General features: G+C 59.1%; 41 protein-coding genes. 4 read left to right on the plus strand and 37 right to left on the minus strand.

Annotated elements, in window-relative coordinates:
- Nucleotides 1-176: 176 nt before the first annotated feature.
- The 4 genes from C2U68_RS05335 to C2U68_RS05350 form a co-directional block, all read right to left on the minus strand.
- Nucleotides 177-1,883 (minus strand): DUF885 domain-containing protein, encoded by a 1,707-nt coding sequence (locus tag C2U68_RS05335; protein ID WP_140911485.1) that lies wholly within the window; start codon nucleotides 1,881-1,883, stop codon nucleotides 177-179.
- A gap of 173 nt (nucleotides 1,884-2,056) precedes the next feature.
- Nucleotides 2,057-3,169 carry an alanine racemase gene (gene alr, locus C2U68_RS05340; protein WP_140911486.1) on the minus strand — a complete coding sequence of 371 codons (1,113 nt, stop codon included), beginning with the start codon at nucleotides 3,167-3,169 and terminating at the stop codon, nucleotides 2,057-2,059.
- Nucleotides 3,166-4,560: a replicative DNA helicase gene (gene dnaB / locus C2U68_RS05345; RefSeq protein ID WP_140911487.1), complete on the minus strand. Its 1,395-nt coding sequence runs from the start codon at nucleotides 4,558-4,560 to the stop codon at nucleotides 3,166-3,168. Before dnaB ends, alr begins: the two co-directional genes overlap by 4 nt.
- A gap of 81 nt (nucleotides 4,561-4,641) precedes the next feature.
- The gene (locus C2U68_RS05350) at nucleotides 4,642-5,880 is read right to left on the minus strand and encodes an HD-GYP domain-containing protein (RefSeq protein ID WP_140911488.1); all 1,239 of its coding nucleotides are present in this window, start codon (nucleotides 5,878-5,880) and stop codon (nucleotides 4,642-4,644) included.
- Between the two features lie 137 nt (nucleotides 5,881-6,017).
- On the opposite strand from C2U68_RS05350, the gene C2U68_RS05355 reads away from it, so the two are divergent.
- Nucleotides 6,018-9,125, plus strand: a complete 3,108-nt coding sequence (locus C2U68_RS05355) for an efflux RND transporter permease subunit (RefSeq protein WP_140911489.1) — start codon at nucleotides 6,018-6,020, stop codon at nucleotides 9,123-9,125.
- Here C2U68_RS05355 and hypF read toward each other — a convergent pair.
- The 5 genes from hypF to C2U68_RS05380 form a co-directional block, all read right to left on the minus strand.
- Entirely contained in the window at nucleotides 9,118-11,595 is a 2,478-nt protein-coding gene (hypF, locus tag C2U68_RS05360; protein ID WP_260839225.1) for a carbamoyltransferase HypF, read from the minus strand. The two genes, C2U68_RS05355 and hypF, sit on opposite strands and share 8 nt — an antisense overlap.
- Nucleotides 11,595-12,632, minus strand: coding sequence for a hydrogenase expression/formation protein HypE (gene hypE, locus C2U68_RS05365; RefSeq protein ID WP_140911490.1), 1,038 nt, complete (start codon nucleotides 12,630-12,632; stop codon nucleotides 11,595-11,597). Before hypE ends, hypF begins: the two co-directional genes overlap by 1 nt.
- Before the next feature lie 63 nt (nucleotides 12,633-12,695).
- Entirely contained in the window at nucleotides 12,696-12,923 is a 228-nt protein-coding gene (locus tag C2U68_RS05370; protein WP_140911491.1) for a type II toxin-antitoxin system HicA family toxin, read from the minus strand.
- Between the two features lie 2 nt (nucleotides 12,924-12,925).
- Nucleotides 12,926-13,135: a type II toxin-antitoxin system HicB family antitoxin gene (locus tag C2U68_RS05375; protein ID WP_140911492.1), complete on the minus strand. Its 210-nt coding sequence runs from the start codon at nucleotides 13,133-13,135 to the stop codon at nucleotides 12,926-12,928.
- Between the two features lie 266 nt (nucleotides 13,136-13,401).
- On the minus strand, nucleotides 13,402-14,658 hold the full coding sequence (locus tag C2U68_RS05380) for a hypothetical protein (RefSeq protein ID WP_140911493.1): 1,257 nt from the start codon (nucleotides 14,656-14,658) through the stop codon (nucleotides 13,402-13,404).
- A 248-nt stretch (nucleotides 14,659-14,906) separates the two neighbouring features.
- On the opposite strand from C2U68_RS05380, the gene C2U68_RS21385 reads away from it, so the two are divergent.
- The gene (locus C2U68_RS21385) at nucleotides 14,907-15,047 is read left to right on the plus strand and encodes a hypothetical protein (RefSeq protein WP_222101871.1); all 141 of its coding nucleotides are present in this window, start codon (nucleotides 14,907-14,909) and stop codon (nucleotides 15,045-15,047) included.
- Between the two features lie 398 nt (nucleotides 15,048-15,445).
- On the opposite strand, the gene C2U68_RS05390 is transcribed toward C2U68_RS21385, so the two are convergent.
- The 6 genes from C2U68_RS05390 to C2U68_RS05415 are packed head-to-tail and all read right to left on the minus strand — an operon-like array spanning nucleotide 15,446 to nucleotide 23,416.
- A complete protein-coding gene (locus C2U68_RS05390) occupies nucleotides 15,446-16,306 on the minus strand; it encodes a DUF6671 family protein (protein WP_140911494.1) in 861 nt (286 codons plus the stop codon).
- Nucleotides 16,307-16,324: 18 nt separating this feature from the next.
- The gene (locus tag C2U68_RS05395; RefSeq protein ID WP_140911495.1) at nucleotides 16,325-16,963 is read right to left on the minus strand and encodes a MarC family protein; all 639 of its coding nucleotides are present in this window, start codon (nucleotides 16,961-16,963) and stop codon (nucleotides 16,325-16,327) included.
- A 25-nt stretch (nucleotides 16,964-16,988) separates the two neighbouring features.
- Nucleotides 16,989-18,317 (minus strand): sulfate adenylyltransferase subunit 1, encoded by a 1,329-nt coding sequence (locus tag C2U68_RS05400; protein WP_140911496.1) that lies wholly within the window; start codon nucleotides 18,315-18,317, stop codon nucleotides 16,989-16,991.
- Nucleotides 18,317-19,246, minus strand: coding sequence for a sulfate adenylyltransferase subunit CysD (cysD, locus tag C2U68_RS05405; RefSeq protein WP_140911497.1), 930 nt, complete (start codon nucleotides 19,244-19,246; stop codon nucleotides 18,317-18,319). The genes C2U68_RS05400 and cysD overlap by 1 nt, the downstream gene beginning before the upstream one ends.
- Before the next feature lies 1 nt (nucleotide 19,247).
- Nucleotides 19,248-21,830 carry a YbcC family protein gene (locus C2U68_RS05410; RefSeq protein ID WP_140911498.1) on the minus strand — a complete coding sequence of 861 codons (2,583 nt, stop codon included), beginning with the start codon at nucleotides 21,828-21,830 and terminating at the stop codon, nucleotides 19,248-19,250.
- Nucleotides 21,827-23,416 (minus strand): proton-conducting transporter membrane subunit, encoded by a 1,590-nt coding sequence (locus C2U68_RS05415; protein WP_140911499.1) that lies wholly within the window; start codon nucleotides 23,414-23,416, stop codon nucleotides 21,827-21,829. The genes C2U68_RS05410 and C2U68_RS05415 overlap by 4 nt, the downstream gene beginning before the upstream one ends.
- A gap of 77 nt (nucleotides 23,417-23,493) precedes the next feature.
- On the opposite strand from C2U68_RS05415, the gene C2U68_RS05420 reads away from it, so the two are divergent.
- Complete coding sequence (locus C2U68_RS05420) at nucleotides 23,494-24,483, plus strand: LysR family transcriptional regulator (RefSeq protein WP_260839226.1); 990 nt, start codon at nucleotides 23,494-23,496, stop codon at nucleotides 24,481-24,483.
- Between the two features lie 66 nt (nucleotides 24,484-24,549).
- On the opposite strand, the gene hypD is transcribed toward C2U68_RS05420, so the two are convergent.
- From hypD to C2U68_RS05515, 19 genes are all read right to left on the minus strand, one after another.
- On the minus strand, nucleotides 24,550-25,659 hold the full coding sequence (gene hypD / locus C2U68_RS05425) for a hydrogenase formation protein HypD (RefSeq protein ID WP_140911500.1): 1,110 nt from the start codon (nucleotides 25,657-25,659) through the stop codon (nucleotides 24,550-24,552).
- On the minus strand, nucleotides 25,659-25,883 hold the full coding sequence (locus C2U68_RS05430; RefSeq protein ID WP_140911501.1) for a HypC/HybG/HupF family hydrogenase formation chaperone: 225 nt from the start codon (nucleotides 25,881-25,883) through the stop codon (nucleotides 25,659-25,661). The genes hypD and C2U68_RS05430 overlap by 1 nt, the downstream gene beginning before the upstream one ends.
- A gap of 21 nt (nucleotides 25,884-25,904) precedes the next feature.
- Nucleotides 25,905-26,198, minus strand: coding sequence for a type II toxin-antitoxin system RelE/ParE family toxin (locus tag C2U68_RS05435; RefSeq protein ID WP_140911502.1), 294 nt, complete (start codon nucleotides 26,196-26,198; stop codon nucleotides 25,905-25,907).
- A complete protein-coding gene (locus C2U68_RS05440; protein ID WP_140911503.1) occupies nucleotides 26,195-26,407 on the minus strand; it encodes an addiction module protein in 213 nt (70 codons plus the stop codon). Before C2U68_RS05440 ends, C2U68_RS05435 begins: the two co-directional genes overlap by 4 nt.
- A 63-nt stretch (nucleotides 26,408-26,470) precedes the next feature.
- Nucleotides 26,471-27,319 (minus strand): hydrogenase nickel incorporation protein HypB, encoded by an 849-nt coding sequence (hypB, locus tag C2U68_RS05445; protein ID WP_140911504.1) that lies wholly within the window; start codon nucleotides 27,317-27,319, stop codon nucleotides 26,471-26,473.
- Nucleotides 27,319-27,660: a hydrogenase maturation nickel metallochaperone HypA gene (gene hypA / locus C2U68_RS05450; protein WP_140911505.1), complete on the minus strand. Its 342-nt coding sequence runs from the start codon at nucleotides 27,658-27,660 to the stop codon at nucleotides 27,319-27,321. The genes hypB and hypA overlap by 1 nt, the downstream gene beginning before the upstream one ends.
- A 40-nt stretch (nucleotides 27,661-27,700) precedes the next feature.
- The gene (locus C2U68_RS05455) at nucleotides 27,701-28,852 is read right to left on the minus strand and encodes a nickel-dependent hydrogenase large subunit (protein WP_140911506.1); all 1,152 of its coding nucleotides are present in this window, start codon (nucleotides 28,850-28,852) and stop codon (nucleotides 27,701-27,703) included.
- Nucleotides 28,853-29,314 carry a [NiFe]-hydrogenase assembly chaperone HybE gene (gene hybE / locus C2U68_RS05460; RefSeq protein WP_140911507.1) on the minus strand — a complete coding sequence of 154 codons (462 nt, stop codon included), beginning with the start codon at nucleotides 29,312-29,314 and terminating at the stop codon, nucleotides 28,853-28,855.
- A 2-nt stretch (nucleotides 29,315-29,316) separates the two neighbouring features.
- Nucleotides 29,317-29,538 (minus strand): rubredoxin, encoded by a 222-nt coding sequence (locus tag C2U68_RS05465; protein ID WP_140911508.1) that lies wholly within the window; start codon nucleotides 29,536-29,538, stop codon nucleotides 29,317-29,319.
- The gene (locus C2U68_RS05470) at nucleotides 29,535-30,377 is read right to left on the minus strand and encodes a hydrogenase expression/formation protein (protein WP_140911509.1); all 843 of its coding nucleotides are present in this window, start codon (nucleotides 30,375-30,377) and stop codon (nucleotides 29,535-29,537) included. The genes C2U68_RS05465 and C2U68_RS05470 overlap by 4 nt, the downstream gene beginning before the upstream one ends.
- A 365-nt stretch (nucleotides 30,378-30,742) precedes the next feature.
- Nucleotides 30,743-32,197, minus strand: a complete 1,455-nt coding sequence (locus tag C2U68_RS05475) for an ATP-dependent nuclease (RefSeq protein WP_140911510.1) — start codon at nucleotides 32,195-32,197, stop codon at nucleotides 30,743-30,745.
- 569 nt (nucleotides 32,198-32,766) lie between these two features.
- On the minus strand, nucleotides 32,767-32,991 hold the full coding sequence (locus tag C2U68_RS05480) for an addiction module protein (protein ID WP_140911511.1): 225 nt from the start codon (nucleotides 32,989-32,991) through the stop codon (nucleotides 32,767-32,769).
- A gap of 225 nt (nucleotides 32,992-33,216) precedes the next feature.
- Nucleotides 33,217-33,633 carry a hydrogenase gene (locus tag C2U68_RS05485; RefSeq protein WP_140911512.1) on the minus strand — a complete coding sequence of 139 codons (417 nt, stop codon included), beginning with the start codon at nucleotides 33,631-33,633 and terminating at the stop codon, nucleotides 33,217-33,219.
- Entirely contained in the window at nucleotides 33,630-33,926 is a 297-nt protein-coding gene (gene hypC / locus C2U68_RS05490) for a HypC/HybG/HupF family hydrogenase formation chaperone (protein ID WP_140911513.1), read from the minus strand. The genes C2U68_RS05485 and hypC overlap by 4 nt, the downstream gene beginning before the upstream one ends.
- A complete protein-coding gene (locus C2U68_RS05495) occupies nucleotides 33,926-34,612 on the minus strand; it encodes a HyaD/HybD family hydrogenase maturation endopeptidase (protein WP_140911514.1) in 687 nt (228 codons plus the stop codon). Before C2U68_RS05495 ends, hypC begins: the two co-directional genes overlap by 1 nt.
- The gene (gene cybH, locus C2U68_RS05500; protein ID WP_140911515.1) at nucleotides 34,609-35,301 is read right to left on the minus strand and encodes a Ni/Fe-hydrogenase, b-type cytochrome subunit; all 693 of its coding nucleotides are present in this window, start codon (nucleotides 35,299-35,301) and stop codon (nucleotides 34,609-34,611) included. The genes C2U68_RS05495 and cybH overlap by 4 nt, the downstream gene beginning before the upstream one ends.
- The gene (locus C2U68_RS05505; protein WP_140911516.1) at nucleotides 35,298-35,501 is read right to left on the minus strand and encodes a hypothetical protein; all 204 of its coding nucleotides are present in this window, start codon (nucleotides 35,499-35,501) and stop codon (nucleotides 35,298-35,300) included. Before C2U68_RS05505 ends, cybH begins: the two co-directional genes overlap by 4 nt.
- Before the next feature lie 52 nt (nucleotides 35,502-35,553).
- On the minus strand, nucleotides 35,554-37,350 hold the full coding sequence (locus C2U68_RS05510) for a nickel-dependent hydrogenase large subunit (protein ID WP_140911517.1): 1,797 nt from the start codon (nucleotides 37,348-37,350) through the stop codon (nucleotides 35,554-35,556).
- A 2-nt stretch (nucleotides 37,351-37,352) separates the two neighbouring features.
- Complete coding sequence (locus C2U68_RS05515; protein ID WP_313901401.1) at nucleotides 37,353-38,438, minus strand: hydrogenase small subunit; 1,086 nt, start codon at nucleotides 38,436-38,438, stop codon at nucleotides 37,353-37,355.
- A gap of 307 nt (nucleotides 38,439-38,745) precedes the next feature.
- On the opposite strand from C2U68_RS05515, the gene C2U68_RS05520 reads away from it, so the two are divergent.
- Nucleotides 38,746-39,171, plus strand: coding sequence for a hypothetical protein (locus C2U68_RS05520; RefSeq protein ID WP_140911518.1), 426 nt, complete (start codon nucleotides 38,746-38,748; stop codon nucleotides 39,169-39,171).
- 60 nt (nucleotides 39,172-39,231) lie between these two features.
- Here C2U68_RS05520 and C2U68_RS05525 read toward each other — a convergent pair whose 3' ends face one another.
- The 3 genes from C2U68_RS05525 to C2U68_RS05535 all read right to left on the minus strand — a co-directional run.
- Entirely contained in the window at nucleotides 39,232-39,561 is a 330-nt protein-coding gene (locus tag C2U68_RS05525) for a hypothetical protein (protein WP_140911519.1), read from the minus strand.
- A gap of 122 nt (nucleotides 39,562-39,683) precedes the next feature.
- Nucleotides 39,684-40,463, minus strand: coding sequence for a general secretion pathway protein GspB (locus C2U68_RS05530; RefSeq protein WP_140911520.1), 780 nt, complete (start codon nucleotides 40,461-40,463; stop codon nucleotides 39,684-39,686).
- Nucleotides 40,464-40,473: 10 nt separating this feature from the next.
- On the minus strand, nucleotides 40,474-41,167 hold a 694-nt coding region (locus C2U68_RS05535), incomplete at its 5' end, for a peptidoglycan-binding protein (RefSeq protein WP_186289505.1).

A 41,167-nucleotide genomic window follows, 5' to 3' on the forward strand; every position in this document is an offset into this window, starting at 1 on the left:
TTTTAAAACAATCCTGTCTCAAAATAAAATTGAACTCTCCAAAAAAGTCGCCGGTAACTAGTGCAAAAGATTGTGTTATCACCTTAAGTCCTGCGGCGGTTTGCTGTCGCGAAACCGCCCTACAACGCTTTTGATCGAGAAACTCCTGATAAATCGCCAATTCAACGGCCAACCGCTCAGTCCCGTCCGGCCAACATTGCCTTGCTGACCAACGGAATCGGCGGCGAGCCGTAACTTAAAAACGTGTCGTGAAATTCGCGCCAGGCGGCGCGGCCGCCCCGCTGGGCACACCAGTCGTCGCGCAATTGCCGAATCAGCAATTTACCCAAGGTGTAATTCAGATAGGCTGGATCGAAAGTGCCGCGCGCGGCCTGCTGGCGGGCGTTGCCAGGGTCGCGAAAGGCTTGCTCCCGAAACATTTGCTCGGCCTGCTCGACGCTCCAACCCTGGGTGTGCAAACCCAACGCCGCCAGAAAACGCACGTCGCGCAACAAGGCGTTGACCAATTGGCCGATATGGATTTCAGGATCGCCATCGTTCAGGCCGGCCTCCCAGACCAATTCCTCGGCGTAATGCGCCCAGCCCTCGGAAAAGGCATAGCTGCCGAACAACTGGGCAAACTTGGAGCCGGCCCGGTGGGCGTGTAAAAACTGCAGAAAATGACCGGGCCAGACTTCGTGCGCCGATACGAACAGCAAATTGGCCTGGCCGGGCAGATAGGCCGCCTGCTCGGCGGCTGTCCACGCTGGGTCCGGCGGCGCCACGTAATACACCGACGGCAAGCCGTGCTCGTAAGGCCCCGGAATATCGATGTAAGCCAAATTCCAGCGAGCATAAGGCGGCGACGGCGCGACGGTTGCTTCTTCGTCGCTGGGAATCGTCAGCAATTGCCGCTCGGCGACGAAGGCTTTCAATTGTTTGAGTTGCTCGGTGGCGGCAGCTACCGGACCGGCCGGCGGTTTGTGTGCCTCGGCTTGGGCCACGCATTCGGCGGTGGTCGATGAGGGGGCGAAGCGGCGGCAGGCTTGCGCCAATGCTTTCAAATTGCGCCGCAAATCGGCGCGGCCCATCTGCTCCAGTTTCGGCAGCGGTATCTCGACGGCTTCGGTATCGGCCAGCATTCGGCTGAACTTTTCCGGACCCAGCGCGAAATCGTCGGTCGCGGTCGGCCTTTGCTGCTCCAGCCAGTCGACCAACTCGCGTAGCGCTTGCGCCGCCGGCCCGACCTGTTCGGCGAATTCGCGTTGCAACTCCGGATCGGCGACATCGGCAAACGCCGCCTTGGCCTCCGCTTCGTAAAATTTGGCCAGGCCGCCGAACACGGTCTTGCCGATGTCGATATAAGTGCGCGGTAACGGCAGTTCCAGATTGGCGCGAATCTGCGCCGCCGCTTGCGGCACGTTACCGGCATAGGCGATAAATGCCCGCATCCGCTCGGGCAACGGCGCATAGGGCCGGCTGATGTAAAGGTTAGGGTCCAGCGCGCCGGCATAAAACTGCGGACTCTTGAACGGCCGCCGCGCGACTTGGCGCCAGAACAATTCCTTGGTGACGGTCGCCAACAAATAGTCGCGCTCGAAACGTTGCGCCGGTGTCAGCGCCTGGTCCGGATACCCCAGCGCTTGCAGCCGCTGCGTTTCTAGCCAACGTTCCATGCGGCGCAAACCCTCCGGACTCCAATCCGGCAAACGGCCATCGAACTCGTGGCGGCCGGCCTCGGCGGCGAAGGTAGGCTGTTGTTCGAAATAGCCGGCGATGAATTCTTGGACGAAGGTCGGCCAGGCGGGTGGTTTGCCATCCGCAATTGAGCATGGTGTGAACAGTATCAGCCAACAACTTAGCCAAAACGATCCGGTCCGGCTGCAACGGTTAGACTCAGTCATCGTGCCTCCCACATAAAGCAATCAAATAGAACGGGATGATAACCGGGTTACCGAATCAACGACAGCTATCCCTGCGGCAACCAACAAACGGCGCTGCGGGCACGATCGATCCTTTCCTAACAGCTTGCTGGCGTTATCCTCAGCCTGAAGCCATCCCAAAGCAAACCAACAACTCAGATGCCTTCGCCTGACATCACCTGCACCCGCTGCGTAATCCCGCAGAGCAGGGTGTAGGGTATCGTGTCGGCGTGGTGGGCGATTTCTTCGACCGGCAAGCCGTCGCCCCATAGCGTGACCGGGTCGCCGGGCTGGGCGTCGGGCAGCTCGTTCAAGTTGACGGTAATCATGTCCATCGACACCCGACCGACCAGCGGTACCCGCCGGCCGTTGACCAACACCGGCGCGCCGCTGCGGGTGGCGCGGTGGTAGCCGTCGCCGTAGCCGATGGACGCCACGCCCAGGCGGGTGGCGCTGCGGCAAGTCCAGGTGCCGCTGTAACCGACGCTTTCGCCGGCGGCAATGTCTTTGACTGCGATCAGCCGCGAATGCAGGCTCATGACCGGCTTCAAGCCGAAATCGGCGCCGGTTTTGCCGGCGAACGGCGAGCAGCCGTACAGCATCAAGCCCGGCCTGACCCAATCGCTGGCCCGGTCCTGAACCGAGCCGAGGCGGACGCTGGGCCAGCCGATGATGCCGGCCGAATTGGCGATGCTGCGCTGGCCCGGATAATCTTTGACGGCGTCGTTGAATAGATCGATCTGGCGCCGGGTTTTGTCGTCCAATAAATCATCGGCATTGGCGAAATGGGTGATCAGATTGATCGGCTGTTCGACCGCCGCGCAGGCCAGCAAAGCCTGATAGGCGGCGGCGAAATCGTTGGCCTTGAAACCGAGCCGGTTCATGCCGGTATCCAGCTTCAGCCATACCGCCAGCTTGGCGGCGGCGGCCGGTTGCTGTTGCAGAATGGCGATTTGTTGCGGCGCATGGATCACCGCCGTCAGCCGGTATTTCAATAGCTGCTGCAATTCGTCGGCGCAGACGAAGCCTTGCAACACGGTAATCGGCTGTTCGAAGCCGGCCTGACGCAAACGGGCGCCCTCGTCCACCCTGGCGACGGCAAAGCCGTCGGCCCGTGCCAGCGCCGCCGCGACCCGGTCCATGCCGTGGCCGTATGCGTTGGCTTTGATCACGGCCATGATTTTGTTGTCCGGCGCGTAGCGTTTGACCTGTTCCAGGTTGTGGCGCACCGCATCCAGATCCAGACGTACGTAAGCCGGCGGGGTCATTCGTAATCCTCGGGGCCGTTGTATACCCCGGCAAAATTTTCGAAGCGGGTGTATTGGCCCAGGAAAGTCAGCCGCACCGTGCCCAACGGGCCGTTCCGCTGCTTGCCGATGATGACTTCGGCAATGCCTTTGTCCGGACTGTCTTCGTGATAGACCTCGTCGCGGTAAACGAAAATGATCAAGTCGGCGTCCTGCTCGATCGCACCGGACTCCCGTAAGTCCGACATCACCGGCCGTTTGTTGGGGCGTTGTTCCAGGTTGCGGTTGAGCTGGGACAGGGCGATCACCGGCACGTTGAGTTCCTTGGCCAGCGCCTTCAAGCCGCGCGAGATATCGGAAATCTGTTGTACCCGGTTATCGCCGCTGGACGGCGACTGCATCAGCTGTAAGTAGTCCAGCACGATCAAGCCCAGCTGGCCGTGTTCGCGGGTCAGACGGCGGGCGCGGGAGCGCACCTCGGTCGGCGTCAATGCCGGGGTGTCGTCGATGAACATTTTGGTCTCGGCCAGCAAATTGATCGCCGAGGTCAATCGCGGCCAATCGTCGTCGTCCAATTTGCCGGTGCGGACCTTGTGCTGATCGATCCGGCCCAGCGACGACATCATCCGCATCGCCAGCGCCTCGCCCGGCATCTCCATACTGAACACGGCCACCGGCATCCCGCTTTTGAGCGCGACGTTTTCGGCCATGTTCATCGCAATCGTGGTTTTCCCCATCGACGGCCGGCCGGCGACGATGATCAAATCGGACGGTTGCAAGCCGGAGGTTTTCTCGTCCAGATCGGTGAAGCCGGTACTGGCGCCGGTGATGTCCCCGTCCAATTCGTATAGGGTTTCGATTTTGTCGACCGCCTTGGCCAGCAGCGATTTGATCGAATTGAAACCGCCCTGCCCCTTCTGGCGCTGTTCGGCGATTTCGAACACCTTGCGTTCGGCGTTTTCCAGCAATTCGGCGGTTTCCCGGCCTTCGGTACTGAAGGCCGAATCGGAGATTTCGGTGCCGACGTGGATCAGTTGCCGCAACACCGAACGGTCGCGGACGATGTTGGCATAGGCGACGATATTCGCGGCGCTGGGCGTGTCCCGCGCCAGCATACTCAGATAAGCCAGGCCGCCGACATCCTGCAACTCGCCGGTGGTTTCCAGCACCTCGGAGATGGTGACGACGTCGAACGGGTCCTGCCGCTCGGCCAATTCGGCGATCGCGCGGAAAATCAAGCGGTGGTCGCGGCGATAAAAATCGTTCTCGCCGACCTTGTCGGCGACGGAATCCCAGGTCTGGTTATCCAGCAATAAACCGCCCAACACCGATTGCTCGGCTTGAATCGAATGCGGCGGAACTTTCAGAGATTCTACGGTTTGATCGGACAGGAAATAGTGGTCTTCGGACATCGGCGGCGAATCGGCTGGGTAAATCGGAGCCGCATTATACCCGGATTGGCGCCGCGTCCGGCTCGCAAACGGCAGCCAGGTTTAGTGGTGGCAAAACTCGCCCAGGGCCAACTCGTAGTAGTCTTCGGCATCGGCTTTCAGTTTCTCGACCACACCGGGGTCAAGCACGCCGTCGCTAACCCGGTGTTCCAGGTAAGTCAAAATCTCGGCTAACGGCATGCCGGCCCGATAAGGACGCGACTGGGCCAAGGCCTGAAAAATATCGGCGACGCTGATAATCCTGCACTCCAGCGGCAACGCCGTTGCCGCGGTTTTGAACGGATAACCTTCGCCGCGCAGATTTTCGTGGTGCAGTCCGGCCCACTCCGGAATCTTCGAGTCGACGAACACCCGCTGCAGAATCCGGTAGGTGTCGTAGCTGTGGCGCTGCATGCAGGCCCGCTCCTCCGGGGTCAAACTGCCGGGTTTGTCGATAATGTCTTCCGACACCCGCAACTTGCCGATGTCGTGCAGCAAACCGGCGATTTCGACTTGTTCGAGGTTGGCGCCTTGGATACCGAAGGATTGCGCCAACCGGCGGGCGATTTGCGCCACCCGTTCGGAATGCAGTTCGGTGTAGGGGCTTTTCGCATCGACCACCCTTGAAAACAGGCGGGCGATCTCGCGCAAATCCGGATAGGGCAACCACACCATCGGCAAATGGTCGCCCAGATTGCGTAAATCCTCGTCCAGGTAATCCGGGTCCATTGCCAGCCAAAACGCTTGGCTTTGCGCCAGATCGGCAAAAGCGTCCACCAACGCCGGACAGAACAGCGTGCCGGAATAACTTTGCAGGCGCCCGACGATCTTCGGCGCCGCAATCAGAATTTGCTCGCTGGCCAGATAAGGCGCTTGCAGCACGTCGATCCGGTCCGCCAGAAACAGCAGATTGGCGCGCAGCCGGGTTCTGGCGGGGAGTGGCAATTGCACCAGATTCTCCCAGCGGGTGTGGTGGTAACGGATTTCTTCGGCCAGATGGCTGAGCGGCGGGCAGGCCCGCAGATATTGCTCGCCGCGCTCGCAATGGGCTTCGGCACCGTCCCATTCCAACGACTCGGTCAGATGCCGATGTTCGCGGATTTTGGCCACGCCGCAATCGTGCAGCATACCGGCATGCAGAATCTTGAGCCTATCCTCCGCCGACCAAGCTAATTTACCGGCAATGTGCCACGCCATCATCGCCACCCGCTTACCGTGTTTGACTTCGTCGATACCGACCAAGTCCAGCGCGCAGGTCAACGAAATGATCGCACTGTGTAGATCGATGCGTTGGCTATCCATCAGTGAAAACTCCCCCGATTCAGGTTAAACGCGATGTTAATGCAGTTTGGCCGAGCCGGCAAAGCCTATCGGCGGCGATGGACCGCGGCCGGCCGACAAGGCACAATAACCGGCTTAGTTTAATCTCGCCCACCGTCATGCTCGCTCTTCTGGTCCGATTTTCGATTCGTTATTCCGGCATCGTCGTCACGCTGGCGCTGCTGCTGTTCGTTTACGGCAGCTACCGCTTCGCCAACGCCGGCCTCGACATTTTTCCGGAATTCGCGCCGAAACAGGTCATCATCCAAACCGAAGCGCCCGGCCTGGCCACCGAGCAAGTGGAAGTGCTGGTCACCCAGCAAATCGAAAACTCGATCAGCGGCCTGATCGGCCTGCAAACCCTGCGCTCGCAATCGATTCAGGGTTTATCGATCGTCACGGCGACCTTCTCCGAGCATAGCGACGTTTACCGCAACCGGCAACTGGTCAGCGAACGCCTGAACAGCCTGGGCCAGCGCTTGCCGGCCGGTGTCGGCACGCCGGTAGCGATACCGCTGTCGTCGTCGTCGGCCACGGTGTTGACGCTAGGCGTCAACTCCGAGACCAAATCGCTGATGGAACTGCGCAGTCTGGTGGACTGGAGCCTGGTGCCGCGGCTGTTGGCGGTGCCCGGCGTGGCCGACGTCAATGTGTTCGGCGGCGATATCCAGCAATTGCAGGTGCAACTACAACCGGCGGCACTACAGCGCTTCAACCTGGCCATCGAGGATATCGTTGCCGCAGCGGCCGGGGCGGCGGAGATGAACGGCGCCGGCTTCATCGAAAACGCCAACCAGCGTTTTACTTTGCAAATCAGCGGCCAACCGGCCGATCCGGAGCAGTTCAAGCAGTTGGTGGTCAAACGCCAGGACGGCATGAACGTAACCCTGGCCGACGTCGCCGACATCCGTTACGGCGCGGAACCGCCGATCGGCGCGGCGCAGATCATGGGCAAACCGGGCATCGTCCTGATGGTGATCGGCCAATACGGCGCCAATACCCTTTCGGTCTCGCGCCAGGTGGAATCGGTACTGCAGGACTTCCAGCCGATCTTCCAACAGCAAAACATCGCGTTTTACCCGCATCTGTTCCGCCCGGCGGACTACATCGAAACCTCGCTGCATAACCTGTCCGGACACCTGTTGCTCGGCGGACTGTTCGTGCTGGTGGTGCTTTACCTGTTCTTGTTCAACTTACGCAGCGCCTTCATCGCCGCCACCGCGATTCCGCTGTCGCTGCTCAGCGCCGCGCTGGTACTGCTGGAATGCGGCGTGAATCTGAATATTATGGTGTTGGGCGGCCTGGCGATCGCGCTGGGCGAAGTCGTCGACGACGCCATCATCGATACCGAGAACATCTTCCGCCGCCTGCGGGAAAACCGCCTGAAAATCTTTCCGGACCCGACCGAACACGTGGTCTACCAAGCCTCGCTGGAAGTGCGCGGCTCGGTGGTCTACGCCAGCTTCATCGTCGCGCTGGTATTCGTGCCGCTGCTGACGCTGGACGGCGTCAGCGGCCGGCTGTTCGCGCCGCTCGGCGCGTCCTACATCCTGGCGATCCTGATGTCGCTGTTGGTAGCGCTGACGCTGACGCCGGCGCTGTGCCATCTGTTGTTCAGATCCAAGCTACCGGACGACAGCGATCCGCCGCTGTTGCGTTGGCTGAAACCGATATATGCCAGGCAATTGCTGTGGGCGATCCGCCACTTCAAAACCGTAGCCCTGGCCGGGGCACTAGCCTGCCTGGCCGGCATCGCCGCCTTCCTGCAACTGGACCACAAATTTCTGCCGGAACTGCGCGAAGGCCACTTCATCGTCCACACCGCCAGCGTACCCGGTACCTCGTTGCCGGAATCGATCCGGCTCGGCAGCCTGGTGAGCGAACGGCTGATGGCGGTGGCCGGCGTCGAATCGGTATCGCAATGGGCCGGCCGCGCCGAACGCGGCGCCGACACTTACGGCAGCCATTACAGCGAATACGAAGTGCGTTTGCATCCCCTATCCGGTGGCGAACAGCAACGGGTGCTGGACGAAATCCGCGCCATTCTGGACAGTTTCCCCGGCATCCATTACGAGGCCAACACCTTCCTGACCGAACGGGTCGACGAAACCATTTCCGGTTACACCGCGCCGGTGGTGGTCAACATCTACGGCAACGATCTGGCGGAGCTGGACGCCAAGGCCCAACAACTGGCCGCGCTGATCGAGACCCTGCCCGGCGCCGAAGACGTGCAATTGCGTTCGCCGCCGGCCACCAGTTTGCTGCAAGTGCAACTCGACCTGGAACGCCTGAAATTCCGCGGCATCAGCCCGGCGCAAGTGATGGCGGCATTGCAAACCGCTTACGAAGGCCGCATCGTCGGCAAGAACTTGCAGGGCAATCGCATCTTCAATGTCGCAGTATCGCTACCGCCGGAATGGCGCAACCAACCGGATTACCTGGGGCAATTGCCCTTAAAAAACGGCGAAGGCCAGCGGGTTTTGCTCGGTGAAGTGGCCGATGTCCGCCACGGCGAGGGCCGCTACAACATCCTGCACCAGGGCGCGCAGCGGATTCAGACCGTGACCTGCAAGGTGGCAGGCCGCGATATGGATGGCTTCATGGCCGATTTGAAGCAACGGGTACAAACCGAATTGAGCTGGCGCGACGGCAGCTATCCGGAATTCATCGGCGCCGCGCTGGAACAGGCCAAGGCCCGGCAAACCTTGGTGATTCATGCCCTGCTGGCCGGCGCCGGCGTGCTGATTTTCGTGTTTATCGCATTCGGCAGCCTGCGCCACATGCTGCTGACCTTATTGAACCTGCCGTTTGCGCTGTTGGGCGGCGTCGCCGCGGTCGTGGTTACCGACGCCACTTTGTCGGTCGGCTCGTTTGTCGGCTTCGTCACCTTGTTCGGCATCACCGTGCGCAACTGCATCATGCTGATTTCGCATTACCGGCATCTGATCGAATTCGAAGGCCAGGAATGGTCCACCGCGACGCTGATCCGCGGCGCTCAGGAACGCCTGCCGGCGATCCTGATGACGGCCCTGGTCACCGCACTGGCGATGTTGCCGATCGCGATCGGCAGCGACAACCCCGGCCGCGAGATCATGGGGCCGATGGCGGCCATCATCATCGGCGGCCTGGCATCGTCCACGGCACTGAACCTGTTGCTGTTGCCGGCAATCTTGCAGCGCTACGGCCGCTTTCACGTCGAATTGGCCGACAGCAACGCCGCTAACTGATGCCTGCCGCGGCGGCGATCACGGCCTGGCCCAAAGCCAAGCCGCCGTCGTTGGCCGGATAACGCTGCGGCAGCAGCACGGTTTTGCCGTGGCGGCGCAAGTCTTCCGCCACACCTTCCAGCAACAACCGGTTTTGAAATACGCCGCCGCTGAATACGACCGTGTCTGTCGCGGTCTCCCGGCCAAGCCGGCATAAGCTTTCCACGCTGGCCGCGATCAGGCTATGGTGGACACGGGCGGCAATCGCCGCCTTATCGCAGCCTCCGGCCAGATCGCGCAACACGGCCTGCCATAAACCGCGCCAAGTCAACACCTGCTTTCCTTCCATTTGGTTTAGCTGCCAAGCCTGCGGATAGGCGGTTTCGCCGGCGAACGCCGGCGCCGCCAGATTCTCTAGCGCAATCGCTGCCTGGCCCTCGTAATCGGCTCGCTCGGCGTGCAAATCCAGCACGGCGGCGAACGCGTCGAACCAGCGGCCGACCGAGCTACAGAGCGGCGCGTTCAGATTTTTGGCCATCATCGTGTCCAAGGTCGCCAGCGGCTTGTTCGCCAACCCTTGGAAAAACGGCAGATTGCCGAATTCCGCCAACAGTTCGTCCCAAACCAAATAATGGCTGAGCTGGGCATAAGCATTGCGCCAGGGCTCGCGCATGGCTTGGCTGCCGCCGGGCAAGGCAATCGGCTGAAAATGGCCCAAGCGGGTAAAACCGCGGTAATCGCCCAGCAAGAACTCGCCGCCCCACAACTCACCGTTCTCGCCCATGCCCAGCCCGTCGAATATCGCCGCCAATACCGGCGGCGCATCAAGCGCCACGCCATGTTCGGCCAGGCAGGCGGCCAAATGGGCGTGATGATGCTGGACGGTCAAGCAGGGCAAGCCTTGCGCTGCCGCCAAGCTTTGGCCGTATTGGCTGGACAGATAGCCGGGGTGTAGGTCTATCGCAACCCGTTCGGGCCGGAAGCCGTGCAACTGCCGGTACAGCTCGATGGCGTGGCGGTAATCGGTTTGTACCGCGGCGTTTTCCAGGTCGCCGATATGCTGGCTGACCACGGCCTGGCCGGGTCTGAGCAGGCAGAAGCTGTTTTTCAGCTCGGCGCCCATCGCCAGCACAGGCGCGGCCTGCTCGAAACCGGGCGGCAACGGCAGCGCTTGCGGCGCATAACCGCGCGCCCGCCGCAGCAGGCGGATTTCGCCGTCCATCAGCCGCGCCACCGAATCGTCCAGCCGGTTGACGATGTCGCGCTCATGCAGCAGAAAATAGTCGGCGATGCCGGCCAGTTTTTGCCGCGCATCGTCGTTGGCTATGCATTGCGGCTCGTCGCTGACATTGCCGGAGGTCAGCACGATGGGATCGTGCAATTCCTGCATCAACAAAGTATGCAGCGGCGTGTAAGGCAGCATGAAGCCGAGTTTGGCGTCGCCCGGCGCCACGCCGCCGGCCAGCGCTTCGCCGCGGGCGCGCAGCAGCACAATAGGCGCAGCCCTGTCTTGCAGAGCAAGGATTTCGGCCCCGTCGGCTGCGGCAAAACGATGCACCATGGCTAGATCGCGGGCCATCAACGCAAACGGTTTGGCGTAACGGCGCTTGCGCTGGCGGAGGGAGTCGACCGCCGCGGCATTGGTCGCATCGCAGGCCAGATGAAAGCCGCCCAGGCCTTTGATGGCGACGATGCGGCCTTGGCGGAGCAGTTCGGCGGTTTGCCGGATCACATCGTCCATGCTGCCCAAGTCCGGCGCCAATGTCTTTAAGTCAAGCCGTTGGTGCTGAGTTGGACGAAGCATCAGCGGCTTGACTTGGGACCGCGGATTTTCCCCTGCAGCCTTCGACAAGCTCGGGGCGAACGGAACAGTCCTGAATTGGCTGCCGTTGGCGCCGAGCGCGGGTTCGCTGCTGTCCTCGGCCGCTTCCAGCCACAAGCTTGGCCCGCAAACCGGGCAACAGTTGGCTTGGGCGTGAAAGCGGCGGTCGGCCGGATCGTCGTATTCGCGCTGGCAGTCCGGGCACATCGCAAAGGCCGCCATGCTGGTGTTGGCGCGGTCGTAAGGCACGGCGCGGACGATGGACAGGCGCGGGCCGCAGTGGGTGCAGTTGGTGAAGGGATATCGGTAGCGGCGGTTGTCAGGGTCGGCGATATCGGCCAGACACTCCGGGCAAGTGGCGGCGTCGGCGGCGATGGGCGTGGCGATGCCGTCCGCCCGGCTGGCGACGATGCGAAATTCGTCGGGCGCGGCTTGATTCAAGTCCCGGCATTCCAGCGCGTCCAACCTCGCCAGCGGCGGCAATTCGCGCGGAATCAGGGCGATAAACCGCTCCAAAGCCTCGGCGCTGCCGAAGGCATGAATCATCACGCCTGCGCCGTCGTTCCAGACCTCGCCGGTCAGGCCGCAGCGCCTCGCCAAATGCCAAATCGCCGGCCGAAAGCCGACGCCCTGCACCACACCGCGGGCGCGGATGGCCTTGCCCGCCATCAGCAGATGCGCGGCAGTTGCTCGCCTACCGGCCAATCGACGATGCGCCGGCCGCCGAAAGCCGTGGTCATTTGCACGAAACGGTGCGGATCGGCGACGACTTCGCCGATGATGGCGGCGTCTCTGCCCAAGGGATGCCGGCGCATCGTCGCCAGCAGCGTCTCGGCCGCATCGGCATCGCAGATGCAGACCAGTTTGCCTTCGTTGGCGACGTATAATGGATCGAGTCCGAGAATTTCGCAGGCCGCCTTGACTTGGGCCTTGACCGGAATCCGGGCTTCGTCGATCACGATGCCGACCCCGGACTGGCCGGCCAACTCGTTCAATACCGCCGCTAGGCCGCCGCGGGTCGGGTCGCGCAGGCAGCGGATCGCGCTCGGCGCCGCGGCGACCAGATCGGCCACCATGCCGTGCAAGGCCGCCGAGTCGGAAACGATCCTGGTCTCGAACTGCAAGTTCTCGCGGCTGGCCATAATCGCCACGCCGTGGTCGCCGATCGAACCGCTCAGCAGCACCGCGCAACCCGCTGCTGCGCGCTCGCCGGAAATCTCGACACCGTCCGGCACCAAGCCGACGCCGGTGGTGGTAATGAACACGCCGTCGGCCTTGCCCCGCTCGACCACCTTGGTATCGCCGGTCACAATCGGCACGCCGGCTTTATTCGCCGCCGCCGCCATGCTGGCGACGATGCGCTCCAGGTCGGCCAGCGGCAGGCCTTCCTCCAAAATAAAAGCGGCCGCCAGATACAGCGGTTTGGCGCCGGACATCGCCACGTCGTTCAAGGTGCCGTGCACCGCCAGCGAGCCGATGTCGCCGCCCGGAAAAAACAACGGCGAAATCACATGGCCGTCGGTACTGATCGCCAAGCGCCCAGCCGGCACGTTGAACAAGGCCTGGTCGTTGCGCCGATTCAGCAAGTCGTTGTCGAAATGCTTGATGAACATTTGCTCGATCAACTGCGCCATGGCCCGGCCGCCGCCGCCGTGGGTTAAATCGACTTGGCCGGATTTGAGGTTGAGTAAGTTGGGGTAAGACATGGGATAAAAAGCCGATTATCGGCAAGAATTCAGGAAATCGCGGCAACAAGTCGCAAACATGGCTCAGGCTTGAAGCTTAAGTAACTCTTCAATACTAAAGCCAATATCCTTAGCGATCTGCCGCAGCAAAATCGGCGAAATATCGCGCCCTGCATGAAATGGTACTGTGGTACACCTGCCGTCCGGATGGCGAAATTGTTTATGCGAACCTCGTTGCCGAACTTCCGCAAATCCCAACAGTTCAAGCAATACCACGACTTCGCGAGGTTTAAGAACAGGTATGTTTCCCATACTTAAGCGACGACTACATTTTGAGTTCCAACAAACTCTGCTTCGAGTATTGGCTCACCATCCTCAAGTAACATTTGAATGACTTCTCGAAGATTTTGATTGAGCTCATCTAATGATTCCGCCTGACTATGTGCTCCGGCAAATCCTGGAATAAAACCCACATACAATCCAGTGTCATTACATTTTTCAATAATTGCGGTGTAAGTTTTCATACTGGCAAAACCCCTTTGAATGTTGATTAAAACCAAAACCAATTTTATTGTTTTAAATTTATTAATAGCCCCTATTAACTAGTCAAGTGAATATCAAACAGAATTCTACCATTGCGACGTCCGAGCAAGTCTTTATCGAAACGAAATGATTGATGAAAAATACATTTTCTGCTTTGAGCATATCTAGAGCTTGGGCAATTAAGTTTTCCTTATATCGATTCTATTGAACAAAATTAGCCTATAAAATATGGCTTTTCACCAACCTGTTAAGAGTCATCTTCGACTTTCAAGGATTTCGGTAAAAGCCACCAACTCCCCTTCCGTTTTGGCACAAGTCTCTGTATCACCATCTGATCCAATTCTTCGTAATTATCATCCTCCGGCATTGCCACTGAATTTGACTTTGCAAGCTGGATCATATCTTCTACAATTTTCTTTTCTGCCTCTGGTGAGAGTTGAATCGATTCTTTCTTTTCTTGGCTTCTCCAATTCGGCGTATGCCTGTCCCATAATTGGATAAGAAGATGGCTAGCGTCTCCAATAGGGGCTGGCGCAAATTTCATTAAGCCTAATTCCAAACTCTCGGCAGGTAATTTTGAAAACTCAGAGTTTTGGCGAGATAGCTCTGCTTTCAAATCTGGCCCCCAAATAAATTCTTGATTCTTTCTTAAGAAAACTCTGGCGCATTTTCTATGTAACTTATCAGATGAAATAAAGATCATAGAGAACGGGAGATAACATAAATAGGAGATGTCAATTCGATTTGACGCTCTCTCTGAAGATATTAGATTTGCTCCTAGCGCAATTTGAAAAAAAAGTTCGACTACGAGTACATGCGCAGCATAAGGTGCGTAGTCAAATAAGGGGCGATATTGATCTATTGACCAGCGCTCAAGAATGGAATGATGCAGATTAGAAGGGATGTCTAAGAACGCAAAGAGCAAGGCCATTTGCTCAAATGGTTTAGTACGACTACGGACCAACTGCGTTGCGATTTCATACGCAGCTTCAACTGATTTACACTCTTGGGAGTTGATTCCTAACTCTCGCATCCGTGTTGCTGTTGCTGACAAATCGAGTGTGGTCAACATTTTTCTCCAACTTTCCGCATACTTTCGCTCTACCTCAAGAAAATCACCGTTCTGCCAGCGAGTAAATGCTTTGGCCTCTGGAGATTCGTCAAATACGTGTCCGCTCTTGCCGTCGGGGGTTTGCACGTATCTACCACCGGCCCGTGGTATTTGACCGTTCAATGGCACCGAATGCCCCATGAGATTCGAAATGCAAAGCTCCTGATGATGAATACAAGGCCCCCCGGAAAGTACAGGCGTTTTGTCTGCAATTATTCGGACAAGATCTTCTGCTGTTCGTCCTTTAGAATTTGTTGCTTTTGTTAAATCAGCCAAGGTTTCCACATAGAATAGTGGGCAGATAATTGGATAGAAGAAGTGGTCAAACCAGATCGATTCGTCTATGGATAATGATTGAATAAAGGATTTGTCGAATAGAGCGATAGGACCCATAAGGATTTCTTTAATAGCCTAACAACTTAATTTCAATTTAATTTAAAGCAATTACTTGGTAATTGCCATACGGTAAGATTGGCGACAATTAAGATGGGCCGACACTTTTTGCCATCCATAAGAATTGACGCCACATCCTAGCTTATATCTTTGGCAGGGCCAAATTCGCCTCTCTTCCAAACCTGAACCAAGAAGATCGCTTGATTAATCGCACTATGAAATCCATGAATTGTCTCGGGGACCTTAATATGGCGCAAATTAGCGCCAACGCTTTGAAAACCAAAGGCATTGCCGCGATCGAATCGGCGCTGGTCAATGCGCCGGAAGCCGTGGTGTCGGCGCAGGGCAAGGAGCGTTTCCTGTTGATGGAAATTGCCCTTTACCATTAATTTGCGCGAATACGAATGGAGGTGGCGCTCGCGCAAACCCGCGCGGATTTTAAGGCCGAACGCTTTACGCAGGAGTCTCCGGAAGCGCATCTGACTCGGCTGGATACGCTTTAATGGCTTATGCGTTGGCCTTTACCGAGCAACACAGCAAAAAAACACGTACTTTATCAAGTGCCATCCGGAATTACGGCAGACGTATTTAAAAAACCCTGCAGCTACTGGAGACCAACCCGTTTCATCCGTCGTTGCGCCTGCATCCGCCCCATTCGCATTTAATACTCTGTCGAAACGCGGTTATATGCCGGGGGCCTGTACCCTTGTATCGGCTTTGGCAATTTAGTGATGTAGCCTACGCAACAAACTGGCTTGTTCAAATCCTGTAGGAGCGGGCCAAGGCCTCAAGGATTGCAATAATTGCAATGGCCGGCCGAGGCGAAACGGCGTTCGCGCGCGACTGCAACCTGATGGCCGCAGCGCACGCACGCATGGAGATCGGCTTTGGCGTCGTCGGTCGGCAATCCGCAATCCTCGCACGGCAAACCGCGCACGACGCCGGAGACGGCAAAACCGGGCGCGGCGCAGACCGGGCATAGCGACAGCAGCTTTTGCGCCAACACTTCGGCCGCGCGGCGGATGTTCAGCATGCGGGTTGGATTGGCGAAGGCGCGCATGTCGGTTTCGATGAAGGCCTGCCGCGCGGATGAGGCGGCCAGCGCCCAGGCGACCGCCGCCTGCAACTCGGGCCAAGTCGCCAAGCCTTTGCGAAACTCGGGATGGTCTTGCTGGTCCGGACGCACGATCAGATAGTGCTGCGGAAACCCGGCCGCCAAGGCAAAACGTTCGGCGTCTTCCCAGTTGGTCACGGTTTGGTGGGCAAAATTGGTGGCGCCGGATGCGGTGGCGACAACTTCGATGCCCAAACGGGCGTCGAGCCAGACCAGCAATTCCAGATTGTGTGGCAGCATGAAGCTGACCGGGTCCGGCCCGAACGCGCCTTCGCTGGCCAGGCCTATGCTCAGGCCGGACAATTCCATGCCGATTTGCGCCTTGCGCCGGGCTGCTTCCAACTGACTGCCGGCGCGGGCAATATCGCGGGTGAAGGTGCCGAGGCTATCGGTATCGAACCGGTCGACATGCTCGATTCGGCAACCCAAGCAGTGGCCCAGCACCTCGCTCAGCGGGGCTTGCTTGCCGTGCTGGGTCAGCAGGGCCACCCGCTGCCCGCAATAAACGCTTTCGTCGGCGGTCGAGATCGGCATGAACGCTCCCCCGGCCGCTTATCGGCCGCCGGCCAACAGCGGAAACAGTTCCGTCATCCCGCCGGCGATGAATTCCACGGCGATGGAGCTGAGCAACAACCCCATCACCCGCGTCACCAGGTTCATGCCGGTTTGACCCATGATCGCCACGATCCGCGGCGCCAGCAGCAGAAACAGCAAGACGATGCTGCTGACAGTCGCGATCACACCGCCGAACAGCAGATAGTGGTTCAACGACAAATCGCGGTGGGCGTAAACAATGGTGGTGCTGATCGCGCCCGGCCCCGCCAGCAAGGGGATCGCCAACGGCACCACCGCCACCGAGGCCTTGTCCTGCGATTCGGCGTCTTCTTCCGGGGTATGCCGGGAGCGGTCGTCGCTGGCCCGCAGCATCGACATCCCCATCAGCAACAGCAGCAAGCCGCCGGCCACGCGAAACGCCGGCAGGCCGATACCGAAAAAGCGCAGAATCGGCTCGCCGGCCAGCAACGCGGTCAACAATACCATCGTCACCGCAAAGGCAGCGGTGATGGCGGTCTGCCGGCGCTCGGCCGGACTCTTGCGCGCCGTCAACGCCATATACACCGGCATGGCTGTGATCGGATTCACCACCGAGATCAACCCGGCCAACAGTTGGACAAATTCATTCCAATTCATGGTTTCTTCCCTGCTCGATAAGGTATCAACGCACGATTACGCCGGCCGCCACCGTATGCAACGACACCGGATCGATGACGATGAAACTGCCGGTCGTGCGATTGTCGCTGTAGGCATCGGCGCAAATGGGTTGATGCAACTTCAGCGTGGCCCGGACGATATCGTTCATCTGCGCCGAATCCGGCTGCGGCTGATGGGCCAGCGTATTGACGTCGACCCGATAACTCAGCTCCGCGAACGCGGCGTTGACGCTGCGGGTGGTGTGCTTGACCAAGTACTTGCGCCGCAAGTCCAACGGCTGCTCGGATAGCCAGCAGATATCGGCGCTCAGGGTTTTGGTCACCTGCGGCAACTGCTGCGAATCGCACAGCATGTCGCCGCGGGAAATGTCGATCTCGCTATCCAACGCCACCACCACGGAACGGTCGGCGCCGGCTTCCGCCAAGTCGCGCTCCGCCACGCTCAAACGCGCGACGCGAGCGCGCTGGCCGCCGGGCATCACCGCCACTTCGTCGCCCAAGCGCAAGCGTCCCGATGCCAGCGTGCCTTGATAACCCCGGAACTCCGCATCGCTGGCCCCGTCGGCGGCGTTGCCCAGCATCACCCGCACGACCCGCTGCACCGGCAGCCTGAACGGCGCGACGTCGGCATCGCGCCTGGCCGGGCTGGATTCCAGATGTTCGAGCAGGCTGGGGCCGCTATACCAGGGGATGGCCTCGGACCGAGTCGCCAGATTGGTGCCGTTCAGCGCCGACAGCGGAATCGCCTGCACATGGTGCCGGCCCAGCCGGCCGATAAAGGCATTGAATTCGTCGACGATGGCCTGGTAGACCGCGGGCTGCCAATCCACCAGATCCATCTTGTTAACCGCCAGCACCAGCTCGGGGATGCCGAGCAAGTGCGCCAGATAGGCGTGGCGGCGGGTCTGGGTGACGACGCCTTTGCGGGCATCGACCAGCAGAATCGCCAGATCGGCGCTGGAGGCGGCGGTGACCATATTGCGGGTGTATTGCTCGTGGCCAGGGGCGTCGCCGATGATGAACTTTCGGCGCACCGTGGCGAAATAGCGGTAAGCCACGTCGATGGTAATGCCCTGCTCGCGCTCGGCGATCAGGCCGTCGGTCAACAACGACCAATCGATGGCGGCCAGCCCGCGCTTATGCGAGGTGGCCTGGATCGACGCCAATTGATCGGCGGCAACGTTGCCGGTGTCGTAGAGCAAGCGGCCGATCAACGTGCTTTTGCCGTCGTCGACGCTGCCGGCCGTGATGAACCGTAACAAGCCGGACGGGCGAGTCGTCGGCTCCGTTCCGGTGTCAAAGCTGTCGGAGCTTGAATTCACGATTGCGTTCATCAGAAATACCCCTCTTTTTTACGTTGTTCCATGGCCGCTTCGGAAGCGCGGTCGTCCAGACGCGTGGCGCCGCGCTCGGTCAGCAGGCATTGCGCGGTTTCGGCGATGATGTCGGCGACGTTGACCGCAGTCGACGCCACCGGCGCGGTGCAGGAAATATCGCCGACTGTACGGAAGCGGCAACTGACCGTTTCCACGGTATCGCCGGCCCGGGCCGGCGTCAGATGCGTCACCGGCACCAGAATGTCGCCGCGCCGCACCACTTGGCGCTGGTGGGCGAAATACAGCTCGGGCAGTTCGATGTCCTCGCGCTGGATGTATTGCCAGACATCGAGCTCGGTCCAGTTCGAAATCGGAAACACCCGCAGATGGTCGCCCAACGCCACGCGGGTGTTGTACAAGGACCACAGCTCCGGGCGTTGATTCTTGGGTTCCCATTGGCCGAATTCGTCGCGCACGCTGACGATGCGTTCCTTGGCCCGCGCCTTTTCCTCGTCGCGCCGCGCACCACCCAGACAGGCGTCGAAACCGAACTCGGCGATCGCTTCCATCAAGGTCACCGATTGATGCGCGTTGCGCGATTCCTGCGCATGCCGCAGACGCACCGATCCCTTGCGAATCGAATCCTCGACGCTGCGCACGTGCAGCTGGCAAGCGTAGCGCTCGGCCATGCGGTCGCGGTAGGCGATGACTTCATCGTAGTTGTGGCCGGTATCGATATGCAGCAGCGCGCAGCCGATGCGTTCCGGATGAAACGCTTTGTAGGCCAGGTGCAGTAGTACTGCCGAATCCTTGCCGCCGGAGAACAGCAACACCGGATGCCGGCATTCCGCCGCCACTTCGCGCAAGATGAACAGGGCCTCGGCCTCCAGCAGATCCAAGTGATCCGCTGCGGCAGGACCGAGCCCGTCGTGGGTGGATACAGTCATGTCAAAACTCCTCGGGGTCTAGGGAAACGGGTTGCCAATCGTTCGGGCCGCCGTAACGGAAACAACGGCCGTCGCCCGGCTCGATCCGCAGCAAATGCAGCCAGCGGTTCTCCACCAACTGCCGGACTTCGGCCTGGCTGTCCAGCACCTGTTCGATCATGGCCGCCGGGGCTTCGATGATCACGCTCAGGCGTACCGGCTCGTGGCGCAACGCCTGACCATCGTGCAGCGATTGCCAAGGCAGCCCGACCCGCAGGTCGCCGCCGTTACCTTCGAGGATACCGATGGTGCCGACCACGTTGTGCAGAACCTTGTTGCCGCTGCCGAAGCGCCGGTTGTCGACGGCCGAGGCGTAGTACTGCAGATTGATCCAACTGGCGACGACCATCGGCGCCGTCATGATCAGGTTCAAAATCGCGCCGTCGCCATCCTGGCGATAATCGTAGTTGTGCAGAAACACCCGGCCGTCAAAACCGGCGTGAGCCGTGCGTTGCCGCGGCGCGGCAATGAAGGCGGCATTTCCGGCCAGGCCCCATTCCGGCCGGATCTGGGCCCAGTCGCGACTGCGTTTCAGCATCGCTTGCCACAGCGCCTTGGCGTCGACATCGGCCAGACCCAGAGCCGACGCCCGCTCCCGCCGCGACAATTGCGAGGCCTGCTCCAGCCAATCCTGCAATTGCGCTAGATCGGCGGCGAAGTAATGTGGTACCTGGTCCAGATCGAACAGCCGTACCTGATCGGTGGTGGTATCGTGCAGCCCGGCGACGAACCAGGTCTCCCTGGGGATGGCAATGCCTTGCGCCGCCAGACCGGCCCGAACCTCGCGGTCGTTGAGCACGGCCGCGGCCACCCGGGCGTTGGCTTCGCCGCTATGGCCGCCGCAGGCGCCGCAATCCAGTCCCGCTGCGTACGGATTGTTGACCGTGCTGCTGCCATGGCCGCAGAGCAAGACCAGGCGGGCGAAGCCGTCGTTCAAGCTCATGCCTTGCAAAGCTTTGCGGGCCAGTTCGATCCGTTCCCCCAAGGCAATGCCGGTTTCGACCACCGGACCGTTGGCGATCAGCCGCCCGCGCTGGCGGGTGATGACCGGCCCGATCCGCTGCACCACGGCCCGGTCCAGTCCGGCGCTACCCGGTTTGGCCACCGTGCGGGTCAAACCCAAACTATCGCTCAACAGCTTTCCGGCAAAGGTCAAACCGGAAATCTCGACGTAGGAAAAGCAGGAAACCGCCGAGTGTTTGAATCCCTTCCACAACCGATTCAGGCGTTTGTTGAGCCAGCGTTTTTCCAGAATTTTGCGCAGATCGCCGACATCGGCCTCGGCTACGCTCTCCCTGATCCGGAATTTCGGCTGCAATAACACCGGACATTGCGGCTGGCCGTGATGGTGGCCAAGGCCGATGTACTCTATCGGGAACCCAAAGAAACCGGCGAAACCCAAGGTTTCGATGTCGGCGGATACCGCTTCCAGCGCCCGGCGATAGACTTCGGAGCGAACGTCGATGCAAAACACCGCCTGAAGCGCCTTGCGCTCGGCCGGAACCAGCTTTGCGGCAGGCGGCGACGACGCCAAGCGGGCCAATAGCGGACGCTGTCCGGCCAGTTCGTAAGCCCATTGCAGCATGTGGCGAATCTGCAGCGAGTCCTCGGCGACCGGGTCGGCCGACACGGCCGACACCTGCCAGCGCAAACGCCAGGTCTGCAGTTCCAGCGGCTGGGCGACGCGGATGTACAGGGCATAGTCGTAGGCCAGACGAATCGCCAACAACTCCAGCAAAGCCTCCGCGGCCTGCGCCGGCTCGTTCGGCCAGGTTTTATAACGCAGCCAGGCGCTCCAGCCGGCGACGGTCAGCAGTTGCCGCTGGCAAAAATCCTCCAGCCGATCGTCTGCCACCCCCAGGCCGGCGAGTATCTGCGAAATCGCCGCGGCCGGACTCTCCGGCAGCGTGGCGATGCAGCGGCGGAAGTCGGCGATGCCGGCCAACTCGGGGGTACGATCGAAGGCCGCTGCCCGCCGCCAGGCCGAGTAAAGCGGTTGATTGCGCCAGGGCATGCGCCAAGCCGACTGGCCCTCGTCGAAATAGGCAGCGCACCATTTCGAGATCTCGTCGGTAATCAATCCGGCCCAAGCGCTGCCGGTCTCGGCATCGAGGTGGTCGGCCATTGTCGGCCAGCACGCCGGCGCCTGGTTCGCCGCCTCCGGCCGGGCATCGTGCAGCGCATCCAGACACTGCTGCAGCGACACGCTGCTGCCGGCCAGCGCCAAGGCCTGCTCGATATCGGCCATCCGGATCCGGCCGCTACGGTATTGTTCGGCGTAGAACCGGGTCGGCATCAACATCTCGCCAAAGCCGCTGCGGGTTGCCCATTGGCAGGCTGCGTCGAACGGCCGATCGCTCCAACCCAAAAACGGATTGACCGCGACAAAATGTTGCAACGGCCAGAGCGGCGCGATGCGGCGGCAGGCGCGCGTGGCGGCATCGATGTAGACGGCGGCAGTTACGTCGTTCGGTGCGGCTTTGTCGATAACGCCGGCGCCGGCCGGAGCGGATTTGATTTTGACTGAGGACAAGGCTGGGTTCATTGCGGCATTCCTCCGGAGTGACGATGGCTAAAGCGGGCCGATGCCAACCGCCGGCTAGCGAGCAGCCGGTTGGCGAGGGTACTGATATAAAAACCGTTGTAGATATGGACGTAGGCTGCCTGCCAGATTCCGGCGGCCGCCGGACCAGGGAACTCGATCTGCAACATCAGGATCGAGAAAAATCCGGCCAGGACGATACTCAGCAACAGGCCATCGAACAGACTGTCGACCGGGATCGGCCCGGCCACATCGCCCGTCAGCAGGTTCAGAAAGCCGGTTTGCAATGCGAAATACAGCAAACTGGTGCCGGCGGCGATCAGGCTGGCGCGGAATATTTGTTTGGGGCCGGCCTGATGCGCCAGCGCATTCCACAGCAAGTAGGTCAAGGCCATTTGCAGGATCGCGCCGAGGAAAACGATGCCGGGTTCCGTGCCGGGACTCAGCCCGAACGCAGCGGCGCTGCCGACCGTCAATGCCGCTGCCGCCAAAAACGCCAACAGAAGTTCGCCGGGATGACGGCTGTCGCGGATCGGCGGTGCCCAGGCGGCACGAGCAATGTCGACCACACTGCCGGAGGCGAGAAAGGCATGCGCTTTGTAGAGGGCATGCGCCAGGATATGCAGCAGCGCCGAGGAAAAGGCACCCAAGCCGCACTGCAGCATCATGAAGCCCATCTGGCCGACGGTTGAGAACGCCAGCGATTTCTTGATACTGGTCTGAGTCAGCATGGTCAGCGAACCGAACAAGGCGGTGAAGGTGCCGATCACGGCCAGCATGTGCAAGGCCGCCGGCACCTGCACCAGGATGTGGCTCATGCGAATCACCAGAAAGCCGCCGGCGTTGATGATGCCGGCGTGCATCAGCGCGGAAACCGGGGTCGGGGTTTCCATCACCTCCGGCAGCCAGCTATGAAACGGGAACTGGGCCGATTTCATCACCGCGCCGACGATCAAGGCAAAGGCCGCCGTCGTCAGCGCCGTTTCGTGGCCGGCGCCGAGTTCGGCGGCGAATAAGGCGCCGAACTCCAGCGTGCCGAAGGCCTGATACAAGCAGACTCCGGCCAGAATCAAGGCAACATCGCCCAGGCGGCTGACGACGAATTTCTTGCGCGCGGCAATCTGCGCGCCCGGCCGCTCCGGGTAAAACAGCAACAAGCGGTGCAGGCTCAAGCTGGTCGCGATCCAGGCCAGCACGAACCCGACAAAATGCCCGGAAATCACCAGCATCAATACCGCCGCGACGGTCCAGGACAGCCACTGCAGAAACCGGCGCTGGCCCGGATCGCCGTCCAGATAATTGCCGGAATAGCGGATCACGATCGCGCCGATCAACGCCACCAAACTGAGCATGATGGCGGACAGCCGGTCGATGTAGAGCGGAATGCCGGCGACATCGCCCTGAAATTTGCCGCCGAGGAAGATACCGACCGCGCAGAGCAGCGCGGCGAGGACCGCGCCGCCGGCCAGCACGGCGCAAACCGCCGCGCTGGTTCTGGCCCTGACCGGAACCAGCACGGAAGCTGCGAGTCCGGCGCACACCAGTTGGGCCGGAGCAGCAATTGCAGCGTAAGCGATCCAGGCGGTCATGGCTGCCCCCCTGCCGCGACGGCACGGCCGCAGGTTAGGAAAGTGGCTTGGACACGGTTTCTATCGCGGATGACGGTATGCATGACGATCTCCTGAGCAAGGGTAAGTGCGTGACCATGCTAGCAATCGGCCATCAATTCATCCAATATATGTATTTAATACAAACGTTCTCTTTTATTAATGAAAAAATGGCTGCGCTGAATTATCACCACTTGCGTTATTTCTGGATGATCGCTAACGAAAGCAACCTGACCCGCGCCGCCGAACGGCTGCATGTGTCGCAGTCGGCGCTGAGCATCCAGTTGCGACAACTTGAGGAATCGCTGGGGCAAAAACTATTCGAACGGGAAGGCAAGCGCCTGCAATTGACCGAAGCCGGCCGGATCGCGCTGGATTATGCCAACTCGATTTTCCGGGCCGGCGACGAGTTGATCAGCCTGATGCACGGCCGCTCCGCCGGCGAACGCCAACTGTTGCGGATCGGTGCGGTATCGACCCTGTCGCGTAATTTCCAGTTGGAACTGGTGCGCAGCTGGGTGCAACGCAGCGATGTCGAACTGGTGCTGCATTCCGGCAACCTGCGCGAATTGCTGCTGCAAATGCATGCGCACACGCTGGATCTGGTGCTGTCCAACCGGCCGGCACCGCGCGACGCCCAGGCCAACTGGCACTGCCATCTGCTGGACGAACAACCGGTCAGCCTGGTCGGCAAACCCGATGCCGAGGCCGCGCCGTTTCGCTTCCCGGAGGATTTGAACGGCAGGCCGCTACTGTTGCCCAGCATCGAAAGCGAGATTCGCGGCGCCTTCGATTTTTTGCTGGAGCAAGCTGGGGTGCGGCCTGTCGTGGTGGCGGAGGTGGACGATATGGCAATGTTGCGCTTGCTGGCGCGCGAATCCGGCCATTTGACTCTGGTGCCGCCGGTGGTGGTGCTGGACGAGTTGCGCCAGGGCCTGTTGGTGGAACATTACCGGATCGCCGACATTCGCGAACGCTTTTACGCGATTACGCCCAGCCGGCAATTTCCGAATGCATTGTTGAAAGAGTTGTTGACGAATTCGGCCTGAACTTTAACCGCTGCGCCCAAGGTCAGGGCAGCATCGGCCGAACGCCAGTCGCCGCTCTTGCCGGGCTCAGCCGTTTCTGACCCGGCCATAACTCCAATAGGCCGCGCAAGCGCCTTCCGACGACACCATGCACGAGCCCATCGGGTTTTCCGGAGTGCAGACGGTTCCCAATAATTTGCAATCCTGCGGCTTTTTAGCGCCACGCAGGATGGCCGGGCATTCGCAGCCTTTGACATCGCTGGCCTGGATCGCCGGCATCGCAAAGCGGCGTTCGGCGTCGAATTCGGCATAGTCCGGTTTGATGCGCAACGCGCTGTTGGCGATCAAGCCGAGGCCGCGCCACTCGAACTGCGGGCGCAATTCCAACACCTCGTCGACCAAGGCTTGAGCTTTTAAATTGCCGTCGCGGGTGACGGCGCGGCTGTATTCGTTTTCGACCTGGTGCCGGCCTGCATTGAGTTGGCGGATCAGCATCAGAGCCGACTGCATCACGTCCAGCGGCTCGAAGCCGGCGATGACGATGGGTTTGGCATGCTGCTCGGCGAAGGTTTCGTAGGGCCGGCTGCCGATCACGCTGCTGACGTGGGACGGACCGAGAAAGCCGTCGATTTGCACCGGTTCCGGCGCATCCAAAATGGCTTGCATCGCCGCCGGGGTCAGTACGTGGTTGCAGAATACGCTGAAATTTTTCAATCCTTCGGCCTGCGCTTGCTTGACGGCAACGGCGGTGGGCGGTGTTGTAGTCTCGAAACCGATCGCGAAAAACACCACTTGGCGGTCGGGGTTGTCGCGGGCGATATTCAGCGCATCTTGAGTCGAGTAAACCATGCGGATGTCGCCGCCGGCGGCTTTGGCTTTAATCAGGCTGTTGCGGCCAGTCGCAGGAACCCGCATCAAATCTGCGTAGGTGCAGAGAATGACATCATGCTGCTCGACCAGTTGGATCGCGTTGTCGATGCGTCCGGTCGGCAGCACGCACACCGGGCAACCGGGACCGTGGATGAATTCGACGTTGGCCGGCATCAGATCCTGCACGCCGTAACGGAAAATGGCATGGGTATGGCCGCCGCAAAACTCCATCAGCCGATAATGGCGGTCAGGATCGACGCTGTGCGCAATCGCGCCGGCCAGTTGTTGGGCGAGGTCGCGCTGACGGAATTCGTCGATATATTTCATCAGGCAATCAAACCGGCTTCGGCAAACAAGGCCAGGGTTTTCAGGGCTTCGTCTTCATCGATTTTGTTCAAGGCATAACCGACGTGGACCAGCACATAGTCCCCGACGTGCACATCGTCGACCAGCGCCAGCGACACCTCGACTTGCACGCCGTCCACCGATACGGTGGCCATGTCGCCGGCGGCTGCGATTTCAACAATTTGGGCAGGTAGGGCTAGGCACATAGAACATTCCTAATATTTATTTTAGCCAATCCGAGGTAGCCAATAATCCGGTTTTCGATGCAAATGAGCTACGGCAACAACGATAATCGATTGACGGTCGATGCCGTACAAAACACCATAAGGAAAACGTTTTATCAGGCAGCGGCGAATATCGGTATCGATTAAAACGTATGAGGTAGGGAAGGCTGTGATACGGCGAATCGCTGCATCGAATTCAGACAAAAATTGTTTCCCCAATCCGGATTGTTGTTGCTCGTACCACTGATAAGCCTGGTCCAGTTCAGTTTCGGCGGCGGCGAGAAACTCGACGTTCATTTATATTTTTGCATGACCGCCTCATAACTGACGGTAGACATTTTGCCGTCTTTATACGCCTGCCATCTTTTTTGAGCTTCATCGCGCCAAACCGCATCGATTTGGGGATCGGGCGTATCCAGATCTGCCAGTAACATTTCCGCCAGTTGCAGTTTCTCCAGCGGCATCAGTTGACTAATTTGTTGATAAATTTCTTGAGTCGTCGACATTTAACAGCTCCAATAAATCAGCGATGACAGCTATCGTATGCGCTTGACTGCAAGCAACGCAAACTACGCATAGCCAATCCCCTGCAACGCCAGTTCCGCCCGCAGCCATTGCAGCCAATTGTCCATGCCCTCGCCGGTTTTGGCCGACAGTTGCAGCACCCGGATTTTGGGATTGACCTGCTTGGCGTACCGGAGGCATTGCTCGACTTCGAAATCCAGATGCGGCAGCAGGTCGGTTTTGTTCAGAATCATCAAATCGGCGGCATGGAACATGTCCGGGTATTTGATCGGCTTGTCCTCGCCTTCGGTGACCGACAGGATCACCACCTTGTGCGCCTCGCCCAAGTCAAAGGCCGACGGGCAGACCAGGTTACCGACGTTTTCGATGAACAGCAGGCTTCTTTCCGGCAGGTTCAGGCTTTCCAGGGCGTGGCCGACCCGGTGCGCGTCCAGATGGCAGCCCTTGCCGGTGTTGATCTGCACGGCCGGCACGCCGGTGGCGCGGATGCGGTCGGCGTCGCGGGCGGTTTGCTGGTCGCCTTCGATCACTGCGATGCTCAACTCATCTTTCAAACGCAGAATGGTTTCGGTCAGCAGCGTGGTTTTGCCGGAGCCCGGACTGGACACCAGGTTTAAGGCCAGGATGCTGCGCTCGCCGAAATAGCGCCGGTTGTCGCCGGCATAACGGTTATTGGCGGACAAAATATCCTGTTCGATCTGCACCATCCGCGCCGGCGTCAGGCCGGGCGCATGTGCGTGTTCCGGGCCATGGCTGTGTTCGTGGTGATGGTGGTGCTGGCTATGACTGTGGGCATGCCCATGGTGATGTTCGTGCCCGTCGCCATGTTGATGATCGTGATCGTGTTCATGCGAGTGGTTCAGGCCCTCGCCGCAGCCGCAGACGCCGCACATTACTCTACCTCCAGTTCTTTGATTCGCATTTGGTCGCCGCCGACGATTTGCAGTTGATGGCTGCCGCAGCGCGGGCACACATCGTACAACTGGCTGACGCCGACATTTTCCCCGCACGGCAAACACCAGGCCACGCCGGGCAAGGCAATGATCTCCAACCGGGCGCCGTCCGCCAACGAACCGCGCATCACCGCATCGAAGCAAAACCGCATTGCCTCCGGCTCGACGCCGGCCAAGGCGCCGATTTCCAGCCAGACCGTTTTCACCCGGCCGAAGCCCTGGGTTTGGGCTTCGCGTTCGATGATGTGCAAAACGCCTTCGCACAACGACATTTCATGCATAGGGTTTCCATCCGTCCTGTTTCGGAGCCGTTTCAGGCCGTTAAGTTTCGTCCAATGCCAAACGATACGGCACGCAGGGATCGATCGCCTGTAGCCACCATGCCGCCTGCCGGCGTAAATTCTCCGGGTCCAGCGCCGTCAGTGCGCGCAAACCCTGCGCCAACACCGCGCCGGGCCGGCAATTCCATTCGGTCGGGGCGATCACCCGATAATCGACCACTCTGCCGGCCGTAAATTCGACCCGATGCATCAATAAACCGCGCGCGGCTTCGACTCGGGCCAGCCCGCCTGCGTTCGCGCCGAAGGCACTGGCCATCTGCGGCGGCGGCTCGCCCGCGGCAACATAATCCACCAATTTCGCCACTTCCGTTAACACCGCAACGAAGCGTGCCAACAAGCCGTTACCGTAGCGGGCCAGCAATTCGGCCAGTAGCGGATGACGGCGTTGCCGGCTTAACGGCGTCGATTCGCAACAGACACCCTGCCAATCCGGCTCCCGGCCGAACCGATCCAAATCGCGCGCCGCCAAATACTCGAACCAATCGCCGCTTGCCAGCTCCGGTAGCCAGGCCGGCTCGGTGCTCCCCAGCGCAAGCCAGTCCCAGCGGTACAACGCGCCGATTGCGGCAGCGGCGATGCAATCTTGCCCGACCAGCCAAGCCAGCAAATCCGCTTCGCTGGCAAGCTGGCGCCAGCCGGTCAGATTCTCGCCGAAAACCGCTTGGTCCAGCAAAGTGAGCAGTTCGGCGCGAATGCGGTCGACAGCGAACCGATTGCCCGGCAACCCGCTTGCGGCATTCACCGCTTCAGCGTCGTCAAGCAAAGCAGACTTATATTGTCGGTCCAACGCCATCAGCGCCGCCAACGCGGCTTTATCCGGCGGTCGGCCGACCAAAGCCGGCCAGTCCAGCAAGATGCGCCAACAATGCTCGCGCAGACTCTCCAGTACCACCACCATTCGCAGATCGGAGTCCGCCTTGGTTTCGGCGCCAAGGCCCAGCGCCGCCCGGCAAGCCAAAGAGGCCGCCAAGCTCTGGGCATTGCCGCAGAGGGTAAAAACCAGCGGCACGGTCGCCAGCACTTGCTCGGCGGTTTTTCCCAACAACACTTTTGCCGCGTCCGGCCGAGTCGAAACAATGCGCGGCGACCGGCCGGCGCCTAGTTCGATACGCAACTCGCCGGCCAGCGTCAATCAAGTGCCTCGCAAATTGCCGCGCAACAAATCGCGGCGGCTGACGTTACGCAGCGCCGGCCCGGCCAACACGCCGTTCAGGGCTGCTTCCGCCGCGGTAATCGCCGCCGCTTGGTCGGCAAACTGTAACATCGGCGAAAACAGCGAACATTGGCCGTAGCGCCCCAAAGCCGGTTCCGCCGCCAGCGTAAATTCGAAACTGCCGTAGGGCAGCTCGCGCGAGAACTTGGCTCCCAGCGGCAATTGCTGCCAAGCGCTGTCCGGCCCCGGAAACACCAGTAAATTCATGGACCACGGCGTCACCAAGACCCCAAGCCAGTCGTCGCCGGCACAGCGAAACGGCAAAGCCTGCACCGACAACGCCGGATTCAGCAGCGGTACATCCTGCATCCGATCCGCCAGGATCGCATTGAACGCCCGTTCCAATCCCTGTTGGATTTCGCAACCAGTGCGCCAGTGCACGCTCAGTCCTCAAGCAATAGAAAACCTTGCTTCGGCGCGCCGCATTCCGGGCAGCACCAATAATCCGGCAACGCGGCAAACGGCGTTGTCGGCGGAATTTGGCTCGATGGATCACCGGCAACCGGGTCGTACACATGCCAGCAAATCTTGCATTCCAATTTGGCGTCGGCCGGCAAGCGCGACGCGTCGCCGCCGTAAGCGCCGGCAAAAAAGCCTTCGCTCATGCATAGACCGCCACTATTTCCTGCAAGCGCTGGGCGCTGTCGGCAATGTCTTCCGCCGACGCACAGGCCACGCTGGGCATGTCGCTGACTTCCAGCGTACTTAAAATCAACGTGTCCTGCGAATTGAAATACTGCACCCACCAGACGTTCCGCGTCGCCGTGGCGCCGATCCGGCAGTTGCCGTAACCGCGCGACAAAATCGTCGTGGGGCCTCTGCCCAGGCGTTGCTCCAGCAGCGCCAAGTCCTGCTCGGTTTGCGGCAACAAGCTCAAGTTGATCACGTGCGGCTCGACGCCGGGCCGGTATTCGGCAATCTTGGCGTTCAATTCGGCCAGCAGCGGCAGCGCATTCATCACCCCTTCCGGCAAATCGTCGATGACCGTATCGATGCGGTCCGCGGCACCGGCGAAAGCGTTGTCGGTTAGCGCCTTCGGCATCACGCCGACCTCCAGAGCATCGGCGATCAAGCGGTTTTGTCCGTCCAGACGCTGCACCCGCCAGACGCCGGCCAGCACCGATTCCTGTATCCGCCAACCGTCGCCGCCCAGTGCGCTGACTTCGCCCTCGCCGAGCAATTCGTCGATAAAGCGGCGGTTGGCATCGTCCAACTCGATCAACTCAATGGGCCCGCCGGTCTGTGGGTAATGTTGCAGGTCTTGTAACAATTGGTCCGCTATCGTCTTGGCGGCGGCCAGCGCCGGGCTAGTCAAATTGGCCGAAAGCTGCGGCATCCGATAGGTCGCCATTTCTTCCGGCATCGTCAAATAGTCCAGCTCGGCGCCGTCTGCCTCGGCGGGTTGGGAGCCTTGGCCGAAAATTGGGAGGGGTATGCTGGTCATGTTTCGGTTTTCTGTTGAATTAAACTGTTGGCTGGATGAGCGAAGCGTCTCCGGCATTGGGTTGTTGGTTTATTTGGTGCAGCTATCGCGAGGATGTTTTTAGATGTCGGTTCTCGGACCGACAGCCGAGTAACTTTTCTTTGTTTGGCTAAAGAAAAGTCACCAAAAGAAAAGCCACCCGGTATTCCGCCAATTTCCTGTGCTTCTCGCTTTTGGCGAGGGTTTTCGGAAGGGGCTTCCTGCCCCTCCGAAAACTAGCGGCATCCCTGCCGCTCCCCTACCGGGCTATTCTCGCCAAAAGCTGCGATGCTCAGGGCGGAATAACGGGATCAATCCATCCTGAAATTAAAGCTCAAAATTACATTCTAGGAGACTATTTCCCGTTCAATGTTAGCAATAAGATCATTAAACTCATCTCCTATTGCCGAAATATATTTATCTATCGCTACTGTCCTTATTACACTCTCTTCTGTTTCGGCTTCAATAGCCAGATATTTTGCAAAGTGGTGATGATTCGTAATATCATCCTTTTTAAGAATCCATACGACATCTAATCCATACTTATTCTTAAGGAGTTTTTGTACTTCAGAATTATTGAATACTGCTTTCTCTGGGGGCTCACTACCTGGAAATGAATAAAGTGCGTTTTGTGGAGCAGAACCGACGTCCGCATCTCTAACAGCAATAGCTTTTTTACCAGTTTTTTTGAGAACATTTACTGCCTCTCGGACAGCATCTTTATCACCAATATCATGAATCCTGACCGCCTTGAGCAACTCCTTTTTTTTGACTCGTATTATTTCTGTCAATAAAACTTTTGCAAAAACATCCTCAACACATATATCTAGCTCTCTAACGTATCCTGATGACAGTATAGATCGCACCTGAGTTGAAGATATTTTATTCCTGATCTCGACACCTGATTCATCTCGAAGCAGTAGTTTTCTGGCTTCAGGCGGAAGCGCATTAATTATCACACTTGAATGTGTTGAAAGAATTATTTGGTGATGTCGTCTATCACATACATCAAGCAAATATTTCGCGAACTGGTATTGAGCACTTTCGTGAAGAGATGTTTCGGGCTCTTCAAGAATAAAAAGACTATGTTGTGGCGAGGTTTCTAATTTATCAACAGTGTACAGAATTCGACCTTCACCAAATCCCATATTGTTTTCAGAATACGAATACCCCAGTCTTGATGCAATACCAACCTCTGATTCTTTGCCTTTATGCGAAACACCTTGAAACGTCACATCGTTATAATCATGGCCTATAATTCTGGCCATTTTATTTATTACTTCCTCATCAATTTCCCGCTTCTCTGTAAATTGAAGAGCAGCCCCGCCATAGACGCTTAAGTCTCGACGCTCAACTTTCGGTATGTACACAGTAAAACCAATGTAATAACAATGCCGCTCTGGTTGCCTTTTATAATCTGACCATGCAGAGTTTTTCCGTGAAAGAGTTACTTCCTGCGGCTTTTTGTAATCGTTTGTTTCATAGTGATAAATTACTTTTGCATCGTCTGATATTGGCTTTGGATCAGCTGGAGAAACGGGAAAAAAATCTTTTATGTACTGTCTTTTGTAATCCATCGAAGTAGATGGCTTCTTATAAGCACAAATTGCCAATTGACCCAGCGTGCTTTTTCCCGCGCCATTTAACCCTGAAATTGCTGTTATTGGGAAGTCAATTTCAAAATCAAGTGTGTTTATTCCTCTAAAGCCGTGAATGAAAACTTTACGTAAACAAGGTCCAAAGTTTGAATAACGATTTTTTTCAGAGTACTTTACATGTAGCTTCTTGGCTATATCCGTCATTACTATTCCTTGATTTAACTGAGCGTTCGTTAGATAACACTTTACGACGTAAAGCGCATTAATCGCAAACGACGCGCCTCCTAACGTCCGCATCATCCTACAACATAATCGCAACTCTAACTTACAACATCATGTAACTACCTTTTTAGTGCGAAGGGGTTATTCTCGTTATTCCGCCCCGAGCATCGCAGCTTTTGGTGAGAATAGCCCGCAGGGGAGCGGCAGGGATGCCGCTCGTTTTCGGAGGGCCAAGGATGGCCCTTCCGAAAACCCTCGCCAAAAGCGAGAAGCGCAGGATTAAGGCGGAATGCCGGGTGGCCTTTTCTTTGAATACTTTCTTTTGGCCACGCACAAATTCGTCAGGAACGAATTTGAACAGCCGATAGGCTGGTCCGAAGGGCGAAAACCAGGGATGGTTTTCGTAGCGAAAGTATTTCGGCCGTCGGGCCGAGACCCGACTTCAAAACACCCGTCGCGACTGCGACACATTTACTCAACAAAACGCTGAAGCTAGAGCTTCCAAGACAACGGTTCCCAACCTGGAGGTTGGGAACCAGAAAACTCGTAGCTCACTTCAACAATGCACGGGCTTTCTCGGCAACTACCTTGCCGGAAATTGATTGGACTTTGCCCGAGTCGAAATCAGCCACGCGCCGCGCCGACTCCTCGCCCCATAACCGCTCAAAATCAGCCTCAGAAACTTCCTCAAGGCTCAATAACAAACGCTGCGCCAAAGCGGCCCGGTCTTGAAGCGGTAAGGAAAATATTTCGGCTTCCAGTTGTGCGAGATTCATTTCTATACTCCCGAAAAGTATAACAACATGCCACCCCGTATCGGCGCAGCGTTCTTAGTATACGTCCAAGCACAACCCCGTCGCGATAGCGACACCAAATTGTTAAAGAGCTAAGCCACGTGCCGGAAACGCTGGGCTTATTCCGGCCTGCAGGCTTCGAAATGTTGGGTTACGCTCTAAAGAGCTTTTATGCCCCTGGGTAAACCCAACCGACACATTTTTAAATCAGGCATGCCCACCGCAAACCTTATCCAAATCAAACCCCGGCGGTTGGCTGGGCTCGGCGGCTAAAATCAGGGCAATTTCCCGGCCGTATTCCGGCCAGTCGCGCAAGCCGGTGATGGCGCCCAGGTATTCGCCTTTGCGCAGAAAGACCAGGGTCGGCCAGCCGGTGAAGCGGTAGCGGGCTTGCAGTTCGCGTTCTATGCTGCGGTCGACCAGCGCGCCTTGCAGCAAGCCGCGAAAAGCTTTTAGCAATTCGGGCAGGATCACGACCAAGTCGGCACTTTCCGGGAACGTCGCCGGGTCGCCGGCAAAGCACAGCACCACATCGGCGTTGCCGTAAACGAAGTTGTCGTAATTGTCGGCGGTCAGAAGCGGCAGGCCGTGGCGGCTGTGCAGTTGGGCGATCAATTCGCTCATGACCGTAAAAACTCCGGCAATTCGGGTTCGCGCTCGACCAGGTCGGCGAACAGGTGGTCGAAGTTGGTGTGGCCCTGCATCGCCAGCCGCATCGCTTCCAGAGCGTCGCCGATTTGCCGGGCTTTGTCGGCGCTGATGACTTCCCGGGCGGTGTCCAGAAACACCAGTAACCAGACGCCGGGTTGTTGTTCACCAACCAGCATGGTGTCGATACGGCTGTGTTGGCCGCGGTATTCGCACAAGGCCGACTCGGCGCCAGCCTCGACCACCCGCATCGGTATGCCGATACACATCAGTATTTCCCCCGGTAGTCGACATCGATAGGCAGCGCGTCGGTCAGCGGTTGCGGCGGTCGGACCTCGAACGCGGCCGAACGGACCACGCGCTCGTCTCCCAGCCGGCAAGCGCTGTCGGCGTCGGGGCGTTCGGTTTCGTAACGGCCGATATTCAGGATCGGATCGGCCAGCTCGACTTCGGTTGCCAGCGGTTCGGCCGTCACGCCGCAATCGGCCAGATAAGCCAACGCCAGTTCGATGGCCGGCTGGATTTGCGCTTTGACCTTGGACGTTAAACTGCCACCGTAGTCCTCGAGTTCTTCCGGCTGGACGCCGATCAGCAACAGACTTTCCGGATAAGCACCGAGCATTTGCGCCATCGCCAGCACCTCCTGAAAACCGGTCTGGTGCAGGCTCATTTTCTTGGCACCCAGAAAGTTAGGCACATCGGCGTTTTCGACCCGTTTTAAAGTACCCGGCGCCAAACCGTAATCGACCGCATCGAACACCACCAGCACCTCGGCGTTTTGCACGTGTTCGATCAGATAGACGCCCTGAGTACCGCCGTCGACAACCTGTACCTGATCCGGGAACCGGTAGTGTTTTTGCAGATGCTCGATAACACGCACGCCAAAGCCTTCGTCGGCCCAGAGCAGGTTGCCGATGCCGAGCAGCAGAATACGTTTTCGTCCCGCACCGCTCATTCTGCGTCGTCAATCGGCTCGTTGTTTTTAAACGTGCGCCAGCCGGTCGCTATCGTCGACAGCATACTTTGCCCTGACAATTTCTCTTCGCGCACGGCGACGTAGACGTGGATCAGCACGAAACAGACGATGAACCACATCACCAAATGGTGCCAGGTTTGCACGGTTTGACTGTCACCGAACGCCGCCAACACCCAACTGGTGAACAGCGCGAATTGCCAGCTTTGCTGGCCGGCGCCTTCGCCGTACAGGGCCAGACCGGTGACGATCATGAACAGCAAACCCCAGACGAACAGATGCATCGCCAGAATCGCCAGCGGGTTATGGCCGATATAGTGCCGCGGGGCTTTGGCTATGAAAGCGTACCAGCGCAGCTCGTGCCAGACCCCGTCCCAGAAATGGGCTTTCCAGACCGGCGGCATGAAGATTTGCCGGGCATGTTCGTTGCCGGCGTAGGCCCAATAAATCCGGCCGACAAAGCCGACCGCCAGGATATAACCGGCAGCGAAATGGGCGAAGCGGATGTAGCCCATCAAGAAGTGTGCCGATGCTTCGCCGGCCGTTGACGCCAAAGGCTCGGCGATCAGGTAACCGGTCAAGGCCAGGACCACGATAGCCAATGCATTAATCCCATGCCAGAGTCTGACCGGCAGTTCGTAAACGTAGACCGCAGAGGCCGGTGCGCTCATTGCGGCCGCCCTCCGCGACGGGCGAACAGGGCCAGTCCGGCAATCACCGTCAATCCCAGCGCATACAAATAGGGCTGGCTGGCGCTGTCCATCGCCAAGTGTTCGAGCCGATGCGAGACGCTATCCAGATCGGGCCGGTTATGGGCTTGGGCCGCGCTTACCACCGAGCTCAAAACCATCGCTAACAGAAATTTGTTCATCGTATTCTCCGTGCTGGGCGGCGGGATACGGAGCCGCCGGGAATTAGTGGGTCTACCGTACTTTGACGCGCGTCAGTTCCTGGCCGTCCGGACTCATGACGTGGGTCGAACAGGCCAGACACGGATCGAAACTGTGCAAGGTGCGCAAAATCTCGACCGGTTCTTCCGGACGCTCGACTTTGGTATTCATCAACGAAGCCTCGAACGCGCCGATGTTGCCTTGCTCGTCGCGCGGCGAGCCGTTCCAGGTGGTCGGTACCACGCACTGGTAGTTGGCAATCTTGGTATTCTCGATTTTCAGCCAATGGCCCAACGCGCCGCGCGGGGCTTCGGTGAAACCCACTCCCTTGACGCTACTCGGCCAGGTATCCGGGTCCCAGCGCTCGACGTTGGCGGTAGCCAGATCGCCGGCCTTGACGTTGGCGATCAGCTTGTCCATGAAGTAACGCATCTTGCCTGCGGCCCATTGCGCTTCCAAACCGCGGGCGGCGGTGCGGCCCAGCGTCGAGAACAGCGCGCTGACCGGCACGTCCAGGGTTTTCAAGACAAAATTGATTTGCTCGCTGATCTCCTTATTGCCTTGAGCGTAACCGATTACATAGCGGGCCAGCGGACCGACTTCCATCGCATGGCCGTTCCAGCGCGGTGCCTTAATCCAGGAATATTTGGCCGATTCGTCCAGCTCCTGGATGTGGGTGCGATCGCCTTTGGTTTTAGCGCCGATTTTGTAGTTCGGTTCGGTGACGCCGTCCCACGGATGCAGGCCAACCGCTTCGTCGGCGTACTTGTACCAGGAGTGCGGCACGAATTCCTGAATCTGCTTGGGATCGGTCAGATCGACTTCGTAGACCTTGCTCAGGTCGCCGTTGATGATCGCGCCGCGCGGCATCAGCAGATTGGCGGCCGAGTAGTCGTTGGCCTTATCCGGAATGTCGCCGTAGGACAGCATGCTGGCGCCGGCCAAGCCGCCGCCGTAGAGCCAGCCCTTGTAGAACTGGGCGATGGCCAGCAAGTCCGGAATGTAGACTTGGTCGATAAAGGTGATGGTGCGGTCGATGATCGACGAAATCAGGTTCAAGCGCTCCATGTTGACCGCGCCGACCGCGCCGACGCCGTCGATATTGATCGCGCACGGCACGCCGCCGACCAGCCAGTTCGGATGCGGGTCCTTGCCGCCGAAGATGGTGCGGATTTTCATGATGTCTTTTTGAAAATCCAAGGCTTCCAGATAGTGAGTGACCGCCAGCAAATCGGCTTCCGGCGGCAACAAATAGGCCGGGTTACTCCAGTAACCGTTTTTAAACGGGCCGAGCTGGCCGGATTCGACGAATTTTTTCAGCCGGTTTTGGGTGTCGCGGAAGTAGCCCGGCGAGGATTTGGGATTGCTCGGCGAAATCTGTTGCTGCAACGCCGAGACCGCGACCGGATCGGCTTTCAGCGCGTTGACCGGGTTGACCCAATCCAGCGCGTGCAGATGATAGAAGTGCACCAAGTGATCGTGGGCCTGCAAACTCAATTGCATGATGTTGCGGATCGAGTTGGCGTTTTCCGGAATTTTGATTTTCAACGCATCCTCGACCGCGCGCACCGAGGTCAAGGCGTGGGTACCGGTGCAAACGCCGCAGATGCGCTGGACGAAGGCCCAGGCGTCGCGCGGGTCGCGGCCTTTCAAAATCACTTCCAGACCGCGCCACATGGTGCCGCTGGACACCGCGTTGCGGATGATATTTTCCTCGTCGATATTGACTTCGCAACGCATATGGCCTTCGATCCGGGTGACCGGATCGACCACCACGCGGCGGCCGGCGTCGTTCAGATGAAAACCGTTGGGGGTAGCAGTGACGGTCATGATTATTCGGCTCCGGGTTGTTTATCGGCTTGTTTGGCGCGGTTCAAGGCAGTCAGACCAGCATGAGCGGCGACGCCGGCGGTGACGATGCCGGCGGCGGTACCGCCGACCACGTCGGCATTGGCTTCGATACCGAACTGGTTGATGCCGGTCAGGCGGTCGTAGAAACTGCCCTTATCCCAGAACCCGTCCTCGGAACAGCCGATACAGCCGTGGCCGGACTGGATCGGAAACGACGTGCCTTCGTTCCATTTCACGGTGGAGCAGGCGTTGTAAGTGGTCGGTCCTTTGCAGCCCATTTTGTACAGACAGTGACCCATCCGCGCCGCCTCGTCGTCCCATTGTTCGACGAACTGGCCGGCGTCGAAATGCGGCCTTCTATAGCATTTGTCGTGGATGCGCTGGCTGTAAAACATCTGCGGCCGGCCTTGTTTGTCCAAGGTCGGCAGTTTGTCGAAAGTCAGCAAATACGCCACCACCGCGGTCATGACTTCGGCGATCGGCGGGCAACCGGGGACTTTGATGATGGGTTTATTGGCCAGGCCCGGCACTTTGTGGACCGGCGTGGCGCGGGTCGGATTGGGCTTGGCGGCCTGCACGCAACCCCAGGAGGCGCAGGAACCCCAGGAAATGATGGCCTTGCAGCTTTCGGCGGCGTATTTGAGTTGCTCGACAAACGGCTTGCCGCCGATGATGCAGTACATGCCGTCCTCGGCCAGCGGCGGATTGCCTTCCACGGCCAGGATGTAATTGCCTTTGTATTTTTCGACGATCTCGTCAACGATGGCTTCGGCCTGATGGCCGGCGGATGCCATGATGGTGTCGTCGTAGTCCAGGGACAACATCGACAGAATCACGTCTTTAGCCAGCGGATGGCCGGAACGGATGAAGGATTCGGAACAGCAGGTACACTCCAGACCATGCAGCCACAACACCGGAATCCGCGGCTTGGTTTCCATCGCATGGGCGATTTTCGGCGCGAAGGCCGGGCTCAAACCCAGCGAGGCGGCGGTCAGGCTGCAAAACTTCAAGAAGCTGCGGCGGGTGATGCCCTGCCGGCGCATCACATCGTAAAAGGTTTCGATCATGGACACTCCCGGCACGGCGCAACCCGGAGTCATGTGCGGCCCAGTCGCGCGTGTTTATGCCGTTACTCAGTTTATTATTATGGAGACGGCAGCGCCGCCTCGGCCCGCAGAGAAACAGCAACATCCATGCCGACGTATCGGCCCGACCAAAACCCTGTGAATCGTAAGAAAATATGCCGCGGCCGCGCCGTGTGCGTGTCGGCTATGTTACAAACTCGACAATAACCGCAACGATTTGCCGCAAAACAAACAAAACCGACCGCGACCCGCTTGCGGATAAAGCGGCCGAACATGACAGGAGAGTTTTATGACGACGCGGATTTTGATACTGACCTTCATCGCCTTGATCGGCAGCCAGGCGGCACGGGCCGACTGGGACCCGGAATTGGAAGCCAAAGCAACCGCCGAGCGGGCCAGGCAACAGCAAGCGCAAAAAATGCCGGATGCTGCCAAGGCGGAGCCGGAGGTGATGGACGACAAACGCAAAGCGTTGGGCGTGGCGGCGCAGGGCAAGACAGACGCCGAAGTCGACCGGCTCTACCAAGCCCAAATCCGGCAAAACCAGCAAGAAGCCGAACGATTATCGGCGGAAGCCCGCGCGGTATTGAGCAGCGGTCAGGGCGCCGCGGCGGTGAAGCAAATCACCGGTAAAACCTTGCAGGAATTGGAAAACATGTCCGACGCCGAAGCCGAAGCGCTGGCGCAAGAGCTGGAGAAAAAATACGGCCAATAAAGCGCGGAGCGTCAACCGGCGCTGCCAATATTGCGGCGCCGCAGCCTTGCAGCGCGACAGCTATTCGCCGTCGATTTCTTGCTCCAATAAGGTCCGCAGGCCGGCCGGCATTTCCAGGGTCTCCATGTCCCAGCCTTCCAGTTCCAAGACGTCTTTCAGGCACTGCTCCATGATCCGGTGCGCTTGCTCGCTGGCTTCGGCGATGCGGGCGTGGACCTTGGTTTGCACCTCGCTCCGGCTGCGGTCGGCGCAATTGGCCTGGTAATCGAACAGGTGACGCAAACTGTCGATCTGTACGCCGACCTGGGATGGGCAGGAACACAAATACAGGATGGATTGGATGTTGATGCGTTGCAGTTGAGCTTTGCTAAATTGGGTTTCCAGTTTCATACGGAGGGCTCTGGTATCGGTATTGTTATAGTTATCTAAGCGCCACTCCTGGCTAGAATCCGCCGGCCCGTTCCGTCACGGCTCGGCCGGCATAGGCTATCAAGGCCACCGCCGCTTAGCAATCACTGCCGCTTGATTTTAAACAGGTGGCCGCCGTAGTTGACGACGATGCCGTCTTCCATGATCTGTTTCAACTCCAGCCGGTCTTTGATCATCTGGCCGGGCACGTATTTGACCATATCGATCATGACGAAGCGTTCGGCCGGGACCGGCGAATAACTGTAGACATTGATCGGCAAGGCGGGCAAGGACTGGCGTACGTCCGCCGGCAGGTCTTCCAGCGCCTGCAACGCGGGTTTAGCCGGCAGCGGGGCCGCCGCTGGGACCGGCTCGGTAACTGTCTCGCGGATTGGCGGGGCGGCCTGGGCGGCAGGGCTGGGGACGCCAGGCTCCGGCAACGGCTTGGCGGCAACGACCGGATCGGGCGGCGGCTGAACTGCAGCCGGTTTGACCGGCTCGAGCGGCGGCTTCTTGGCCTCGACCGGTTTAACGGCCGCAGCCGTAGCGGCAACATGGGCCGGCTCCGGCTTGGCCTTGGGCGTAGGCTTCGCCGGCAACGGCAGCCGGTCGGCCGGGTCGGGCCGGTTCGACTCCGCCAGTGGCTGCGGCGGCAACTGAATCGACGTGGCAGGCGGCGGGGTGTCGTGCGCGGTCATCCGCGGTGCGATGCCGAGAAAATAGGCCAGAATTGCCGCGTTGACCGCCAATAATGCCGCGATGATTTTGGCCGCCGCTTGCCGCTCCGGCGCCTGTTGCAGCACGATTCGGCTGGCAACCGTATCCGGTTGGCTGGCTTGCCGCTCCCGTTCCGATTTGCGCAATGCGTTCAGGATGTAAGACATGTCTAAAACCCTAGTGCCGGCCGGCCTGCAAATGTGGCGAATCGGCGGCGCCGGTTAAATTATCGAGTTCGATCAAAGTTTTGGCGCCGGCGACACCGTCGGCAGCCAAACCCTGTCGGCGCTGAAATTGGATCACCTGCTGTTTTAGCGTCACATCGAAAGAATCGGGCGCGGTCTCGGCCGGCGGCAAAACCATGACTTGCCCCAACTTCTCGCGCAACCACAATACCTCGGCCGACTTCTGCCCCACGCCAATATCGGCGGCGCCAGGGCGCGGTGAACGCCACAATAACAGATAATTCCCGCCCCAAGCCGCCAGCACATCGGCCAATGGAAAATGCATCGTAGCGCCGGACTGGACCAAGGCCTGGTCTTGCTCGACGCCTTGAATCGGCAAGAAGCGCTTGCGGCCCTGGGTGTCGACAAACTCCAGCAGGACCGGCCGATCCAGACCGAGGACATCCTTCCAATTGCCTTTGCCGGCCAGACAATGCAGCCCTGATACCGCCACCAGCTGATGGCAGTCAGTCAACCCCTCGGCCGGCAGAGACACGCCCCAAACTCGCAACAATTCGCCCAGTGCGGCCTCGAACGCCGGTGCCGAGTGCTCCAGCCAATCGCGGAATGCCGGACTTTCCGGTTGGGCGGCAAGCGGTTGCGGCGCAGCAGCTGCTGGAATAGCTAACGGTTTTACCGGCGGTATC

The organism is Methylomonas koyamae, from assembly GCF_006483455.1.
Classification (GTDB): domain Bacteria; phylum Pseudomonadota; class Gammaproteobacteria; order Methylococcales; family Methylomonadaceae; genus Methylomonas; species Methylomonas koyamae_B.

Coding starts and splice junctions, on each gene's coding strand:
- C2U68_RS05335 (WP_140911485.1), bottom strand. CDS start 1,883: ATGACTGAGTCTAACCGTTGCAGCCGGACCGGATCGTTTTGGCTAAGT.
- alr (WP_140911486.1), bottom strand. CDS start 3,169: ATGACCCCGCCGGCTTACGTACGTCTGGATCTGGATGCGGTGCGCCAC.
- dnaB (WP_140911487.1), bottom strand. CDS start 4,560: ATGTCCGAAGACCACTATTTCCTGTCCGATCAAACCGTAGAATCTCTG.
- C2U68_RS05350 (WP_140911488.1), bottom strand. CDS start 5,880: ATGGATAGCCAACGCATCGATCTACACAGTGCGATCATTTCGTTGACC.
- C2U68_RS05355 (WP_140911489.1), top strand. CDS start 6,018: ATGCTCGCTCTTCTGGTCCGATTTTCGATTCGTTATTCCGGCATCGTC.
- hypF (WP_260839225.1), bottom strand. CDS start 11,595: ATGGCGGGCAAGGCCATCCGCGCCCGCGGTGTGGTGCAGGGCGTCGGC.
- hypE (WP_140911490.1), bottom strand. CDS start 12,632: ATGTCTTACCCCAACTTACTCAACCTCAAATCCGGCCAAGTCGATTTA.
- C2U68_RS05370 (WP_140911491.1), bottom strand. CDS start 12,923: ATGGGAAACATACCTGTTCTTAAACCTCGCGAAGTCGTGGTATTGCTT.
- C2U68_RS05375 (WP_140911492.1), bottom strand. CDS start 13,135: ATGAAAACTTACACCGCAATTATTGAAAAATGTAATGACACTGGATTG.
- C2U68_RS05380 (WP_140911493.1), bottom strand. CDS start 14,658: ATGGGTCCTATCGCTCTATTCGACAAATCCTTTATTCAATCATTATCC.
- C2U68_RS21385 (WP_222101871.1), top strand. CDS start 14,907: ATGGCGCAAATTAGCGCCAACGCTTTGAAAACCAAAGGCATTGCCGCG.
- C2U68_RS05390 (WP_140911494.1), bottom strand. CDS start 16,306: ATGCCGATCTCGACCGCCGACGAAAGCGTTTATTGCGGGCAGCGGGTG.
- C2U68_RS05395 (WP_140911495.1), bottom strand. CDS start 16,963: ATGAATTGGAATGAATTTGTCCAACTGTTGGCCGGGTTGATCTCGGTG.
- C2U68_RS05400 (WP_140911496.1), bottom strand. CDS start 18,317: ATGAACGCAATCGTGAATTCAAGCTCCGACAGCTTTGACACCGGAACG.
- cysD (WP_140911497.1), bottom strand. CDS start 19,246: ATGACTGTATCCACCCACGACGGGCTCGGTCCTGCCGCAGCGGATCAC.
- C2U68_RS05410 (WP_140911498.1), bottom strand. CDS start 21,830: ATGAACCCAGCCTTGTCCTCAGTCAAAATCAAATCCGCTCCGGCCGGC.
- C2U68_RS05415 (WP_140911499.1), bottom strand. CDS start 23,416: ATGACCGCCTGGATCGCTTACGCTGCAATTGCTGCTCCGGCCCAACTG.
- C2U68_RS05420 (WP_260839226.1), top strand. CDS start 23,494: ATGCATGACGATCTCCTGAGCAAGGGTAAGTGCGTGACCATGCTAGCA.
- hypD (WP_140911500.1), bottom strand. CDS start 25,659: ATGAAATATATCGACGAATTCCGTCAGCGCGACCTCGCCCAACAACTG.
- C2U68_RS05430 (WP_140911501.1), bottom strand. CDS start 25,883: ATGTGCCTAGCCCTACCTGCCCAAATTGTTGAAATCGCAGCCGCCGGC.
- C2U68_RS05435 (WP_140911502.1), bottom strand. CDS start 26,198: ATGAACGTCGAGTTTCTCGCCGCCGCCGAAACTGAACTGGACCAGGCT.
- C2U68_RS05440 (WP_140911503.1), bottom strand. CDS start 26,407: ATGTCGACGACTCAAGAAATTTATCAACAAATTAGTCAACTGATGCCG.
- hypB (WP_140911504.1), bottom strand. CDS start 27,319: ATGTGCGGCGTCTGCGGCTGCGGCGAGGGCCTGAACCACTCGCATGAA.
- hypA (WP_140911505.1), bottom strand. CDS start 27,660: ATGCATGAAATGTCGTTGTGCGAAGGCGTTTTGCACATCATCGAACGC.
- C2U68_RS05465 (WP_140911508.1), bottom strand. CDS start 29,538: ATGAGCGAAGGCTTTTTTGCCGGCGCTTACGGCGGCGACGCGTCGCGC.
- C2U68_RS05470 (WP_140911509.1), bottom strand. CDS start 30,377: ATGACCAGCATACCCCTCCCAATTTTCGGCCAAGGCTCCCAACCCGCC.
- C2U68_RS05475 (WP_140911510.1), bottom strand. CDS start 32,197: ATGACGGATATAGCCAAGAAGCTACATGTAAAGTACTCTGAAAAAAAT.
- C2U68_RS05480 (WP_140911511.1), bottom strand. CDS start 32,991: ATGAATCTCGCACAACTGGAAGCCGAAATATTTTCCTTACCGCTTCAA.
- C2U68_RS05485 (WP_140911512.1), bottom strand. CDS start 33,633: ATGAGCGAATTGATCGCCCAACTGCACAGCCGCCACGGCCTGCCGCTT.
- hypC (WP_140911513.1), bottom strand. CDS start 33,926: ATGTGTATCGGCATACCGATGCGGGTGGTCGAGGCTGGCGCCGAGTCG.
- C2U68_RS05495 (WP_140911514.1), bottom strand. CDS start 34,612: ATGAGCGGTGCGGGACGAAAACGTATTCTGCTGCTCGGCATCGGCAAC.
- cybH (WP_140911515.1), bottom strand. CDS start 35,301: ATGAGCGCACCGGCCTCTGCGGTCTACGTTTACGAACTGCCGGTCAGA.
- C2U68_RS05505 (WP_140911516.1), bottom strand. CDS start 35,501: ATGAACAAATTTCTGTTAGCGATGGTTTTGAGCTCGGTGGTAAGCGCG.
- C2U68_RS05510 (WP_140911517.1), bottom strand. CDS start 37,350: ATGACCGTCACTGCTACCCCCAACGGTTTTCATCTGAACGACGCCGGC.
- C2U68_RS05515 (WP_313901401.1), bottom strand. CDS start 38,438: ATGATCGAAACCTTTTACGATGTGATGCGCCGGCAGGGCATCACCCGC.
- C2U68_RS05520 (WP_140911518.1), top strand. CDS start 38,746: ATGACGACGCGGATTTTGATACTGACCTTCATCGCCTTGATCGGCAGC.
- C2U68_RS05525 (WP_140911519.1), bottom strand. CDS start 39,561: ATGAAACTGGAAACCCAATTTAGCAAAGCTCAACTGCAACGCATCAAC.
- C2U68_RS05530 (WP_140911520.1), bottom strand. CDS start 40,463: ATGTCTTACATCCTGAACGCATTGCGCAAATCGGAACGGGAGCGGCAA.